At 34.5% G+C, this 57,671-nt stretch carries 50 protein-coding genes (1 of these 50 running past the window's edge); 16 read left to right on the plus strand and 34 right to left on the minus strand.

What is annotated here, in order from left to right:
* Window positions 1–17: 17 nt before the first annotated feature.
* From cobA to nirB (ACTXGU_RS18635), 6 genes are all read right to left on the minus strand, one after another.
* Window positions 18–1,490, minus strand: a complete 1,473-nt coding sequence (gene cobA, locus ACTXGU_RS18610) for a uroporphyrinogen-III C-methyltransferase (protein WP_443483026.1) — start codon at window positions 1,488–1,490, stop codon at window positions 18–20.
* Between the two features lie 288 nt (window positions 1,491–1,778).
* Window positions 1,779–2,597 (minus strand): uroporphyrinogen-III synthase, encoded by an 819-nt coding sequence (locus ACTXGU_RS18615; RefSeq protein WP_443483027.1) that lies wholly within the window; start codon window positions 2,595–2,597, stop codon window positions 1,779–1,781.
* A gap of 119 nt (window positions 2,598–2,716) precedes the next feature.
* Window positions 2,717–3,043: a nitrite reductase small subunit NirD gene (gene nirD / locus ACTXGU_RS18620; RefSeq protein WP_443483028.1), complete on the minus strand. Its 327-nt coding sequence runs from the start codon at window positions 3,041–3,043 to the stop codon at window positions 2,717–2,719.
* A 125-nt stretch (window positions 3,044–3,168) separates the two neighbouring features.
* Window positions 3,169–5,583 carry a nitrite reductase large subunit NirB gene (gene nirB, locus ACTXGU_RS18625; protein ID WP_443483029.1) on the minus strand — a complete coding sequence of 805 codons (2,415 nt, stop codon included), beginning with the start codon at window positions 5,581–5,583 and terminating at the stop codon, window positions 3,169–3,171.
* A gap of 350 nt (window positions 5,584–5,933) precedes the next feature.
* Window positions 5,934–8,072, minus strand: coding sequence for an assimilatory nitrate reductase catalytic subunit NasC (nasC, locus tag ACTXGU_RS18630; protein WP_443483030.1), 2,139 nt, complete (start codon window positions 8,070–8,072; stop codon window positions 5,934–5,936).
* 322 nt (window positions 8,073–8,394) lie between these two features.
* Complete coding sequence (nirB, locus tag ACTXGU_RS18635; RefSeq protein ID WP_443483031.1) at window positions 8,395–10,755, minus strand: nitrite reductase large subunit NirB; 2,361 nt, start codon at window positions 10,753–10,755, stop codon at window positions 8,395–8,397.
* A 369-nt stretch (window positions 10,756–11,124) separates the two neighbouring features.
* Between nirB (ACTXGU_RS18635) and ACTXGU_RS18640 the strand changes: the two genes are divergently transcribed.
* Window positions 11,125–12,330, plus strand: a complete 1,206-nt coding sequence (locus tag ACTXGU_RS18640; RefSeq protein ID WP_443483032.1) for an MFS transporter — start codon at window positions 11,125–11,127, stop codon at window positions 12,328–12,330.
* A 91-nt stretch (window positions 12,331–12,421) separates the two neighbouring features.
* On the opposite strand, the gene ACTXGU_RS18645 is transcribed toward ACTXGU_RS18640, so the two are convergent.
* Together ACTXGU_RS18645 and ACTXGU_RS18650 are read right to left on the minus strand one after the other, a co-directional pair.
* Window positions 12,422–14,116, minus strand: a complete 1,695-nt coding sequence (locus ACTXGU_RS18645; RefSeq protein WP_443483033.1) for a M3 family oligoendopeptidase — start codon at window positions 14,114–14,116, stop codon at window positions 12,422–12,424.
* A 524-nt stretch (window positions 14,117–14,640) separates the two neighbouring features.
* Entirely contained in the window at window positions 14,641–15,081 is a 441-nt protein-coding gene (locus tag ACTXGU_RS18650; RefSeq protein ID WP_443483034.1) for a MarR family winged helix-turn-helix transcriptional regulator, read from the minus strand.
* Window positions 15,082–15,299: 218 nt separating this feature from the next.
* Between ACTXGU_RS18650 and ACTXGU_RS18655 the strand changes: the two genes are divergently transcribed.
* Window positions 15,300–16,781 (plus strand): ATP-binding protein, encoded by a 1,482-nt coding sequence (locus ACTXGU_RS18655; RefSeq protein ID WP_443483035.1) that lies wholly within the window; start codon window positions 15,300–15,302, stop codon window positions 16,779–16,781.
* Window positions 16,782–17,178: 397 nt separating this feature from the next.
* Here ACTXGU_RS18655 and ACTXGU_RS18660 read toward each other — a convergent pair whose 3' ends face one another.
* Together ACTXGU_RS18660 and ACTXGU_RS18665 are read right to left on the minus strand one after the other, a co-directional pair.
* On the minus strand, window positions 17,179–17,415 hold the full coding sequence (locus tag ACTXGU_RS18660; RefSeq protein WP_443483036.1) for an aspartyl-phosphate phosphatase Spo0E family protein: 237 nt from the start codon (window positions 17,413–17,415) through the stop codon (window positions 17,179–17,181).
* Between the two features lie 352 nt (window positions 17,416–17,767).
* Window positions 17,768–18,964, minus strand: a complete 1,197-nt coding sequence (locus ACTXGU_RS18665; RefSeq protein ID WP_443483037.1) for a pyridoxal phosphate-dependent aminotransferase — start codon at window positions 18,962–18,964, stop codon at window positions 17,768–17,770.
* Window positions 18,965–19,901: 937 nt separating this feature from the next.
* Between ACTXGU_RS18665 and ACTXGU_RS18670 the strand changes: the two genes are divergently transcribed.
* Window positions 19,902–20,687, plus strand: a complete 786-nt coding sequence (locus ACTXGU_RS18670; protein ID WP_443483038.1) for a carbon-nitrogen family hydrolase — start codon at window positions 19,902–19,904, stop codon at window positions 20,685–20,687.
* A gap of 198 nt (window positions 20,688–20,885) precedes the next feature.
* On the opposite strand, the gene ACTXGU_RS18675 is transcribed toward ACTXGU_RS18670, so the two are convergent.
* Entirely contained in the window at window positions 20,886–22,772 is a 1,887-nt protein-coding gene (locus ACTXGU_RS18675) for a PAS domain-containing protein (RefSeq protein WP_443483039.1), read from the minus strand.
* Between the two features lie 319 nt (window positions 22,773–23,091).
* Here ACTXGU_RS18675 and ACTXGU_RS18680 point away from each other — a divergent pair, with 319 nt between their 5' ends.
* Window positions 23,092–24,111, plus strand: coding sequence for an acyltransferase family protein (locus ACTXGU_RS18680; RefSeq protein ID WP_443483040.1), 1,020 nt, complete (start codon window positions 23,092–23,094; stop codon window positions 24,109–24,111).
* Window positions 24,112–24,188: 77 nt separating this feature from the next.
* On the opposite strand, the gene ACTXGU_RS18685 is transcribed toward ACTXGU_RS18680, so the two are convergent.
* From ACTXGU_RS18685 to ACTXGU_RS18695, 3 genes are all read right to left on the minus strand, one after another.
* Window positions 24,189–24,329, minus strand: a complete 141-nt coding sequence (locus ACTXGU_RS18685) for a hypothetical protein (RefSeq protein ID WP_443483041.1) — start codon at window positions 24,327–24,329, stop codon at window positions 24,189–24,191.
* Between the two features lies 1 nt (window position 24,330).
* On the minus strand, window positions 24,331–24,489 hold the full coding sequence (locus ACTXGU_RS18690; protein WP_443483042.1) for a hypothetical protein: 159 nt from the start codon (window positions 24,487–24,489) through the stop codon (window positions 24,331–24,333).
* A gap of 353 nt (window positions 24,490–24,842) precedes the next feature.
* Window positions 24,843–26,198, minus strand: coding sequence for a TrkH family potassium uptake protein (locus ACTXGU_RS18695; RefSeq protein ID WP_443483043.1), 1,356 nt, complete (start codon window positions 26,196–26,198; stop codon window positions 24,843–24,845).
* A gap of 199 nt (window positions 26,199–26,397) precedes the next feature.
* Between ACTXGU_RS18695 and ACTXGU_RS18700 the strand changes: the two genes are divergently transcribed.
* Complete coding sequence (locus ACTXGU_RS18700; protein ID WP_443483044.1) at window positions 26,398–26,589, plus strand: small, acid-soluble spore protein, alpha/beta type; 192 nt, start codon at window positions 26,398–26,400, stop codon at window positions 26,587–26,589.
* Window positions 26,590–26,770: 181 nt separating this feature from the next.
* On the opposite strand, the gene ACTXGU_RS18705 is transcribed toward ACTXGU_RS18700, so the two are convergent.
* From ACTXGU_RS18705 to ACTXGU_RS18735, 7 genes are all read right to left on the minus strand, one after another.
* Window positions 26,771–27,535: a TerC family protein gene (locus ACTXGU_RS18705; protein ID WP_443483045.1), complete on the minus strand. Its 765-nt coding sequence runs from the start codon at window positions 27,533–27,535 to the stop codon at window positions 26,771–26,773.
* A 371-nt stretch (window positions 27,536–27,906) separates the two neighbouring features.
* Window positions 27,907–28,686 carry an amino acid ABC transporter ATP-binding protein gene (locus tag ACTXGU_RS18710; protein ID WP_443483046.1) on the minus strand — a complete coding sequence of 260 codons (780 nt, stop codon included), beginning with the start codon at window positions 28,684–28,686 and terminating at the stop codon, window positions 27,907–27,909.
* A gap of 16 nt (window positions 28,687–28,702) precedes the next feature.
* On the minus strand, window positions 28,703–29,899 hold the full coding sequence (locus ACTXGU_RS18715) for an amino acid ABC transporter permease (protein WP_443483047.1): 1,197 nt from the start codon (window positions 29,897–29,899) through the stop codon (window positions 28,703–28,705).
* Window positions 29,900–29,908: 9 nt separating this feature from the next.
* A complete protein-coding gene (locus ACTXGU_RS18720; RefSeq protein WP_443483048.1) occupies window positions 29,909–31,078 on the minus strand; it encodes an amino acid ABC transporter permease in 1,170 nt (389 codons plus the stop codon).
* 242 nt (window positions 31,079–31,320) lie between these two features.
* Window positions 31,321–32,391 carry an amino acid ABC transporter substrate-binding protein gene (locus ACTXGU_RS18725; protein ID WP_443483049.1) on the minus strand — a complete coding sequence of 357 codons (1,071 nt, stop codon included), beginning with the start codon at window positions 32,389–32,391 and terminating at the stop codon, window positions 31,321–31,323.
* Window positions 32,392–33,044: 653 nt separating this feature from the next.
* On the minus strand, window positions 33,045–34,628 hold the full coding sequence (locus ACTXGU_RS18730) for a peptide chain release factor 3 (RefSeq protein WP_443483050.1): 1,584 nt from the start codon (window positions 34,626–34,628) through the stop codon (window positions 33,045–33,047).
* Between the two features lie 496 nt (window positions 34,629–35,124).
* On the minus strand, window positions 35,125–35,835 hold the full coding sequence (locus tag ACTXGU_RS18735) for an NAD-dependent protein deacylase (RefSeq protein WP_443483051.1): 711 nt from the start codon (window positions 35,833–35,835) through the stop codon (window positions 35,125–35,127).
* 259 nt (window positions 35,836–36,094) lie between these two features.
* Here ACTXGU_RS18735 and ACTXGU_RS18740 point away from each other — a divergent pair, with 259 nt between their 5' ends.
* Window positions 36,095–36,385, plus strand: a complete 291-nt coding sequence (locus ACTXGU_RS18740) for a thiamine-binding protein (protein ID WP_443483052.1) — start codon at window positions 36,095–36,097, stop codon at window positions 36,383–36,385.
* Window positions 36,386–36,394: 9 nt separating this feature from the next.
* Window positions 36,395–37,162 (plus strand): TatD family hydrolase, encoded by a 768-nt coding sequence (locus tag ACTXGU_RS18745; RefSeq protein WP_443483053.1) that lies wholly within the window; start codon window positions 36,395–36,397, stop codon window positions 37,160–37,162.
* A 252-nt stretch (window positions 37,163–37,414) separates the two neighbouring features.
* Here the strand turns inward: ACTXGU_RS18745 and ACTXGU_RS18750 are convergent, their stop codons facing one another.
* From ACTXGU_RS18750 to ACTXGU_RS18760, 3 genes are all read right to left on the minus strand, one after another.
* Window positions 37,415–37,549: a YjcZ family sporulation protein gene (locus ACTXGU_RS18750; RefSeq protein WP_443483054.1), complete on the minus strand. Its 135-nt coding sequence runs from the start codon at window positions 37,547–37,549 to the stop codon at window positions 37,415–37,417.
* A gap of 40 nt (window positions 37,550–37,589) precedes the next feature.
* A complete protein-coding gene (locus tag ACTXGU_RS18755; protein WP_101177663.1) occupies window positions 37,590–37,688 on the minus strand; it encodes a YjcZ family sporulation protein in 99 nt (32 codons plus the stop codon).
* 301 nt (window positions 37,689–37,989) lie between these two features.
* On the minus strand, window positions 37,990–38,532 hold the full coding sequence (locus ACTXGU_RS18760) for a GbsR/MarR family transcriptional regulator (RefSeq protein WP_443483055.1): 543 nt from the start codon (window positions 38,530–38,532) through the stop codon (window positions 37,990–37,992).
* A 280-nt stretch (window positions 38,533–38,812) separates the two neighbouring features.
* On the opposite strand from ACTXGU_RS18760, the gene proV reads away from it, so the two are divergent.
* Genes proV through ACTXGU_RS18775 form a run of 3 tightly spaced genes read left to right on the plus strand, consistent with a single transcriptional unit; the run spans window position 38,813 to window position 41,779 of the window.
* Entirely contained in the window at window positions 38,813–40,054 is a 1,242-nt protein-coding gene (proV, locus tag ACTXGU_RS18765; RefSeq protein WP_443483056.1) for a glycine betaine/L-proline ABC transporter ATP-binding protein ProV, read from the plus strand.
* Window positions 40,054–40,902 (plus strand): ABC transporter permease, encoded by an 849-nt coding sequence (locus ACTXGU_RS18770; protein WP_443483057.1) that lies wholly within the window; start codon window positions 40,054–40,056, stop codon window positions 40,900–40,902. Before proV ends, ACTXGU_RS18770 begins: the two co-directional genes overlap by 1 nt.
* 1 nt (window position 40,903) lies before the next feature.
* Entirely contained in the window at window positions 40,904–41,779 is an 876-nt protein-coding gene (locus ACTXGU_RS18775) for a glycine betaine ABC transporter substrate-binding protein (RefSeq protein ID WP_443483058.1), read from the plus strand.
* A gap of 266 nt (window positions 41,780–42,045) precedes the next feature.
* Here ACTXGU_RS18775 and ACTXGU_RS18780 read toward each other — a convergent pair whose 3' ends face one another.
* Together ACTXGU_RS18780 and ACTXGU_RS18785 are read right to left on the minus strand one after the other, a co-directional pair.
* Window positions 42,046–43,563: an SPFH domain-containing protein gene (locus tag ACTXGU_RS18780; protein ID WP_443483059.1), complete on the minus strand. Its 1,518-nt coding sequence runs from the start codon at window positions 43,561–43,563 to the stop codon at window positions 42,046–42,048.
* A 20-nt stretch (window positions 43,564–43,583) separates the two neighbouring features.
* On the minus strand, window positions 43,584–44,099 hold the full coding sequence (locus ACTXGU_RS18785; RefSeq protein ID WP_443483060.1) for an NfeD family protein: 516 nt from the start codon (window positions 44,097–44,099) through the stop codon (window positions 43,584–43,586).
* Between the two features lie 275 nt (window positions 44,100–44,374).
* On the opposite strand from ACTXGU_RS18785, the gene ACTXGU_RS18790 reads away from it, so the two are divergent.
* Complete coding sequence (locus ACTXGU_RS18790) at window positions 44,375–44,680, plus strand: hypothetical protein (protein ID WP_443483061.1); 306 nt, start codon at window positions 44,375–44,377, stop codon at window positions 44,678–44,680.
* Window positions 44,681–45,015: 335 nt separating this feature from the next.
* On the opposite strand, the gene ACTXGU_RS18795 is transcribed toward ACTXGU_RS18790, so the two are convergent.
* The 4 genes from ACTXGU_RS18795 to ACTXGU_RS18810 form a co-directional block, all read right to left on the minus strand.
* A complete protein-coding gene (locus ACTXGU_RS18795) occupies window positions 45,016–45,792 on the minus strand; it encodes an ABC transporter ATP-binding protein (RefSeq protein WP_443483062.1) in 777 nt (258 codons plus the stop codon).
* Between the two features lie 133 nt (window positions 45,793–45,925).
* Entirely contained in the window at window positions 45,926–46,192 is a 267-nt protein-coding gene (locus ACTXGU_RS18800; RefSeq protein WP_443483063.1) for a phosphocarrier protein HPr, read from the minus strand.
* Between the two features lie 135 nt (window positions 46,193–46,327).
* Entirely contained in the window at window positions 46,328–47,062 is a 735-nt protein-coding gene (locus ACTXGU_RS18805) for a gamma-glutamyl-gamma-aminobutyrate hydrolase family protein (RefSeq protein ID WP_443483064.1), read from the minus strand.
* 795 nt (window positions 47,063–47,857) lie between these two features.
* Window positions 47,858–49,417, minus strand: coding sequence for a bifunctional metallophosphatase/5'-nucleotidase (locus tag ACTXGU_RS18810; protein ID WP_443483065.1), 1,560 nt, complete (start codon window positions 49,415–49,417; stop codon window positions 47,858–47,860).
* Between the two features lie 330 nt (window positions 49,418–49,747).
* Between ACTXGU_RS18810 and ACTXGU_RS18815 the strand changes: the two genes are divergently transcribed.
* The 5 genes from ACTXGU_RS18815 (at window position 49,748) to ACTXGU_RS18835 (ending at window position 54,456) form a co-directional block, all read left to right on the plus strand.
* On the plus strand, window positions 49,748–50,674 hold the full coding sequence (locus ACTXGU_RS18815) for a phosphate/phosphite/phosphonate ABC transporter substrate-binding protein (protein ID WP_443483066.1): 927 nt from the start codon (window positions 49,748–49,750) through the stop codon (window positions 50,672–50,674).
* Window positions 50,675–50,903: 229 nt separating this feature from the next.
* Window positions 50,904–51,674, plus strand: a complete 771-nt coding sequence (gene phnC, locus ACTXGU_RS18820) for a phosphonate ABC transporter ATP-binding protein (protein WP_443483067.1) — start codon at window positions 50,904–50,906, stop codon at window positions 51,672–51,674.
* Window positions 51,671–52,477 (plus strand): phosphonate ABC transporter, permease protein PhnE, encoded by an 807-nt coding sequence (phnE, locus tag ACTXGU_RS18825; RefSeq protein WP_443483068.1) that lies wholly within the window; start codon window positions 51,671–51,673, stop codon window positions 52,475–52,477. Before phnC ends, phnE (ACTXGU_RS18825) begins: the two co-directional genes overlap by 4 nt.
* Window positions 52,474–53,277 carry a phosphonate ABC transporter, permease protein PhnE gene (phnE, locus tag ACTXGU_RS18830; RefSeq protein ID WP_443483069.1) on the plus strand — a complete coding sequence of 268 codons (804 nt, stop codon included), beginning with the start codon at window positions 52,474–52,476 and terminating at the stop codon, window positions 53,275–53,277. The genes phnE (ACTXGU_RS18825) and phnE (ACTXGU_RS18830) overlap by 4 nt, the downstream gene beginning before the upstream one ends.
* Before the next feature lie 216 nt (window positions 53,278–53,493).
* Window positions 53,494–54,456 carry a D-2-hydroxyacid dehydrogenase gene (locus tag ACTXGU_RS18835; RefSeq protein ID WP_443483070.1) on the plus strand — a complete coding sequence of 321 codons (963 nt, stop codon included), beginning with the start codon at window positions 53,494–53,496 and terminating at the stop codon, window positions 54,454–54,456.
* Window positions 54,457–54,506: 50 nt separating this feature from the next.
* Here the strand turns inward: ACTXGU_RS18835 and ACTXGU_RS18840 are convergent, their stop codons facing one another.
* The 4 genes from ACTXGU_RS18840 to ACTXGU_RS18855 all read right to left on the minus strand — a co-directional run.
* Entirely contained in the window at window positions 54,507–55,358 is an 852-nt protein-coding gene (locus ACTXGU_RS18840) for a metal ABC transporter permease (protein ID WP_443483071.1), read from the minus strand.
* Window positions 55,304–56,011, minus strand: a complete 708-nt coding sequence (locus tag ACTXGU_RS18845; RefSeq protein ID WP_443483072.1) for a metal ABC transporter ATP-binding protein — start codon at window positions 56,009–56,011, stop codon at window positions 55,304–55,306. Before ACTXGU_RS18845 ends, ACTXGU_RS18840 begins: the two co-directional genes overlap by 55 nt.
* Window positions 56,012–56,348: 337 nt before the next feature.
* The gene (locus tag ACTXGU_RS18850; RefSeq protein WP_443483073.1) at window positions 56,349–57,335 is read right to left on the minus strand and encodes a metal ABC transporter substrate-binding protein; all 987 of its coding nucleotides are present in this window, start codon (window positions 57,333–57,335) and stop codon (window positions 56,349–56,351) included.
* Window positions 57,336–57,670: 335 nt separating this feature from the next.
* A protein-coding gene (locus ACTXGU_RS18855) for a coiled-coil domain-containing protein (protein WP_443483074.1) crosses the window boundary here: on the minus strand, window position 57,671 shows a 1-nt sliver of it. It continues 1,265 nt past the right edge of the window; a 1-nt sliver of its 1,266-nt coding sequence is all that appears in the window; its start codon lies off the right edge, out of view; its stop codon straddles the right edge of the window (only 1 of its three bases is visible, at window position 57,671).

Genomic DNA, 57,671 nt, shown 5'->3' on the forward strand with positions numbered 1-57,671 from the left:
TGGATACCCTCTTCTTTTCATATCTTAACTAATTGATTATCTTCTATTAAACATTGAATAAATGATTCTAATGTCGGCTTAACTGGTATTTGATCCGGGATTATGCCATAACTTTCTGCTGTTTCCTTCGTTTTTGTTCCCATACATACAACCTTTAATGTTTCTGCTAAATTATCTAATCCTAAATTGCTAGATTCATTCATAAAAACATGTACCGATTTACTGCTTGGAAACACAATGGTGTCAAGTGTAGCTTCCTCTAACTGACGCTGGATAATGGGAGTAAACTTCGTATCAATCAATTTATAGCTTGTGATTAGCAAATCACTTTTTCCATAATTTGATGTATACGTTGCTTCGTCTTCTTTTATATGTTGATCACCTACAATCAACATCTTTCCACCTTTGTATATTTCAGAATCTAATAACGCAGTTAAACCTTTTGATTCTAGTGCTCTTATTGTTTTAACAGACAATCCATATAATGTTGCGGTAATGAATCGAATATCTTTTTTATGCTCTGATAAAATCGCAAAAAAATCATTTACTGCTTCTGATGACGTAAATAATATTTTATCATAGGAACAAAGTTTATCTAATTGTGTTAGTTCAATAGATGCTTTTTTCTTTTTCCATTTTGGAAACTCAATAACATCTGCTCCATTTTCTTTTAATGAGCTAGCTAACCTGCTTTCTTCTGTACCTGTTCGAATAAGAATCATTTGTCGACCAAATAGAGCTTTTTTCTCAAACCAGCTTATTTTCTCTCTTGCAGCAATAACATCACCTACAAGTGTTATCGCAGGGTTCGTAATATTCTCTTTTTGAACAAGATCAGCAATCGTGGACAATGTTCCTTCCACGCTTTTTTGTCTTCCCCAAGTTCCCCATTGAATAATGATGGCAGGAGTATTTGGTGATTTCCCATGCTTTATAAGGTTATCACAAATATATTGTAAATTTTTTACTCCCATATAAAAGGCAATTGTTTTCACACTGCTGCTAAGTCCGGCCCAATCAATATCCGGCTTTCCATTCGGTGTTTTATCATGTGCTGTTACAATTGCAAAAGAACCTGCATAGTCTCGATGTGTGACAGGAATTCCTGCATAAAGTGGAGCTGCAATACCAGACGTTATCCCTGGAACCATTTCAAACTCAATGTTGTGTTCAGCAACAGCTAATGCTTCTTCGCCCACTCTTCCAAACACACTGGGATCGCCACCCTTTAAACGGACAACCGTTTTCCCTTCCAATGCTTTCTCCACTAAAAGACTATTTATAACATCTTGCTTAAGAAAATGCCGATGTGGCAGCTTTCCACAATAGATGAATTCACAATCTGCATGTGCATATTCCAATAAAGTTGGATTAATAAGGCGATCATAAAGAATGACATCAGCCCGCTTTATTGCTTCTAGTCCTTTTAACGTAATTAATTCGCTGTCTCCTGGACCTGCACCTACTAAATAAACTTTTCCTTTCTGCATATGCAGTCATCCTCTCTATCCCTTTTCTACTTCTAGCGTTAGCAAGGGTTCGGCATTAACTTCCAATTATTAACGTACTTCATACATTTTGCGTTTAGAAAAGCGCAGGCGCCTTGCTCAGCCCCGAAGAAAAATGTTCTCTTGACTCAAAAAGTGTTTTTTACTTTTAGAGGCAAGAGGTTATCTTTCACAGGGGCTAGGCGCTGGAGCTAGACACTCATCTAAGTTGAAAATTTTATGCTTCTTATCCTTTTAAGAAAAATACTAGTTCCTTCTATAATATAGAAATCAGTTTATTTGATATTCTCCTTTATAGTACTGTTCTAATGCAATAATGGCACTCCCCATTCTTTCCTCTTGTGGGATGACCATTCTTTGAACTCCTTCTTCTCTTAATGCAGCTGCAGTAACTTTTCCTACAGCAACCGCTACTACTTTATTTGAAAAAGCATTGAGCACTTCATTATATACACCTTTTTCTTTCGCATAAGAAAATAAAAAACGAGCTTGAGGCGTACTAGTAAAATTAACTGCATCAATTTCGCCTGATATAATTTCTGTAACAAGCTGTTCCAATACTTCCGCTTTTGGAGGAATATGTTTATATGGAAGAATTTCTTTATATTCTGCTTGTTGTTTTTCAAGATGCTCGATCAATTTAGGTGCAGGATCTCCATGCAACTGAAGCGCCACCTTGGATCCCTTCAAATCATGGGGAGCTAAAGATCTAACTAATCCGACTGTACTGCCATCATCATCACGGACTACAGGGGTAACATTTAATCGTTTTAACATATTAACTGTTTTATATCCCCTAGCTGCCACTTTTGCTTGTTGAATGGTTGTAATAAATACGTCCCCAAGCTCCATTCTTTCTGCTGTTTTGTACAGTGTTTCAGTTCCTACACCGGTTGTAAAAATAAACCAGTCATAGTTTCCCGCTACTAATTGTTTAATATCTTCTTCCAGATTAGAATCATCTAAATAAACAGTTCCTTGTGCAGGACGCGGAAGTGGTATCCCCCCTAAATTTATAATTAATTTACTAAGCTCCTCCACTTTTCGTTGTCCTGCTAATGCAATTCGCTTTCCTTCTAAACGTTTCAAAGTAGTACCCCCATATCAATAAGTTTTGAATTAACTATACCATTTTATTGATACAAAGAGAAAATGAATTTTAATATTTTATATGCTTTTTTATGCATGCATTGATCGTTTTTATATACTTAATCTTCCAAAAGAAGATATACATTATTTTCTTCAATTGTCGTTTTATATGTTTTTACACAGCCTGTATCAGGTTCTTGTACCTTTCCATCTTCTAAGCATATTTTCCAGTCGTGCATTGGACAAAATACAAACTCTCCACTGACGATACCTTCTGTTAATACGCCACCTTTATGTGGACATCGGTTTTCAACTGCTCTTATCGATCCTCCTGATAATCTAAAAACAGCAATTTCTTTATCCTTAAACTGAACTGTTTTACCTAAACTTTTTGGAAGTTCCTCTACACTGCATACAAGCATTTTTGTCGTCTCTTTGTTCACCATCGGTTTCATCCTCCGTCTGTTTTTACATATTTTTAGCCCACTTCTTGTGTCAACGTCTGTATGACCTACTTCCTGTTGGCCTAACCATCAGTGGGAGATGAAGCCCCACTGATGGAAGTTTCCCCTTAAGACAATACTACATTTTCAAATAATTCTTTTGTCGTTTTTTTGCTTTCAATAATTTCTTTCCAAGGATCTTTATAAACGGATAGCGTTTCTTCCATGCGTGCATTTAACTCTTTTCGTTTCTCTTTATCGTCAAGAACTGATTGAACATGCGCTAAGCCAACACGATCGATCCATGCAGAAGTTCGTTCTAAGTAGTTTGCTGTTTCACGATAATATTGCAAGTATGCTCCAGTTACTTCCATAACTTCTTCTTCTGTTTTCACTTTATACAATAAGTCTCCACCACGAACATGCGTACCACCGTTTCCGCCAACATATAACTCCCATCCACCGTCGATGCCAATGAAGCCAATGTCTTTAAATCCTGACTCTGCACAGCTTCTTGGACAAGCGGATACTGCCATTTTTACTTTATGAGGTGTTTGCAACCCTTCAAATTTTTTCTCTAATCGAATTCCAAGTCCCATTGAATCTTGTGTACCGAAACGGCAGAATTGTTCACCAACACATGTTTTAACGGTACGTAAAGATTTTCCGTACGCAAATCCTGAAGGCATATCTAAATCTTCCCATACTTTCGGCAAATCTTCTTTTTTCACTCCAATTAAGTCGATGCGCTGTCCACCAGTTAATTTCACTAGTGGTATTTCATATTTATCTGCAACATCTGCAATTCTTCTTAAATCATTTGGATTTGTAACTCCGCCGTACATGCGTGGCACTACAGAATATGTGCCATCTTTTTGAATATTTGCGTGCATGCGTTCATTAACAAAACGGGAATCTCTTTCATCTTCATGTTTAATTGGATTTACCATTGTTAAATAATAGTTGAGAGCCGGGCGACATTTCGAACATCCTTCTAGGCTAGTCCATCCAAGAACACTCATTACTTCTCTTGTATGTGTTAAGCCTTTCGCTCTAATTTCTTCTACAACCTCATCTCTTGATAAAGTTGTACAGCTACAGATTGCTTCTTTTTGCGCAGCTGCGTCAAACTCTGAACCAAGTGTATGCTGCAATAACTCTGCAACAAGTGGTTTACATCCGCCACAAGAACGAGAAGCACTTGTGCATGCTTTTATTTCATCAACAGAAGAACAACCTTGTGCTTGTATTGCTTCCACAATCGTACCTTTTGATACACCGTTACAGCCACAAATAATTTCATCAGCAGTCATACTTGCAACCATACTTGTTCCAGAATCCTGGCCAATTGGCTGCAGAATAGAAATTTTTTCTGTATCTGAAATATCTGCCTCTTTTTGAATCATGGAAAATAAACGATTTCCTTCACTGCTATCTCCAAAAAGCACTGCGCCGACAATTTGATTGCCTCTCAAGACAATTTTCTTATAAACTCCATCTTGTTCATCGAAAACTTTAATTGCTTTTTTCTCTGAATCTTCAGTAAAATCACCAGCTGAGAAAACTTCAACCCCTGATACTTTTAACTGCGTGGACAATACAGAACCTTCATATGGTTTAGCAGTTTGGCCGCATATATGGCTTGCTAATACTTTTGCTTGCTCATAAAGTGGTGCAACTAATCCATAAGGTATTCCTCTATGCTCTGCGCATTCCCCAACTGAATAAATATGCGGGATATCTGTTTGTAAGTAGTCATTGACTACAATGCCACGATTAATTGCTATTCCGCTGTTTTTTGCTAATTCAATATTTGGTTTGATTCCTACTGCCATCACAACTAAATCAGCATCTAATGTCGATCCGTCTTTAAACTTTAAGCCTTCTACTCTATCATTTCCTAAAAATTGTTCTGTTTGTGTTTCTAACAAGAACTTCATCCCTTGCTTTTCCAACTCTTTTTGCAGAAGACCACCTGCTGTTGGATCAAGCTGACGTTCCATTAAAAAAGGTCCAAGGTGGATGACAGTTACATCCATTCCTAAATTCAATAATCCTCTGGCTGCTTCTAACCCGAGCAAGCCTCCGCCAATTACTGCAGCTTTTTTATATTTTTTTGAAGCTTCCAGCATAATATCCGTATCTTTAATATCACGGAATGCTGTAACTCCCTGCTTTTCTACACCAGGCATCGGAAGCATAAATGGCACTGATCCAGTTGCCAAAATAAGTTCATCATAAGCTTCTACTCTGCCAGAATCTGTGATAACTACTTTTTTCTCTGCATCAACTTTTGTAACTGTTTCTCCCGTATATAAAGTAATATTATTTTCTTTATACCAATCCCAGTCATTTAATGTTATATCTTTTACTTCGGTATCACCTTGCAGCACCTTTGACAATAAAATTCTATTATAATTTGGATGTGGTTCACTTCCAAAAATAGTAATCTCAAATTGATCTTTTGATAATTTTAATATTTCTTCAACTGCTCTTACCCCAGCCATTCCATTTCCTACAAGAACTAATTTCTTTTTATTCATCTTAATTCCTCCCCTTGAAATTACAATTAAGTCTTTTACAGTTAAAAGATGTTTTTCATATACTTGTTTTTTATTACTTTATCATAATTAAAAGATGTTTTTCATATACTTGTTATATTTTCTGACACACTTTTTTTTTTGAAGAATCATTTTTTGTCGAATAATAAAATAATAAAAACGTTGGATTAACAGCGTTGTATCCCCTTTCAATATAAAAATTTTTTCATTCAGAATTTTCATCATTTTCATATAAAAAATAAGAAACATGATAATCTTTTTAAAACAAAAAGCACACTGATGTCCATCTTTTACTGCTACATCAGAGTGCTTCTTATTCTTTATCGATATATTTAATTTATTATAGGACTAATTTTTACTGCACTTACTTTAAAACCAGGCATCTTACAAGTAGGATCTAAATCTCCAGAGACCAGCTTATTTACATTTTGAGATTCTGCCCAATGAATCGGAACAAACACGGTATCGGGTCTAATTTTATCTGACCATTTACTTCTTACAACGATATTTCCTCGTTTTGACTCTACTTTTACTAATTCATTATTTGGAATATTGTATTTTGCTGCAGTTTTTGGGTGAATTTCCAGATACGATTCAAAGTTTCTTGCTGATAAAGCAGCACTTTTTCTCGTTTGAACTCCTGTCAAGTACTGCGACATAACCCTTCCTGTCGTTAAATACAACGGAAAATCCGTACTTACACTCTCTTTTGAAACAACAGGCTTATTTTTGACTACTATCATTTTTGCTTTTCCATCATCATGTGCAAAACTATTCTCAAACAGACGTCTCGTTCCACTATGATTCGTGTCAGGACAAGGCCATAAAATACCTTCTCCCTTTTTTAAACGATCATACGTAATGCCATAATAATCAGCGATTCCGCCTCGGCTTGCTATTCTTAATTCATTAAAAATATCTTCTGCCTTTGTATAAGAGAAATATTCTCCTTTTCCAAGAACATTTGCTATTTCACAAATAATTTGCCAATCATGTTTCACCTCACCTGGGCATGGGCGACTTGCTTCTCTAAGCATGACACGACCCTCTAAGTTAGTCATCGTTCCTTCATCTTCCAAGTAAGAAGAAGTTGGCAAGATTAAATCTGCTAATTTTGCAGTTTCTGAAACAAACATATCCACTGCAACTAAAAACTTTAATTTCTTTATCGCCCTTTTGACCAAATTAGCGTTTGGATTTGAAACAACAGGATTAGAGCACATAAGAAACATGCCTGTTATTTCACCTTGATCTGCTTTTTCAAACATTTCAAATGCTGATACACCTTTACGCGGTATATCTTCTTCCTTAACACCCCAAACGCTTGCAATATATTTACGGTGTTCCTCATTTTCAATACTACGATATCCTGGCAATTGATCTGCCTTTTGTCCATGTTCTCTTGCTCCTTGACCATTCCCTTGTCCAGTAATGGCACCGTAGCCAGAGTAAGTCTTCCCTATTTTACCTGTGGCAATAATAATATTTAAGAAATTGCGTACAGCTGCCACCCCATCTGTTTGTTGTTCTACTCCTCTGGCTGTAAAAATCATGCCAGATTCTTCTTTTCCAAATTTAATTCCTGCCTTTTTAATATCTTGAATAGGTACACCTGTCCATTCTGCAATTTCCTCGAGATTGACAGTAGAAATATAGTCTTTTACTTCGTCAAAGCCAGTTGCCCGTTCTTTAATAAATGTTTCATCTATTAAATTTTCTTCAAAGATTACTTTCAAAAGTCCATTTGCTAATGCAGCATCTGTACCAGGTCTAACCTTAAGATGTAAGTCGGCTAGATTAGTAGTAGCTGTTTCACGAGGATCTATTGCAATAATATAGCAGCCATTTTCTTTTGCTTTTTCAAAATATGGAATAATCGTAGGTTGGCATTCTGCAATATTTGTTCCTGCTAGTATAATGACCCGTGAAAAAGGAATTTCTGATAATGTATTCGTTAATCCTCTATCCATTCCAAAGCATTGAGCTGCTGCAGTAGCAGCAGCTGACATACATAGTCGGCCATTATAATCAATATATCTCGTTTGTAAGGCTACTCTTGCAAACTTTCCTAATAGGTAAGCTTCTTCATTTGTAATGGATGCACTTCCATATACTGCTAACGCATTCTTCCCATCTTCTTTTTGAATTTTCGAGAAATTTTCTTTAATCGTATTTAATGCTTCCCTCCAAGAAATACGAATAAACTCGCCATTCACCTTTAATAGCGGATATTTTATCCGATCATGCTGAAGTGCATGTTGGTGGGCATTCATTCCCTTAATGCATAAACGCCCTTCTGATGTTGGGTTATTTTTTCCAATCGCAGTATATTTTTTTCTTGAAACAATTGATTCTTCCAATAATTGCATTTTACATTGCATACTGCAAAATGGACATTGTGTATCGTATCTTTTTTCTGATTGAAATTCCTTTTGCTGTGTACGAAAATACTTTAATAATAAATCAGTCATTATCGCACTCCCCTTCTTTCATAATTAGATCTTCATAAATTTATCATTCAAATTGATTTGTCATCTGCTTACTTTCCCTCGTAAATTACTTAAGGGTATCTTTAAATAAGGCTGTTTTCGTATAGATTGTTGCTTTTAACTCGCAGCCTGAATACACTTCGTCCGTTTAGCGAGCGTCGAGCCTCCTCGTCGCATACGCTCCTGTGGGGTCTCGTCTTTCTCGCATTCCCACAGGAGCCTACGTGTATTCAGTCTGCTGGGTACTTCTTCTCCCATTTTTCACGTAAAAAACAACAAACTTTGAGAAAACAGCCTTAAATAATTAAGAAAAGCTTTTTTCAACTTGTTTTTTTCTTTGTTGTATATCCATATTTAGTCGACTTATTAATTGTTTTCTAAGGTCTTTTTCGAATAAAACCTCTCTAATATGCACTAGGTTTACTCTTTCAATCCATTGCCAAGTGCGCTCTAAATAATTTGCTGTTTCTCGATAGTATTGAATGAATCCTGTAATCATCTCAACCACTTCTTCTTCTGTTGCTGCAACACATAATAATTCTCCAGAACGAACATTTCGGCCACTGCTGCCGCCAACATAAATTTCCCATCCTCTATCAACCCCAATAACGCCGATATCTTTTGTTGTGGAACCTGCACCATTATGCAAACAAGCAGATATTCCCATTTTCACACGGTAAGGAGTAATGATTAATTCAGTTTGTTTTTCAAGTTGAACCCCTAATTGCAACGATTTTTGTTTATCACATTTACAAATATGTTCACCGATACATGTTTTAATATGATGGACGGTATTTCCGAAGGTAGAACTTAATGGCATATCTAAATCTTTACAAACATCAAATACTTGCTCTTTTGGCACACCCATTAAGTGGATTCTTTGTTCACTCGTAACAGCAACATCATTAATTTTATATTTTGTTATGACTTCCCCAATTTTTGTTAATTGAGCTCCACTTGTTATACCACCGTACATTTGAGGAATAATGGTGTAAGTACCATCACTTTGAGCAATTGCATTCATTTTTTCATTTACATAGAATATTTCTTGCAAGCTTTCATATTCAGGATAGATCATTCCTAAATAATAATGGAGAGCAGGATTACAAACAGAGCATCCATTATGATTTTTCCAATTAAGTGCACTCATTACATCTGGAACAGATATCAGATTTTGTGCTTGCATTTCATGTACCACTTCTTCTTCTGTTAAAGATGTACATGTACACATAGATTTTTTTTCTATTTTCTCATCAAAGTCATCACTTTGTATATATAGTAGCAAATCCTCAACAAGCGGTTTACAACCACCGCAAGATCCTGAAGCCTTCGTACATTGTTTGACTTCCTCAACCGTTGTTAAATTCTTTTGTTGAACTGCTTCTATAATTGCTCCTTTTGTAACACCATTGCAATTACAGATCATTTCACTTTGAGGCATAGCTGCAAAAGAATCTAGTCCATCTGCATTCATTTGGAACAAAGCATTCTTTTCCTGTTGATGCATATCTTTTTTCTTTATAACCATATCCAGTATTTTTGTACCCTGCCTTGTATCACCAAATAAAATAGCTCCAACTAATTTATCATCTTCAAATAGTATTTTTTTATAAATGCCGTCTACTTCATCATACATTTTAATTACTTGTGTCGTATCATCTTCATATACTTTTCCAACAGAGAATACATCTAGACCAGAAATTTTTAATTTAGTGGAAAGAGTAGAGCTTTTGTAGCCTTCCCCGTTGATGCCACAAATTCTTTTCGCTAAAACCTGACCTTGCTCATATAGAGGCTTTACTAATCCGTATACTATTCCCCTATGTTCCACACATTCTCCAACAGCATAAATATTAGAAATATTTGTTTCCAAGTAGTCATTTACTACAATTGCCCTGTTTGTTTCTATTCCACTATCTTTTGCCAATTGGATATTAGGGATAACTCCTACCGCCATTACAATAAGATCCGCTTTTGCCTCTGTTCCATCTTTAAATCGAATCCCTTCAACGCGCGCACTTCCTAAGATTTCTTCTGAATCTTTCCCTAGTAGAAAGTTCATGCCTTGAAGCTCCAACTCTTTTTGCAAAAGTTTTGATGCTGTATGATCTAATTGCCGCTGCATTAAAAAATTTGCATTATGCACAATATCTACCTGCATACCAAGATTAAGCAAACCTCTTGCAGCTTCTAAACCTAATATTCCACCACCAATTACTATTGCTTTTTTATATTTATTAGAAGATTCAATTATTTTTTCACAATCCTCGATCGTTCGAAAAGTAATGACCCCTTCCTTTTGAATTCCTGGTAGAGGAAGTACAAATGGCAAAGATCCAGTAGCAAAAATAAGTTTATCGTATGCTATTTTCCTTTGTTTATCAGTTAATACATATCTTTTATCTGTGTCAACTTTTATTGCAGCCTCTCCTGAAAAAAGTTTAATATTATTTTCTTCATACCATTTATCATTATTTAAAATAATATCTTGAATGGAGGTATCTCCTTGAAGAACAGAGGACAATAAAATTCGATTGTAATTCGTATGAGGCTCACTTCCAATAATAGTAATCTGAAATGTTTCAGGATCATTTTTAATAATCTCTTCTATACATCTAACTCCAGCCATACCATTCCCTATTACTACAAGTTTCTGTTTATTCATGGTTAAAAACCCCCTTAATTTTCAATCATACAATGTTAACAAATAAATACATACCTTTCATTATTTCATAGTATAAACTTTAGGAGAATAAAATTGTCATATAATCTAACAAGAAATATTTTTTGAAACCGTTTAACCACTTGATTTAATGCACTATTTTTAATTTTTCATTTTTTAAGAATTTATCTACTGTAAAGAAGAAATAAAAAAACCACGTCAGATATTCTTACATAAACCTTTTCTACTTTAAATCTCTCTACTATAATCAAAACATGTAAATTGTTTACTAGTTTATCACTTTAAAGCAACAGTGAGCAACTTGTATTTTCAAATTTGCATACTATTTTAAATACCAAGGAGGAAATAAAAATGAGATTATCTGAATTAAGAAAAAGTGGTCACCCCAAAACCTTATTGTCTTCTTTTTTATATTTTGACATTAGTTTTATGATTTGGGTTTTGCTAGGTGCACTTGGTGTATTTATTTCTAAAGACTTTGGTTTATCACCTGCACAAAAAGGATTTGTTGTTGCGATTCCTACATTAGCAGGGTCTCTTTTCCGAATTATCCTAGGCATTTTAACTGATCGAATCGGTCCAAAGAAAACCGCGACTATTGGAATGTTAGTTACGATGATACCTTTGATTTGGGGATTTTTAGCAGGAACATCTCTTCCTGAATTATATGCAATTGGAATTTTATTAGGAGTAGCTGGAGCTAGCTTTTCTGTTGCTTTACCAATGACAAGCCGCTGGTACCCTCCTCATTTGCAAGGATTAGCAATGGGAATCGCTGGTGCTGGAAATAGTGGTACATTAATCGCAACATTATTTGGACCTCGTTTAGCCGTAAATTTCGGTTGGCATAGTGTAATGGGATTTGCACTTATTCCATTAGTAATTGTTTTTATTATTTTTACTCTTCTAGCAAAAAATGCTCCTTCTCAACCGAAACCTGAACCGATTGCTAATTATTTCAAAGTATTTAAATTTAAAGATACTTGGTACTTTTGTTTGCTGTATGGCGTAACATTTGGTGGTTTTGTTGGGTTAGCTAGCTTTTTAGGTATTTTCTTTGTTGATCAATATCAATTAACTTCTGTACAAGCTGGTGATTTTGTTACATTATGTGTTGCTGCTGGAAGCTTTTTCCGACCTGTTGGAGGCTTTATTGCGGACCGCATTGGTGGAGTAAAATTATTATCCACTTTGTTTATTGTTGCAGCATTATGTATGTTTGGTGTTAGCCTGCTACCTGCTCTTGGCCTTGTTATTACTTTACTTTTTGTTGGGATGATGTGTTTAGGAATGGGAAATGGTGCAGTATTCCAATTAGTTCCACAACGCTTTCAAAAGGAAATTGGAATGGTAACTGGGATTGTTGGTGCAGCTGGTGGAGTCGGAGGCTTCTTCCTGCCTAATATTTTAGGTACATTAAAGCAGCTTACAGATACATATTCATCAGGATTCCTTACTTTTTCCTTTATCGGTTTAGCAGCTTTTGGGATTTTAATGGTAGCTAATTTATCTTGGAAGAAACATTGGGATACTAAAGGTGATGCAGTAAAAATATAATGATATTTTCTTATCTAAAAAAACGGACTAACTTAACTAGTTAGTCCGTTTTTCATTTTTTTAAGTACAAAGCATTATTAATGAAGACTTTTTACAGCTTTGTATCATCAACAGAATTCAGCCACTTATCTATTTCCTCAATAACTGATTCTACACACCCCTCTTCAAAAGGTGATAATAAATTTGCCTCTTTCACCAACTCAGTAAATGGAAGACTACCACCTAACTGACAAAGTTTCACATAATCATCCCATGCTTCCTCTTTATTTTCTCTTGAACGTTTCCAAAATTGGAAGGCACATATTTGTGCAAGTGTATAATCAATATAATAGAAGGGAGACGTGTAAATATGAAGCTGTCTTTGCCAATACCCTCCACTCTCTAAAAATTCGTTATCATCATAATCTTTATGAGGCATATATTTTTTTTCGATATTTCTCCATGCTTGTTTTCTTTCTGTCGGTGATGCAGTCGAATTTTCATAAACCCAATGCTGAAATTCATCTACTGATACTCCATATGGTAAAAATAGCAGAGCGGAACTCAAATGAGCAAACTTATACTTATCAGTATCTTCCTTAAAAAATAATTCCATCCATGGCCAAGTGAAAAATTCCATGCTCATCGAATGAATTTCTGCTGCCTCATAGGTAGGCCAATAATACTCCGGGATATCAAACTTACCGCTGCTATACACTTGAAAAGCATGACCTGCTTCATGGGTTAACACATCGATATCACCAGATGTACCATTAAAATTAGAAAAGATAAAGGGTGCTTTATAATTTTCAATAAATGTACAATAGCCTCCACCAGCTTTTCCTTTTTTTGCAACTAAATCCATTAATTCATTTTCCTTTAAATAAGAAAAGAATATTCCAGTTTCTTTTGATAGTTCATCGTACATTTTTTGACCATTATTAATAATCCAAGCAGGATCACCTTTTGGAGCAGCGTTTCCTGATAAAAAGTTTAATGATTCATCATAGTATTTTAATGCTTCTACACCAATTCTTTTTTGTTGTCTCTTTTTTAATGTCGTAGCAAGTGGCACAATAAATTGATGCACTTGATCCCTAAACTTTGCGACCATTTCTGGATTATAATCTGTACGGTACATACGGTAGTAAGCTAACTCAACAAAATTTTTGTATCCTAATCTTTGTGCAATTTCTGTCCTTACTTTCACCATATCATCGTAAATTCGATCTAATGTTTCTTCATTTTCAGTAAAAAAAGCAAATCTTGCCTTATTCGCTTCTTTTCTAACATCACGATCTTTTGATTGGGTATATGGCTCTATTTGAGCTAATGTTCTTTCTTCCCCATCAAACATAATTTTTGCGGAAGCAAGAAGCTTCGTATATTCAGTTGAAAGTTTGTTTTCCTGCTGCAGCAGTGGTACTACTTCCTCAGAAAAAACTTTTAATTGTGCTTCTGCTAAAGCGAATAGCTGTTTTCCCCACTTTTGTTCTAATCCTTCTCTAAATGGCGATTGAACCAGTTCCTTATAATATTTAGTAATTAAACCTTCTATTTGTGGAGAAAATTCATCTAAATAATCTTGTTCCTGCTGATAAAACTCATCATTTGTATCAACAGAGTGTCGGATGTAACAAATATTGCACATTGTCGAGACATCATTGCGAATCTTGTTAATCTGTTCTATTATGTCTATCTGTTCCTGTTTGTTCGATGCTTGTTGAAACATGACTAATAGTTTTTCAAACTTTGTTGAAATTTCCTCTATATTTGGCCTTTCGTATGTAAATTCTGAGAATTTCATTCTAGTTCAACCTCCAGATCTGCTTTTTTACAGTTACTAAAAAAAAATTAAGCTGGTTTTAATCTTTTCAATAAGATTAACTACGTTAATAATTTAGGCTCTTTTCGTATAATTGGTTGTTATTTAACCCGCAGCCTGAATACACTTCGCTTTCCGCGGACGAGTGCCGAGCCTCCTCGTCGCTATGCTCCTGTGGGGTCTCGCCTTTCTCGTATTTTCCGCAGGAGTCTACGTGTATTCAGGCTGCTTAGTGCTTCAACCATGTTTATTATTTTATTCAAAAACAATAAACTTTTTAGAAAACAGCCATAATTTATAACCGGCTAAAAGCTTTATTTCCACTAATGCATCAACATTTTCATTCCCTTTATTAATTACACACTCTAACACTAATCTCCTGCAAAATTAATATTATATATATCATTTTTTCCAATGGATTCGTGTCAAACTAATGATAAAGTAATAATGCAAAAAAATAAGAAGTGGAAATGGTTTTCCGCCATTTCCACTTCTTATTTTTTTGTTTATTTATTTGCCACAGATAATCCTAATTTTTTTACAAGCTCAATTACTGTTGTTTTTTCTTCATTGGAAAGCTCTGACATTAGATCATGTATTTTTTCCTCATGATTCGGAAAAACAGATTCTATCATTTCTTTCCCCGTTTCCGTAATTTGCGCAAATGTTACCCTACGATCTGATGGGCAAGCGACTCTTTTTAAATAGCCTTTTTCTTCAAGTTTATCTACAACATAAGTAATGCTGCCGCTTGCCAATAAAATTTTCCCGCCAATTTGCTGTAATGGTTGATCTCCTTTATGATACAGCAATTCCATTACGGCAAATTCTGTTGGATTTAACCCATATGTCTGGATTAATTTATTTACATTTTCATTAATCGCTCGGTAAGCTCTAGATAAAACAATAAATAGTTTTAACGATTGGTTGATATCTTCTTTACTCATCTATTATTCATTCCTTTTGTATAAAATATCTCGAATTCAGATTATTATACTTTTTTCTTCTTTTGTTGTCAATTCAAGCATTCTTCATTCTTCTATTATTAAAACCAATTCATCTCTCAAAAGCAACTTCATTTCCCTTGCTTTCTAAGCCAATAATTGCGCTTTCATCTATACATGCTATAATAAAAAAAATAGAATTATTTGGAGAATAATTATTAATGAAAATGAAGAAAAAACAAATTTTACAGTACATTTTAATAGCAGTTGTACCTGTATTTATTGCGGCTTTCTTTTACATAGATAAAATTATACAAGAAGAATGGGAGCAACGAAAAAACCATGCAAGCTGGATAGGAACTACTCATCAAAAACATTGGGATGCTTTCATTAGTAAAACTGTTACATCATTAAATATTTTAAGCATTTCGATCGAAACATATGAAAATTCCATAGAAAATACGGAATCCTTGCTTCAAAATGTTCTTAAACAGGAACCAACTTATGGTGGCCTCATTTTATTAGACCAAGCTGGCAATAAAATAACTGGGACTGTTAATCATGTTCATTCTTTTGCTAAAACAGATTATATTAATGAAGTCATCCAAACAAAAGACAGCGTTATCTCCAATAAACAACAAATGTTAAGCAATGGTCAAAAAGTAGTTGGATTGGCAAAACCAATCTTAAATAAACAGAAAGAGTTAAAATATATACTAGTTGTTTATTTACGTATAGACTATTTATTAAATATTATGGAGATTTTAACTCCAGATGAAAATATTGCTATTTTAAATGCAAATCAAGATATTATTATAAGTTTAAATTCGTATATTGCTTCTAACAAAAAAACAGTTACTTTGCCTATTGATGCCCTTCCTTGGAAAATACAAGTGGAAGTCAAAGAAATTAATAAAGCGACTATTATAAAAAAAAGCATTGCATTTATTTTGTTTTGTTTCGTTTGCAGCCATTTAGTTTATTTATTGCTCCAATTTTATTTGCTTCGCCAAAAAACAGAATTAGAAAAAAAGCAAAATGAACTTCAAAAACTAGAATTAGTTGGAAACTTAGCAGCAAGTTCTGCACATGAGATTCGAAACCCATTAACGGGAATTAAAGGGCTAATACAATTGTTAAGTGAAAAACATACCACAAAAGAAGAACAGTTTTATTTTTCCATTATACAAACTGAAATTACAAGAATTAATGAGATAGTCAGTCAGTTTCTTATTCTTGGGAAACCGACCGCTTTTAAAAAACAATTAATTGATTTACAAACCATATTAGCAGAACTAAAGCCTTTAATTATTTCAGAATCCAATTTCCATAACGTACAATATAGTTTTCAAATTCCAGAAAGAAACATCCCTATCATATGTGCAGCCGATCAAATGAAACAAGTTATTTTAAATATAACCAAAAATGCTTTTGAGGCAATGGTAGATGGAGGAATTTTAAGATTAAATGTAATCATTTCTTATGATAAAGTAATAATCACAATCTTAGATAACGGTGTTGGAATTTCTAATGCACAGCTGAAAAAAGTTTTTCAACCATTTTATACTTCCAAAGATACTGGAACAGGATTAGGTCTTATCGTTTGCAAAAGAATTATCCAATCATTTAATGGAGAAATATTTATTACTAGTAAAAAAAACGAAGGAACCAAAGTTGATATTATTTTACCATTAGCTGAATAGCGTACTTTTTCTAAAAAGAATAGGGCTTTGTTATGAACGAGAGTTGATTTTTCCCAACTCTATTCTTTTTCTAATGTTGATTTTCCTATTCTTTCCATATACAGGACAACTATCTTCAAAGTTGAAATTTTCATTTATGTGGAATTTATCTTGAAGTATAAAATGAAAGAAGGGATTACTTGCTTATGTTACACTTCTTTTTCTAAAAAGCGAATAATCTATTGTATAAATGCATAATTTGTTAGTAATCAGTTTCCTCTTCATTCAAAAACAGTGGGGCTTCAGTAGTTTATTATTATTATTATTGAAAACCAATAAAAAATATAAAGGATTTAAACAACATACCTACCTTAATATGATTAAATCCTATCAAATATAAAAACATACATTTGCTATATTAATACACAAGATTATTAGGCCAGATGATCATCGACTGTTTATGAGAATTTGTAACGATCATTTGTTTTTGCTTGCTTTGCCGAGTTGCAAGCTGATATTGATTGATTAACTCATCAAGCTCCTGACTATGTTTTATCGTTTCACTACTAGTGAAACCGGTCTCTTTTGCCGATATAATCATTACCTCCCTTTTTTTTTGAATAGCTTTCAAAATATCCTTTTTCTTACCTTGCACTCCTTTTCCTCCTAATCATTTTAAAATACTAAATTATTTACCTAAATTTAGTTTACTTGATGAATTATCACAAGAAATGATATAAAAGTAAATAGAATCGCAATATTAGACATTTTTTTTTTGAAAATAGGTATTTACACCTATAAAACTCATAATAATCCTATTTTTTCGACAAGCTCTATGACAAAACTAGTCAAAATTTTATGAACAACATTAAAAATGGTTTTCAACTACTAAAAACACGATTGTTCCACTTACTCTATTAAAGTTATGCTAACTGAAATTTCTATACTAAAAGAAGCTGTTACAAGTAAAAACAGCTTCCTGATAGATGTAATTATTTTGTTAACCACTACTTACTTGTAGGTATAACTTTATTAAAAATAGGCAGCATCTTTAGCCGATTAACAGCTTCTAATAATCGCTCTTCTGAAGTTAATAACCCTGCACGTACATATCCTTCTCCAAATTCTCCAAATCCGATTCCTGGAGCTACAGCTATATGAGCCTTGTCCAATAAGTAGTCGGTAAATTGTTCGGAAGTAAAACCTGCTGGGACTTTTAACCATGCAAAAAAAGAACCTGCAGGAGCAGCTACATCCCAGCCTATCTCTTTTAATCCATTCACAAATACATTTCTTCTGCTTTCATAAAGGCTATTTAATTGTTCTACACATGCTAGGGAACTGGTTAATGCTGTAGCAGCTGCTTCTTGAACAGCACCAAATAAACTAACATAAAGATGGTCTTGATATAAATTAAGGGCCGATATCACACTTGCATTTCCAACCGCAAATCCAACACGCCATCCTGCCATATTAAACGTTTTGGACAACGTGTATATTTCAATTCCAATATCTTTCGCACCCTCAGTCTGTAAAAAACTAATCGGTTTTTTTCCATCGAAGCCAATAGCACCATAAGCAAAGTCATGAACAATACAAATATCATACTCGTTGCTTAACTGAACTGTTTTTTCAAAAAATTCCTCTGTAGCAATAGCACCAGTTGGATTATTAGGATAATTTAAAAACATTAACTTTGCTTTATGTAATATATCCTTTTGAATCTCCTCATATTTTGGTAAAAAAGCATTTTCTTCTTTCAATGGCATCATATGCATTTGTGCATTTGCAAGAGCAACACCTGATAAATAATCTGGATACCCTGGATCAGGTACTAATACTGTGTCTCCTGGATTTAATAAGCATTGTGGAATTTCCACTAACCCTGCTTTCCCGCCAAATAAAATCGCAACTTCTGATGCTGGATCCAATTCTACGCCATATTCTTTTCTATAAAAGCTTGCAACTGCTTCTTTTAAATAGGTATATCCTCGAAATGGAGAATATTTATGATTTTCGGGCTTTGCCGCTGCTTGCTGCAGTCTCTGCACAATATGATCTGGAGTAGGTTGATCTGGATTTCCTTGACCTAAATTAATCACATCAAAGCCTTGCTCCACATATTTAGATACTTTCGATACAAGTGAAGCAAAAAATTGTTCAGGTAAATTATTTAATAAATTTGATTGATCATAAACTTTCATCTTTCCACCTTCTTTTATTCATTAGGCTCTGTTTAACTAGCCTGTTAATTGCAGCGAGAGGCATTCGCTTTCCGCCGCGGGCAGTCCGGGAGCCTCCTCGTCGCTGTGCGGAGGTCACTGAAAAAGTGGATACTATGAAATATAGATAGTGAAAATCCAAGCACTCAGAGGTTTTCGTTCGGTTTTCCGAGGCTTACCTCACGCTTTCCGCGGGGCGAGCGCCGAGCCTCCTCGTCGCTTTGCTCCTGTGGGGTCTCGCCTGTCTCGCTAATCCCGCAGGAGTCGTGCGGACGCCTCTCCTAACCAACACGATGGTCGTTTTCAAACTATCTATACCATTTTTATCCTACTAACTATAAGGGTTTTACCTATGATTTATATAAGAAAAGCGGAGGCGCCTTGCTCAGCCCCGAAGAAAAATGTTCACATGACTCAAAAAGTGCTTTTTACTTTTAGAGGCATGGGGTTATTTTTCACAGGGGCTAGGCGCCGGAGCTAGACACTCGTCTAAGTTCAAAAATTTTATGCTTTCTTATTTTTTAATAAAACACTTATTCAGTGGCCTCAGCACGGCGCCTGTGGGCTCTCCCTTTGACTCGCTTTTCCCGCAGGAGTCTCACGCCTTCCGCTTCAATCAACAAAGTATCAAAATCAACAATTAGCTTTAACACAGTCTATTCATTAAATAAACAATAAACTGCATATCCTTTTTTATAATAGTTCTTTTTCAAAAAACATTTAATTATCTTGCATTTTATGATATAACGAATGCATGTACGTGTAAATAAAAGACGAGGAATTTATTAATTCTGCCTTGAATATTTTATACTAAGATGCATTCCACTTTTTAGAGGATGTTTTTTGAACACACACTTTTAATAGAGAGTCGACTATTATTATAGTTTATTGAACTAAATATGAATAGAGGGTGAAAAAATTGACTTTAAAGATCAGTATTATCCAAATGGATATTTCGTTTGGAGATCCACAAACAAACTTTACAGTTGTAGAAGAAAAAATTAAAGAAGCAGGCAAACAAAAAACTGATATTATTGTTCTTCCAGAATTGTGGACAACAGGTTATGATTTAACACGACTTAACGAACTATCTGATGCTCATGCACAAAAAACGATTGCTTTTTTACAAAAAATTGCCGTAGATCATGATGTACACCTTGTTGGTGGTTCTGTTGCTAACGAAAAAGAGAATGGAATATATAATACAATGATCATCATTAATAATCACGGAGAAGTTGTTCATACATATGATAAATTGCACTTATTTCAGCTGATGGACGAACATGTATATATGCAAAGCGGTACTTCTAATGGATTATTTGAGTTAGACAATCATCTATTTGCAGGCATGATTTGTTATGATATCCGTTTTCCGGAATGGATTCGCACCCATACAACAAAAGGAGCCAAAGCACTATTTATTGTAGCAGAATGGCCTTTGCCTCGATTAGCACATTGGCGATCATTATTGATTGCACGAGCAATTGAAAATCAGTGCTACGTTGTTGCGTGTAATCGCAGCGGATCTGACCCAAATAATACCTTTGCAGGACATAGTATGATTATAGACCCATGGGGAGAAGTCATCATCGAAGCAGGAGAAAAAAGCGACATTATTCATGGGACGATTGATTTAGATAAAGTAAAAGAAGTCCGAAAAATGATTCCTATTTTTGCAGATAGAAAACCTTCATTTTATAGTTAATAATTACAAACACCTCCTTTTATTGAAAGGGAGGTTTTTTTTTTCCATAATAAAAATAGACCTTTTGCCGATACAATAAGGTCTATTTATCACCAATAGTACTGCCATTTAAAAATTTCATACAAGTGAAAGAAATTTTTTCTATTTTTCAAACCGGGCTGTTTAACTAGTATAAATCGTTTATTTAAACTTTTTTTCTTAATAATTATTCCCTTCTTCCTTATTTATCGGAATATAAAGATGAAATGTAGTACCGACTCCTTCTTCAGATTCTATTTCCATTTTCCCTTTATGTTCTTCCATAATTTGATAGGTCACCATTAGTCCTAAACCTGTTCCTGTTTCCTTTGTTGTATAAAACGGCTCCCCTAATCTGGCCAGTTTTTCCTTACTCATTCCTTTCCCATTATCTTGTATCATAATATGAATAAAGAAAGGTGTTCTTTCCATTTTCACTTGAATTTCTCCACCATTATCTAATACTTCAATTCCATTTTTAATGATATTAATAAAAACTTTTTTCATTTGATTTGGTTCACAATATACTTCGTGTACCGACTCATTATATAATTTTTTAAACTGAACATTGTATAACACTGCTTGTGCTTGTAATAAGTCCAATGTTTCATTCATTATTTTGGTTAAATCACTGTTGACAAACTTTAAGACTTGAGGTTTTGCTAATTGCAGAAATTCATTTATGATGAGTTCGATGCGGTCTAATTCTGACTTGATTACTGAAAAGTACATTTGATTATTGTCTGTTTTTAAATTAATTTCTAACAATTGAATAAAACCTTTTAAAGCAGTCATTGGATTTCTTATTTCATGTGCGATACCTGCTGCAAGTTCCCCAATTACATTTAATGTAGATGATTTTCTTAACTGTTCTTCCATTACAACATTTTCGGTAATATCTCTTAATGTTGTAATGCTCAAGCCAGAATATACGTTATATTTATTTCGAAATTCAATTTGACTCCATTCGTTTTCTTTAAAAGAAGCTGTATAAATCCCCCTATTTTGCTCCATATCTTTAAAATTTAAAGATAATAGCATTGGTTTTATATCCTCACTGATTGTTTTCCCATTTGGCAATACTTTTAATAAATTCAAACCGATGAGTTCTTCTTTTTTTTGATGAAGTATTCTTTCAGCCGCCCTGTTCATATCAATGATTTCATATTTTTCATTCCAAATAATAATGCCGTCAAACGCTTCCTCAAAGATATTTTCAAACATACTCTTGCTTTCTAATAATGCCACTTCCATTTTATATCTTTCTGAAATATTACGAATTATACTCATATGCAGGCCTTCAACAGAATGAAGCTTTGTCGTAAATTCTAATAATTTTTTTTGGCCATTTGGCATTAAAAACATCAGTTCTTCTCGATTAGCTTTGTCTCTGTAAAGATTCTTTATCATAGAAACATATTTTTCATCTTTTTTATAAATAAAATCGCTGAATTTTTTATGGGTTAATTCCTCGTAAGAACTCTCAAATATACGAAGTGCAGAATCATTTGCTGATACGATTTCCCCTGTTTCTTTCCATAAGATTATTCCATCTAAAGTCTCAGAAAAAAATTCATCATATATCGCCTCTTTTTTTTGATGCATCTTGTTTTTTATCCATATTTTCGTAATATTTCTTATCACTGTCAAAAATCCAAGATTATTAGGTAATTTAGAAATAATAATTTCTATATAAAACTCTCGATCTTTTATATATATCGGTATTATATGGGTTGTAAAGCTTGTTTTCATATGTTTAAATTCGCTGATTTCTTGTCTTATTTTATCCCGATGCTCTTGAGGCACAAAATGTGTAATATTTCTGCCAATTATTTTATTTTGATTTGTATTCAGCATCTCACAAATAGACTGATTCGCTTCTAATATAACTCCTTTTATATCAAGTATTAGTAGTCCGAAAGCATTTGCGTGGAAAGCAGCATTCATTACTTTTTCGATTTTTTCTTCTTCATTCAAAGCTTTTCTTAAATACAAATTTTCTTGTTCAAGATCACTTAGTTTCTTTTGCAACTGTTGTAGTTCCTTCAAATAAGATACACCTGTCACTGCTAAGCCTCCTTGAGTACCATTGTGATTACATAATTCTACAATTTTTTAAAAATACCTTTTGTTTTTATAAGAAAACGAAGATATTTTTACATTGCTCTCTCATATAAGAAATGGCAAGGGTATTTTATAGTAGGGGAAATTTCAGTTTTTATATAACAAATACGCTAATTCCCTTACATTTATATATCAGTTATGAACATAGGAAGAAAAATACTTAACAGATTCATTAATCAAAATTAGCTTTGATGTTTTTGTGCTATAACTATTTACTATAAACTAATTTACTTTTGTTAATGTCAAAAGGAAGGAGTCGTTTATGAAAAAAAGAGACTATTTCTTTGATAATGCCAAATTTTTGTTGATTTTTTTTGTTGTATTTGGTCATTTTATCCAAACTTTTAATGAAGAAAGCAATAGCATCTATGCATTATATAAAGTGATTTATACTTTTCATATGCCAGCATTTATTTTAATTTCCGGATTTTTCGCTAAAGGAATGTATAAGCAAGGATATATTCAAAAATATGTAAAAAAATTAATTATCCCTTATATTATTTTCCAATTAACTTACAGTATCTTTTATTACTTTCTATACAGTAAATCTACTTTTACTATACAACCATTCAACCCTCACTGGTCGTTATGGTTTTTAATCAGCTTATTTTTTTGGAATATCATGCTGCTTTTATTTGCAAAGATAAAATTTATTTATGGTCTATTTATATCTGTTGTATTAGGTGTAGCTATCGGTTTTGTTGATTGGACTACAAGCTATTTAAGTTTAACGCGCACCTTTGTTTTTTTCCCATTATTTTTAATTGGATTTTATTTGAAGAAAGAGCATTTTGAGTGGATTAGAAGAAAAGGGTCAAAACTAACTGCGATTACAACTTTTCTTTTTGTTTTTATTGGATTTTATTATTTTCCATCTATTAATGATCAATGGCTGCTAGGTTCTAAATCTTATTCAAATTTAGGGGAAGATTCTCTGCAAGCTATTTTTATCCGTCTTTTCTTTTATATTTTAAGTTGTATGATGATTTATTGCTTTCTTGCCATTGTTCCAAATAAACATTATTTCTTTACTAAATTAGGGAAGAACACATTGTATGTTTATTTATTGCACGGATTTATCGTTCGTATTTTCAGAATAAGTGATATGATCGATCTAATGAATCCGCTCCAATCCTTTTTACTACTAGTGGGCATATCGTTTGTATTAACATTATTATTGTCTAGTAAAATGATCATTTCAGTGGCACAGCCTATTATTGAATTAAAAACAACAAGGTTAAAACAATATGTATTAAGAATGTATACCGATATCCGTGTTTAGCCCCCTTCCATTTAATAAAGATAATAGACTGAAGAATTAGGTTTGTTATCTTCAGTCTACTATGAATTTATCGTTTATTATCGCTTTGTTTGTTTTTTTGCTACATGTTTATTTGCTTCTGCTGTTTCATAAAACTTACTTGCATTCACATCGCCAAACTCCATTCCAAATTCAACAGTTGAAGCTTCGTCTTTCTGTTTCTGTTTCTTTTCCCTCATATCATTTCCCCTCTCTTCCATGTTTAGCATTTCGATTGGCACCTTTTATTGGATTTTCACCTTGACTAAACTCTGTTGAAAATTCGCTTTCCTCCACATTTTTTTTAGGTGTTTTACTATATTTTTCAGCAGCATCAAATGCAGCTTTTCGTTTCACCATTATCACTCACTCCTTCTTTTTTGTTCGATATTATTTTTTACTGTTTCCTAAAAGCTAATCCATCCTAATTTTTACAAGAAAAGCGCAAGCGCTGTAGCTCGATATCCGTCGGACTTCAGAAACTTTTACTTAGGCTATGTTAAAGCTCTTTGTTGATTTTGGCACTATGTTGATTGGAGTGGAAGGCGTGAGACTCCTGCGGGAAAAGCGAGTTAGAGGGAGACCCCACAGGCGCAAAGCGCCGAGGAGGCTCCCGGACCGCCCGCGGAAAGCGAACGCCTGGAGCTACAATCAACAGGCAAGTTTATCAGAGCCTATAAAAAAGCACAAAACAATAAACAGTTTTGTACTTTTTAACCAATAATTATTCTTTCTTTTGGATAATGGTAATTATCTTTTTTCTCTTTGCCGCCAATAATATACATAAAGGAGGTTAAGCCGATTCTGCCGATAAACATTAATACCATAATGACGCATTTCCCCATTGTCGATAATTCAGGAGTAAGTCCTAATGATAAACCAGTTGTTCCAAATGCTGAACATACTTCAAATATTATTTTCAGTAAAGGAGCATTTTCTGTAATAGAAAGCAGTACAACAGCTATAAGACATATTCCACTTGCAAGAATAGTAACAACAAGCGATTTTATAATATCATTTTCATGAATTTCTCTTTTAAAAATTTTAATATTCTTATTACCATTAGCAAAATAATAAATAAACATTATATTTAATGCCAATGTTGTTGTTCTTATCCCTCCGCCTACAGAACTTGGCGATGCCCCAACAAACATTAAAAAACAAAAAATTAATAACGTTGGCAAAGAATACTCATTTAAATCCATTGTCGATAAACCACCACTTCTCGTCGAAGCAGAATGAAAAAAAGCGTTAAAAAATATTTGATGCCAGCTCATCCCAATATAATAGTGATTCCATTCTAAAACAATTACTGCAAGTGTTCCAAAAAGCAACAGGATGCCAAAAGTTAAAGAGGTTAATTTTGAAAATAAAGAAAACCGAAATGTTTGTATATTATTTTTAGGAAAAAGATATTTTTTTACTTCAATTAATACTGGAAAACCTATTGCTCCTAACGTAATTAACATAATATGTACCAATTGAATAAAATAATCATTTTCATACGGCAACAAAGAAGAGCCGGTTAAATCTAATCCTCCATTTGTTGTTGCACTGACAGAAGCAAATAATCCATGTAAAAAGGCTTCTTTCCACGTTGGAAAATAATTATGAAATTGTAAACCTAATATTAACGCTCCTAATAACTCTATAAGGAGAATTACTTTAATAATTTCCCTTATCAAATAAACTAAACCGGATAAATTAGACTGATTATGGTCAATCATAATCAATTGTCTTTCTTTTAAACCGATTTTTTTTCTAAGCAGCATCCAGAAAAAAGTCCCAAGTGTCATTACACCGATACCGCCAAATTGTAAAATAAACATTAAAATAAAAATACCTTGTGTACTATATGTTTCAGAGATATTAATAACTGTTAAACCTGTTACACTAACTGCACTAACCGCAGTAAAAACAGTATCCATAAAAGACACAGATACACCTTCTTTATGAACACCAGGCAAACATAATAATAAAACTGAAATGCTAACTGCTAATAAATAATATCCTGTTATAATTTGTGCAGGAGTAAATTTATTTAACAACTCTTTAAGCGTTTTCCACATTGAAACAAATCCTTTCTATTTTCACTATTCTATCATAAATGCAACTCTCCTATTTTTAAAGTGTTTTTCATAAAAGTTTGTGCAGCTCGTCCCCTTTTCCATTCTTCGAAAACTTTACCACTTATGAACAAATAGAAAATCACCATACTATAAATACAGATAATTATTTCTGTAAAATTAATTTATAGGAGGATTAAATATGGCTACAACAAATAAACTATTAGTGCCAGGCATTGAACAATATTTAGATAGCATTAAATATGAAATTGCGCAAGAATTCGGTGTTCAGTTAGGATCAGATACTGTAGCAAGATCAAACGGTTCCGTAGGTGGAGAAATCACCAAAAGATTAGTGCAACAAGCACAAGCAGAATTATCTGGTAAACAATAATAAGGAAATCTTTAGCTCTAATGAATAGCTAGTATATTATGCAACACTTATTTAAATAAAAAGGAAATTTGCCAAAAGATAAAAAACTATCCTTTGGCAAATTCTCTTGTTTTATTTGGCTGTTTTCTCAAAGTTTGAAAGCAACAATCTATACGAAAACAGCCTTTTATTTAGTTTATCTTTATCCTTTTTCGGTATTTTTAACCGTTTTAGTAGAGAAAAGGTAGCCACCTACTGCTATAGCAACTAATACAATCCAAAAGGTTAACTTCCATGCTGTTGATTCTGGAAAATGCTCATTCAACAAGGCAACTTCTGGATGAGCTAGCGTAAACACAGCAAGCTTTACTCCTACCCAGCCAACTATCATAAAAGCAGCTGTTTCTAATGAAGGTCTAGTATGCAATAGCGTTACGAACCAATTAGCGGCAAATCGCATAATGATTAACCCAATAATTCCACCTAATAACATAACTGCAAATTGTCCACCATCGATACCGCCAACGGTAAACCAGCCTGTTGGCGTTAATGTTATCGCTAAAGCAACAGCTGCCAACATCGAATCAATTGCAAATGCAATATCTGCTAATTCTACTTTTAAAACAGTCACCCAAAAAGAAGATTGCTTTCTTTTCTTTTCTTTTCCTTCTTTTTCTTTGTTTGTAAATCTTCTATAAAGATTATGGATGGCAATAAAAAGTAAATAAATGGCTCCAAGCGCTTGTACTTGCCAAACATCTGCTAATATTGAAATCATAAAAAGAGTCGCAAATCGGAAAATAAATGCACCAAATAATCCATAAAATAATGCCTTTTTTTGCTTCTCTGGCGGTAAATGTTTTACCATTACTGCCATAACAACCGCATTATCAGCTGCCAATATTCCTTCTAAACCTACCAGTACTAACAGTACCCATCCATACTCTAATAACATGCCTGCATCCATTTTAATTATCTCCTCCTAATTATTTTCATGTATACTCTGTTAACAACGGTTTCTATTCGCCTCTCGATTATTATGTACAAAAAAGCGCAAAAAAGACCTTTGCCAACAGGCAAAGGTCTTGCTAAGCATGTTTATGCCAACAAAGCCGATGATTATTAGAACCATGAAATGACGACTTTGTTTTAGGTTTCCCTAAAAGCTACTCCCCTTTGAGTAAGTATACGATTAATATATATTTATTATATACATTATTTAATGAAATGCCAACCCTTTTTTCTGAATTTCAAGTTTTTTCGTCATTAAGTATAGTTATATGATAATCGCTCTTATATATACCCCGCAGCCTGAATACACTTCGCTTTCCGCGTTTTTTAAATAATCTGGGATAAAAATGCTTTTGTTCGGTCATGTTGAGGGTTATCAAAAATATCTTCTGGTTTGCCCATTTCAACAATTTCACCTTTGTCAAATAAAATAATGCGATCAGCAACTTGACGGGCAAATCCCATTTCATGAGTAACACAAAGCATCGTCATCCCAGATTCAGCAAGTGTTTTCATAACATCTAATACTTCTTTTACCATTTCTGGATCTAGTGCAGATGTTGGTTCGTCAAAAAGCATGATTTTTGGCTGCATTGCCAAAGCTCTCGCTATCGCTACACGCTGCTGCTGACCACCAGATAATTGACCTGGAAATTTATTAGCTTGTTCAGGAATCCCTACTCTTTCAAGTAATTCTTTAGCTATTTGCTCTGCTTTTGACTTTTTCCATTTTCTAACCCAAATTGGTGCTAACATAATATTTTTTAATATGGTCATATGTGGAAATAAGTTAAAGGACTGAAAAACCATTCCCGTTTCTTTTCTAATCTCTTCAATATTTTTCAAATCATTTGTTAAAGCAATATTGTCAACAACGATTTCCCCTTTTTGAAACTCTTCTAAAGCGTTAATCGTGCGGATAAATGTCGATTTACCTGATCCAGATGGACCTAAAATAACAATTACTTCCCCTTGCTTTACCGTTAAATCCACATCTTTTAATACATGGTGGTCTCCATACCACTTATTTAATTTTGTTACTTTAATAATATCTTCTCGATCCTCAAGAGGCTTTGCTAACTTTTCAACTGAAAATACACTTTCCATTTTCTCATTCCTCCCTTTATCGTTTTCCTACACCTAATGATGATTCTAAGTGTTTACTTACATGAGACATTAAAAAGCAGAAAATAAAGAAGAAAAATGCTACAAATAAATACAGTTCTAAATGCTTCCCTAAATACGCAGGGTTTGCAGCTATTTTCTTTGCAATTCCTAAAAAGTCCGTTAATCCTATTACCGCAACTAAAGACGTATCTTTAAATATGGAAATAAACTGCCCTACCATTGCTGGAATTACTGCTTTTAATGCTTGCGGCAAAATTACAAATACCATTAATTTAAAGTTGTTTAGACCTAATGCATGTCCTGCTTCAAATTGTCCTCTAGGAATGGATTGCAGTCCGCCGCGAATATTCTCAGCTAAGTAGGCTGCACTAAATAAAGTGAACGCAACCATTGCTCTTAGCACATTGTCCATTTCAACTCCACCGAGGAACATTGGCAATAATAATTGTCCAATCGATAACACCATAATAAGCGGCATCCCGCGAATAACCTCAATATAAACAATACAGCTATACTTTATAATCGGCAGCTTGCTTCTTCTGCCAACAGCAAGTAATAGACCAAGTGGAAACGAGCAGACGATGGCTACAGCTGCTAAAAGAAATGTTAATAAAAATCCGCCCCATACATTCGTTTTTACCGGCTCCACGATGCCGAATCCATTTAAAATGCCGATTGAGATAGGAATAAATAATATCCATAACACCAATGTCGGAGCTTTTAATATAGACACTTTTCTTCCGATAATGTAAAATACGGCAATTAAAGCTACACTAGAAAACAAATAAACTTTTGAGTTGCTTTCTGTATATGGCAAAACCCCAAAAATAAGTAATAATGCCCCGACTGTAATGGCAACATGACCAATAATCCCTCTCCATAATCCCCATGAAACTCCTAGCAGGACAGAAACAAATACTATGGACGTCCATACACGCCACATTTCTTCTACTGGAAATTGTCCAACCATTAATAAGCGAAAATTATTTGCTACCACTGTCCAATCGTTAGTAAAAACAAACGTTGACACCCTAGCTATCATATAAACAGAAAAAGCAGCAGCGATAATAGTAAGCAGGATATTTTTCCAATCTTTGAATAAGTTCTTTTTTACCCACTGTGACATATTCGACCCTTTGTTTGGTGATATTGTCGTCATACTTTCACTGTTGTTAAGTTGAATGTTATCCAATTTGCCTCACTACCTTTCAACCAACTGGAATTTTTTATTAAAGAAATTCATAAACAGTGATGTCATTAAACTAAAGAATAAATACACTGCAATGATAATAAAGAGTGTTTCAATTGTATGGCCTGTCTGATTTATTACAGTGTTTCCAATTCCGACAATATCCTGATAAGCAACCGCCATTGCCAAGCTGGAGTTTTTAATGACATTTAAATACTGGCTTGTTAATGGTGGAATAATAATCCGAATTGCTTGTGGAAAAATAATTAAACGCAAGGAAGTAGATCCTTTAAAACCAAGTGCTTTAGCTGCTTCCGCCTGTCCTTTTGGAACCCCCATTATGCCTGCTCGAACAATCTCTGCAATATAGGTTGATGTATAAACAGATAATGCGATTAACACAGATAAGAATCCGATGGATAAAGAAGTTCCTCCAACAAATGCACCATTCTCTACTTTAGGAACAGTTAAATGAAGAGGTCCATTTCCTGTGATAAAATAAACTACAATACAACCGATAATAAAAGCACCGATACTAAATAAGAAAGGATGCATTTTTTTCCCTGTATTTATTTCTATATTTACTAGTTTTTTATACATTACAATAGCAAGAACAATGAAAACAAAAAGGATAATAAACCATAGGAGTGTATTAGAGTATATAGTAAACCAAGGGACTGCTGCTCCTCGATTCGAAAAATAAAACGGGCCAATTGCAAGCGCTTCTTGTATTTTTGGCATCGGCAAAAATACAGCAAAATTCCAGATAAAAATTTGCACTAACAGCGGCGTATTTCTGAAAATCTCCACATATACTGTTGCCAATTTGCTAACTAGCCAGTTATTGGAAAGACGACCGATTCCTATACATACTCCTAAAAGGCTTGCGAAAATAATTCCAAAAATAGATACTTTAAATGTATTTAATAGTCCAACTAGCAAAGCCCGTATATATGGATCATCCGGTGTATAATGAATTAAACTTTCAGCTATCGGAAAAGATGCTTTTAATTGTAAAAAATCCAACCCTAAAGTTAAGCCGATTTGCTCTAAGCCATATAAAACATTATTTATCATTAAATATAATGCGATTCCTACGATTACAACAAAGATTAATTGCAATAAGATTGGTACCGCTTTTTTATTTCTCCATAAAGGAGTGGATGTTGTTTGTTTATTCACTTTATCATCACCCTTCTTCTGAAATGCGTAAGCGCCTTGCTCAGCCCCGAAGAAAAATGTTCATTTGACTCTAAAAGTGCTTTTTACTTTTAGAGGCAAAGGGTTATTTTTCAGAGGGGCTGGCTGCTTGCGCTAGACACCTTTTACACTTCAAAATTTTAAGCTTACTTATTTTTAAAAGAATAGACCTGCTAAAAAGCAATTGTTAGCAGGTCTTACATGCCTATCCTATCATTTTCTTCTTAACGGAATGGGATGGAGTATAATAATCCGCCATCTTTATATAGTGCGTTTTGTCCACGTTCTAATTTAAATGCAGTATCTGGACCAAGGTTGCGGTCATAAATTTCCCCATAGTTACCAACTTGTTTAATTACTTGGTAAGCGAAATCTTTTGACAAGCCAAGCTGCTCTCCAAGATTACCTTCTTCTCCCAACAAGCGTTTAATTTCAGGGTTGTCGCTTGATTTAAAGTCATCTACGTTTTTAGAAGTAATGCCAAACTCTTCCGCTTGAATCGTAGCATATACAATCCAACTTACTGCGTCTTTCCATTTTTCATCATTATCTAATACTGCAGGCGCCAACGGCTCTTTAGAAAGTGTTGCATCTAAGATCATATGTGAATCAGGATCTTTTAACACCGATTGACGGGATACTAAACCAGATTTATCTGTTGTCCATGCATCAATGCTTCCAGATTCATATGCAGCAATAACTGCATCCGCATTGTCAAATGTTTGTGCTTTGTAATTAACGCCAGCTGCTTTCATTTGGTCAGCAAGGTTTAATTCTGTTGTTGTTCCAGTCTCTACACCAATTGTTTTGCCTTCTAAATCTTTTAATGTTTTAATGCCGCTGTCTTTTGGCACCATGATGCCTTGTCCATCGTAAAATGTTACTGTCGCAAAGCTTAAGCCAACTTCTGCATCACGGTTTGTAGTCCATGTTGTATTGCGGATTAATACATCTACTTCTTTTGATTGAACAGCTGTGAAGCGTTCATTTGCAGATAAAGGACGAAATTCTACTTTATTTGCATCGCCAAGTACACCTGCTGCTACTGCTCTTGCAAAATCTACATCAAATCCTGTGTTTTTTCCATCCGATCCTATGTATCCAAATCCAGGAAGCGCGTCATTTACGCCCGCTTTTAATGTTCCTCTTTCTTTAACCGTATCTAACATGCTTTTTTTAGACGATGATTTAGAATCAGCATTTTTACCATCACCATCTGTTTTACTTGAGCATCCAGTCAGTGCAAGTACTAGTACGAGCATTACGCTGAATAATAACGATAAAGTCTTTTTCATTTACTAATTCCCCCTAAATGTTTTTTATAAATATACATTTCCATTACAAGAAAATTCTTTATTTTCAATCTATTAATCTTTCATATATTGGAAATGACATTTAATCCAAATAGAATGTTACAAGTTCTAACAATCTTTGTCATCTTTTGTAACATCTTGTTTTTAATTATACCGATTTTTCAGATAAATACAAATGTTTTTTTCGAATACTTATTATGGGTTATCAATAAAAACGAATAAAACTTCTTCTTTTATTATTCAACAAGAATTTCCGACAGTCGAAACCTTAATAAATCAACTACAACACTACAAAAACCTATAAAATCCTATAAATTATCTCGTTCTCCACACCCTATATTCGCTTAATTTTAGGATAAATATGTTAAAATAAAAAAAGAACAGAACAATTATAAATATTTTAATATAATTAAAAAAATTTAGTTTTGCAGAAAAATAGAAGCTTATCCTGCTAATTCTCAAAAGTGGACAAACTGGAGAACGGTTGGTTTTTTCTAATTGTTAGTATTTTCCCACTATACTTTACTTTCCTTTCGCAAATTTCTCCTAAAAAAGAAGCTTTCCTATAAGTCGATGACACTGACTTACAGAAAAGCTTCTTATCTTATTCACTGTTCCAGCTTGCTGAAACAAGTTTACTCATTTTCTGAATTCATTGGGTTATATAACTTCACATCTGGATTTTTATCTTGGAACCATCTTAAAGCAAAATCATTTTCGAATAAAAACGCTTTTTTCCCAAAGCGATCTTCTACTAATAAACTTCTTCCACTTGATAGGTTATCATTTACTTCTTCATCCACAGTCCAACGTGCAATTTTTGAACCTACATTCTCCATTAAAACATCTACATTGTATTCATTTTTCATGCGATGCTCAAACACTTCAAACTGTAGTTGCCCAACAGCTCCTAAAAGATAGTCTTCAGTTTTAACCGTTTTATAAAACTGAATCGCACCTTCTTGTACAAGCTGTTGAATTCCTTTATGGAAATGTTTTTGTTTTAAAACGTTTTTGGCTGTAACTCTTACAAAAAGCTCTGGCGTAAACTGCGGTAGTTTATCGTACTGATACGGAGTCTTGCTTGAGGTTAACGTATCGCCAATTTGATAGAAGCCAGGATCATATAGACCAATTATATCGCCACTTACCGCTTCATTTACGGTGCTTCGATCATCTGCCATAAATTGGGTAGATTGTGCTAATTTAATTTGCTTTCCGGTTCTTGATAATTGAACAGACATCCCTCGTTCGAATTTTCCTGAACATATTCGCAAAAAGGCGATTCTATCTCGATGTGCTGGGTTCATATTCGCTTGAATTTTAAAGATAAAACCAGAAAATTCTTCCGAAAGCGGATCAATTTTTCCAGAAGTAGAGTTTCTTGCTTGTGGTGTAGGCGCAAAATTTAAATACGTTTCTAAAAATGTTTGCACACCAAAATTACCTAACGCACTTCCAAAGAAAACGGGAGTTAAGTCGCCACTGTTGATTTTCTCTTCAGAGAACTCATTGCCGGCTTCATTTAAAAGCATAATTTCTTCTAATGTTTGATCATATAAAGAATCTTTTTTAATCGGATGTTCGCCGTCTATTTCTCCATCTTCATTTAAAGAAATATACTTATCGCCATCTTCTACACGGAATTGTTCAATTCGATTATAATAACGATCATAAATACCTAAAAATTCTTTCCCCATTCCGATTGGCCAGTTCATTGGATAAGACTCTATGCCCATTACTTCTTCCAATTCTGCCAACAATTCTAATGGCGGTTTCCCCTGACGATCTAGTTTATTAATAAAAGTAAAAATAGGAATTCCTCTCATGCGGCACACTTTAAATAACTTTAATGTTTGTGCTTCAATTCCTTTTGCAGAATCGATAATCATTACAGCACTGTCGACAGCGGTTAATGTCCGATACGTATCTTCACTAAAATCCTGATGTCCAGGTGTATCCAATATATTTACTTTTGCATTTTTATAATCAAATTGCATTACACTTGATGTAACAGAAATACCCCTTTGTTTTTCTATTTCCATCCAATCACTTGTTGCGTATTTACCTGTTTTTTTCCCTTTTACTGTTCCTGCATCACGAATGGCGCCACCAAATAATAATAATTTTTCTGTTAACGTGGTTTTTCCTGCATCCGGATGGGAAATAATCGCAAAGGTGCGACGAGATAAAACACTCTCATTAAAATTATTAGCCATACTACTTTCCTCTCTTTTGCACTTTCATTTTAAGAGGATGTTCAAAAAGTCACCAAATAATAAGCGGCGAATCTCTTCGTTGGCTTGCTTCTAATTTGTTACCTTTTTGAACACACACTTTTAGTCCATTCCCTTATATTAGCTTGATACGAAAAAGTTTGCAACGCTTTAAATAAAACCATTTACTCAAAAATCTTTTTTTCCATTCAAATACATGTTATTTATGAATACTAAACCTAGTTTCTTCTATAATAATAGACTCTTATTGATTTTTAAGGCTGTTTTCTCGAAGTTTGTTGTTTTTTACGTAAAAAAATGGGAAAAGAAGTACCCAGCAGACTGAATACACGTAGACTCCTGTGGGAATGCGAGAAAGACGAGACCCCACAGGAGCGTATGCGACGAGGAGGCTCGATGCTCGCCCATGGAAAGCGAAGTGTATTCAGGCTGCGTGTTTAAAAGCAACTATCTATACGAAAACAGCCATTTTTAAATATTATCCAATTGCTTTATTTATTTCTTCTAGTACATTTCCTATTTGCTTATGAATGACGATATCCGCCATCGCATCAAAATCCGTCTTTTCTCCATTAATAATAATTAATTTTGCACCTGTTTGTTTCGCAATCAAAGGAAATTGATTAGCTGGAGATACGGTTAATGAAGAACCTAACACAACAAAAACATCCGATTGAATAGCCGCTTCCTCTGCATTTAAAAACGGTTTTTCAGGAAGCATTTCGCCAAATAACACAATCGAAGGCCGTAATATTCCGCCACATTTGCATTTATACTCTTGATTTAAGTATTTTTTGCTAGAGAATTCTTCCCCGCATGTTTCGCAATGCAGCTTTTGTAATGTACCATGCAATTCATCCACCTTTTTATTGCCTGCTTCTTGATGAAAACCATCTACATTTTGGGTAATAATTCGTTTTAATAAACCTTTTTTCTCCCACTCAGCTAAAATATTATGCCCTTTATGAGGTTTATACTCCTGAATTCCTAATACTCTTTCTCGATAAAAAGCAATAAAGTCCTGTACATGGTTATTTAATGCATCTGTACTAGAAAGATACGCTTTCCGTTCTTTCGTCCATAATCCACTTTTAGTTGATCGAAAATCCGGCAATCCACTTTCCGTTGACATTCCTGCCCCTGTAAACACAACTAAATGGTTTGCCTGTTTTATCAAGTCAATTATCATGACGAATCACTCCACCCTTCCTATAAAAGAATGTTCAAAAAATCACCCAAGGATAAACAACTTGCATCTTAATGGTTCGCTTTTTGAACAGACACTAATACTTACTTTTATTTTAACAGTAGACAACGTTTTGAGAAATAGCGATTGACTGACTTTTTACAATTATAACCAAAAAGAATTGATTTGTTATATTCTGCGCAAAAAGATACAATAAACTTGAATTCAATATCGGTTTATTTCAAAATAAGGAGGAGAAAATATGGCTAATTCATTAATAAGTATTCAAATTATCCCAAAAACAAAAAATGGGGAAAATGTTATTCCATATGTCGATGAAGCGATTAAAGTGATTCAAGATTCTGGTATTAAATACGAAGTACATCCATTAGAAACAACGATTGAAGGGGAATTAGATGAGTTATTTTCCATTATCAGTAAAATGAATAAAAGAATGATTGAAATCGGCAGCAGCTCTTGTTTAACACAAATTAAAGTACTTTATCAGCCATCAGGCATAACAATGGAAGACTTAACAGAGAAGTATCGATAACTATCGACGATGAAAAAAATAATCGATGCTCATATCCATCTTGACCAGTATGAACAAAACGAAATTGGAAAGATGGAGCAAGATGAATCGCTTGAAGCAGTTATTACTGTTTCCATGAATAAAAATTCTTGTATAAAAAATAAGCTGTTAACGGAAAAATACCCTTTTGTTCATGCAGCTTACGGTTTTCATCCTGAACAGCTGCTGCCTAGTGAAAAAGAAACCACGGAATTGTTTCAATGGATAAATGAGCATCATCACCGTATGATCGCCATTGGAGAAGTCGGACTTCCCCACTATGCTCGAAAAGAAAACCCAGCACTTTATCCATTAGATCCATACATTGAATTAGTAGAACAATTTATTCTAATGGCAAAAAAATATACGAAACCGATTGTATTGCATAGCATCTATGAAGAAGCGCCTATTGTGCTTCGGCTATTAGAAAAGCATAATTACATGAATGCTCAGTTTCATTGGTTTAAAGGCGATGCTGTCACGATTGAACAGTTAATCAATAACAAATGCTATGTCTCTATTACCCCAGATGTACTGTATGAAGACGAAATTCGAAAACTTGTAAAAAAATATCCACTTGATCAATTAATGGTAGAAACAGATGGTCCTTGGCCATTTGAAGGTCCATTTCACCTAAAAAAAACAACGTCAAGTATGATCCATCATACGATTAACGAAATTGCCCTGCTAAAAAAAGAACAGGTGGACATTGTCTATACACAACTTTTTACGAACACCAAAAGGTTTTTTTCCATCTAATTCATCTATTAATAAGCAAAATTTCTAAGAACAAAAGCGCAAGCGCCTTGAACAGCTCTGAAGAAAAATGTTCACATAACTCAAAAAATGCTTTTTACTTTTAGAGGCATGGGGTTATTTTTCACAAGAGCTAGGCGCTGGAGCTAGATGCGGACACAACCGACGAGTTATCCACAATCCCATTTCGTTTATAATTTCCTAAACGATAAAAAAACTTGATTCTGAAAAAACAGAATCAAGCTTTTTTATTTATTACCATTTAAAACAAGCTGCACCAACAATAATTAAAAGTATAAATAGTACAACGATTAATGCAAAACCTCCGCCGTAACCGCAGTGACCGTAGCCATAGCTAGGATAACTGCAACCATAACCGTATCCGTACATACGTTATTCCTCCCTTTTTTCTAATGGAATTTTTTAATTTTTAAAAGCCACCGTAACCCCAAGAAGCACCGATGATCACCAAAAGAATAAATAATACTACCAATAAAGCGAAACCGCCGCCGTATCCAACTTCACCCATGAATCATTACCTCCTTTTTTTAATTCTGTATATCCTATTCAAATACCCCAATATGTGCGATAGTCAAATGCACATTTTTTAGGTTTTATCACTAGATCTAATGTTTATTTGCCTAATTGATTTATTCACCACGTAAAAAAAGCGCAGGCGCCTTGCTCAGCCCCGGAGCTAGACATCCATCTAACTTCAAAATTTTATACTTTCTTATCTTTTAAAAAAAGACCCCTTACTAAGGAGTCTTTCGGAGTTAGACAAAGTTTTTTTTTGAGGCGTATTCAACAGCCTAAAAAGATGTACATAACTAATTATTTTCTTCAGTTTTTGGAATAAAGTTAAAAATTTCGTGAGATTCTAAACTGTCAACAAAACGGTTTAACCAATTATAATATTCAAGTGCATGCTGTAATTTTTCGATGTCACTTTTGGCAGCAGCTTTTATTTCCTCTGCAGTCTCTTCTTGCTGTACTAATTTTTTTAAATCAGTTAAAGATCTTTCCATTGCATATACATTCATGGACACTCCTGCCCGCCATTTGATGGTAAAAAAATCAATAAACGTTTGGTACCAATCATCTTCTGCTTTATATAAATCTTTTCGAACACCCTTTTTCCAAACTTTATCGACCATTTTTAAATCTAATAATGTTCGAACAGACGTACTCATACTTGTTTTGCTCATTCCCAATTCTTCTTTCATTTCATCTAGAGTCATTGGGTTTTCTTGAAAAAGCAACATACCGTATAGTCTTCCAATTGAATCCGTTACTCCATATAAATTAATATTTTGAGCTATTGCATCAATAACTCTTTCACGAGCAACATCTAACTGCTCTTTCCCCTCCATGATTTACTTCACATCCATCATATTATGATATTTATAATTTTGTATGATTCATTTTCTGTTAATAGATTATCATGAATGAAAAATTTGTAAAGAATGATTTTGCAAAGCAATCGAGAGCATATAAGAGGAATATTAAGCATACTTATCGTTCTGTACGTTCAGTTTTTTCTGTACGTACTTTACAAAAGAATATGGCGAAATACCGGCTTTGCCTCTTGACAGCCTATCACCTTATACTTAGTTGGTGGCAATTCGGGCTGGAACTAAAAGAGGTGAAAAAATGAAAGAAACCGTAAAAGTAAAGATTGAAGATGTTACAAAAATCTTCGGGAAAAACAGTAAAAAAGCAATAACCTTATTAAATAACGGTCATTCAAAAGGAGAAATATTACAGAAAACAGGTTCAACTGTTGGCGTAAACAAAGCTAGCTTTGAAGTAAATGCCGGCGAAATTTTTGTCATAATGGGCCTATCTGGAAGTGGAAAATCAACGCTAGTCAGAATGTTAAACCGCCTGATTGATCCTACAATAGGCAAAATTTATATTGATGGAAAAAATATTGTTGATATGTCCAAAGAAGAGCTGCGTAAAGTGAGAAGAGAAAAAATCAGCATGGTGTTTCAAAAATTCGCCCTTCTGCCACATCGAACGATATTAGAAAATACCGAATATGGATTAGAAATCCAAGGTGTGGATAAAGCCACAAGAAAACAACGTGCAGAAGAATCGCTTAAACTAGTTGGTTTAGAAGGATATGAGAGCCAATATCCTGATCAATTAAGCGGCGGAATGCAGCAAAGGGTTGGTCTTGCAAGAGCATTGGCAAATAATCCGGACATTCTTCTAATGGATGAAGCATTTAGTGCATTAGATCCGCTTATCCGCAAAGATATGCAGGATGAATTGTTAGACTTGCAAGCGAATATGGAAAAAACGATTATTTTTATTACCCATGATTTAGATGAGGCATTACGAATCGGAGACCGCATTGCCCTTATGAAAGATGGATCCATCGTTCAAGTAGGAACACCGGAAGAAATATTAATGAACCCTTCTAATGATTATGTAGAACGGTTTGTCGAAGACGTTGATCTATCGAAAGTATTAACTGCTAATCACGTTATGAAACGAGCAGAATCTGTTCAAATGGAGAAAGGACCGCGTGTTGCCCTGCAAATAATGAGAGATTTAGGAATTTCAAGCATTTATATCGTAAATAAACGAAAAGTACTGCTTGGAGCTATTACTGCAGATGATGCCAAACATGCAATCGAGCACCATCAATCAATTGAGGATATTTTGATTGAAGACATTACAACCGTGCCTGGTGATACTTTATTAACCGATTTATTTGATAAGGTTTCGTCCGCAGCTATTCCAGTATCAGTTGTAGATGCAGAAAAGCGTCTAAAAGGAATTGTTGTTAGAGGTGCAGTCATCGGCGCTCTCGCAGGAAACAATGAAAACATTAATAACCATACGGAACTTTTGGAACAGTCAAAAATGGAGGTGAGTAAATAATGGGGAATTTATTGCCTAAACTTCCGATTGCTGATTGGATTGATTCATTTGTAGATTGGTTAACGACTACTTTCGCTGTCGCTTTTGATGGTGTTTCAGAATCACTTGAATTCGTTGTTGAAGGATTAGTTACACTGTTAGCATTTATACCTTCTTATCTCTTTATGATTATATTAGCGCTCTTAGCATGGAGATTTGCCAATAAAAAAATTGCGTTGTTTACCTTAATCGGGTTATTTTTAGTCGATAATTTAGGATATTGGGAACCGATGTTAAATACATTAGCCCTTGTGCTATCCTCTGTTGTTATTTCGATTATTATCGGGGTGCCGATGGGAATCTGGGCGTCTCAGAAAAATACGGTGAAACAAATCGTTGTACCTGTACTTGATTTTATGCAGACAATGCCAGCATTTGTTTATTTAATACCTGCCATCTTTTTCTTTAACATAGGAGTCGTTCCTGGTGTAGTAGCATCTGTTATTTTTGCCATGCCCCCTACTATTCGATTAACGATTCTTGGTATTCAACAGGTTCCTAGTGATATTACGGAAGCTGCTGAAGCATTTGGAAGTACAACTGGTCAAAGATTATTAAAAGTTCAATTGCCGCTTGCGATGCCAACCATTATGGCTGGCATCAACCAAAGTATTATGCTTGCACTATCTATGGTAGTTATTGCAGCAATGGTCGGTGCACCAGGACTTGGCGCTGATGTTTATCGTGCCGTTACTCAAATCCAAATTGGTCGTGGGTTTGAAGCCGGTTTAGCTATTGTTGTAGTCGCTATTGTTCTTGATAGAATCACACAAAATATAGGAAATAAAAAAAGTGGGGGAGTTAATTAAAATGAAGAAGTTTATTAGTTTGTTTTTAGCACTAACATTAACACTTGCATTAGCAGCATGTGGATCAAAAAAAGATGAAAATGCAACAGTTGGAGATTCCGTCGATTACAAAATCGTAGGTATTGACCCAGGCGCTGGTTTAATGACAGCTGCCAATCAAGCAGTAAAAGATTATAATTTATCTGATTGGAAAGTAGTGGAAGGTTCAAGTGCTGCAATGACTGCTTCATTAAAAAAAGCGTATGATAAAAAAGAACCGATCATTGTAACTGGCTGGACGCCACATTGGATGTTCGCTGCCTATGATTTAAAATATTTAGAAGATCCTAAAGGAACATTTGGTGCTGATGAAAATATCCATACTGTTACGCGTAAAGGCTTAAAAGAAGATTTGCCAGAAGCATATAAAGTATTAGATAATTTCCACTGGGATACAGATGCTATGGGTAAAGTAATGATGGATATTACAAATGGAACCAACCCTGATAAAGCAGCTGACAAATGGGTAAAAGACAATGCTGATAAAGTAGCTGAATGGACAAAAGGCGTTAATAAAGTAAAAGGCGATAAAATTAAAATTGGTTATGTAGCTTGGGACAGTGAAATTGCCAGCACAAATGTGGTTGCAAAAGTTCTTACAGATTTAGGTTATAATGTTACATTAAGTCAGGTAGAAGCAGGTCCACTTTGGACTGGTGTGGCTGATGGAAGCTTAGATGCACATGTAGCAGCATGGCTGCCAACAACACATGCAGAATATGCTAAAAAATATGAAGGTAAATTTGAAGACTTAGGCACAAACTTAGAAGGTACTAAACTAGGATTAGTTGTCCCTAAATACATGGATATTAATTCTATTGAAGATTTAAAAAAATAACGATTTAAAAAAGATCTCCAAAAAGTGTACACTTTTTGGAGATCTTTTATTTTCCCCGACCTAACGGACGCTTTCGCTTTTCTTTGTCTAGCTACGAAGTACAGGATGTACAAGTGCCGATGTTGCCACAGGACGTGGCGTTCTTAATCGGCCAGCGTCCAGCGACTATTGTACTTCGCTCTCCTCCTTACGATAAGTCAACATCGAATCGCTTCGCTCTTCGTGTTTCCTTTATCTCATACGGAACACTCCAGTCCATTCGTCGCTTAACGGACGCTTTCGCTTTTCTTAATTTCATTTGTTAATTCATCGATGCTGTGGCGGATATTCCCTTTACCTGAAAAATTTTCAAGCAATTCTTTTACATCAATTCCTGCAGAAGCTTTTAACGATTCCTGCATCGTGGACATTAAGCTTGTAGCATAACCAGATACTTTGTTGGCTCCACCATTACTGCTGTCACTGCCTGTATCGACAACGGTAATTTTATCAATATTCGACAATGGACTTGCCACTTGTTTTGCATATTCTGGAAGCATTTCTAATACCATATCTAAAATAGCTGCTTGTCCATACTGTTCATATGCTTCAGCAATTTTCCGTTTTGCTTCTGCTTCTGCTAAACCTTTTAAGCGGATAATTTCTGCTTCTGTTTCCCCTTTTGCTTTTTCCGCTTCCGCTTTTGCCACCCCGTCGACGCGAACCTTTTCTGCTTCCGCTTTTGCTTGTGATTCAATACGATATTGATTCGCGTCAGCTTCGGCAATTTCTCTTCTTTTATTTGCTTCAGCTGTCTGTTCCATTGCATAACGATCCGCATCTGCTTTCTTTTTCACTTCAGAATCATACTGCTTTTCTCTTCTTAAAATCTCTTTTTCTTCTAATTCTATTTGTTTTTGTCTTTCAATAATTTTAATTTGCATTTCCTGTTCTGTTACTTCTTGTTTCGAACGTGCCGTTTCTAAATCGTATGCTTGGTCAGCACGGGCTTTGGCAATATCTTGTTCTCTTCTATAGTCAGCAATTTTCATTTGATTTTCTTTTTCTGCTTCGGCAATTTCCGTTGCTCTTTCCAATTCTGCTTTTTTCGCATCTTTATCCGCTTCTGCTTTTTTAATACGTGTTTCTTTATCCGCTTCCGCCGTTGCAATATCAGCATCTCTTTTTACTTGTGCAATTCTAGGCTTACCAAGTGAATCTAAATAGCCATTTTTATCACGTACATCTTTGATCGTGAAAGAAACAATCATCAATCCCATTTTCGCTAAATCTTGTGATGCAACCCTTTGCACTTCCTGAGAGAATTTATCCCTATTTTTATAAATTTCTTCCACTGTCATACTTCCAAGGATAGATCGTAAATGACCTTCTAATACTTCCCTCGCTTCATTTTCACGATCTTGTTTGGTTTTACCTAAAAATTGTTCTGCAGCTGTTGCAATTTCTCCAATAGAACCGCCAACTTTAATAATAGCCGTACCATCTGCCATTACGGGCACACCTTGTTCTGTGTAAACTTCAGGTGTCGAGACATCTAATTTACTAGATAATAAGCTTAATGGTTCTGATTGCTGAAATACAGGAAGAATAAACGAACCTCCACCTCTAATAATTTTAATGCGATTGCCACCTTCATCAACATGGACATTTTTTGAACCTAAATAGCTTCCAGTTACAATCAATGCCTCATCAGGTCCGGCTGTTTTATATTTCGCAATAAAAATACTAATTAAGGCAACTAATAATATAACAACAACTCCAACAATAATCCAAATATCAAGCATATTCTGTTTCCTCCCTCATTTTATAAGTCCTCTTGTGGAATAACATAAGCAATATTGTTTTTTACTTCGATTACGACAATTTTAGTAGAAGCATTTATTTCTTCATTATAAAAACTAGCAGCGGTTTTTACGATATGGCCACTATAGCTCTCAATCATTATTTCCCCATACCCATCTATAGGGATTGGGGTAAGTACTTTTCCTTCTCTTCCTTTTAAGGAATCATCCGTATATACTAAAGACTCTTCCGCATTTGACAAAGGAATAAATACAAAAATATGTAAACATGCTGCTACAATAAATGCCGCCGCTGCTGAAATAACAAGGATCAACAAAGTATTCATACTAGCATACTTTTCCAGTAAGTATCCGCTTGCAGATAAAATCGTTAAAAATGCCAAAATTAACGTTGGATTAAAAAAGCCAAGATCCGCACTAAAAACATCCGCAATTAATAACGTTAATAAGATGCATATTCCCGAAACTATCAGGACAATTAAATAAATGGATGTGACAGAAAATCCAAACAACTCCATAAACATCATCCTCTTTCTGTTCAATTTAATTTTGGAAAGTTACCGATCCCCTTTCTTGTAAATCTTTTCGTTCAACCCCCCTCATTTCAAATTGTTACCATATATACGAAGTAAAGGAAAAAAAGTTTCATTTTTTTAACATTTAATACTTTTCAAAAAATAAAATAGAAGTAATTTCCGGTTTTTTATTCATCTTTTAATTAGCACTTTCATATTTTACTATTACTGAAATTTATTCCTAATAATCATGTCAACTATGTTTTTTGGAGGAGACTATGAACAGTTCAGATAAATATAACGATAAAAATACTCCTTTTTTTAAAAAAATGTATTTTTTAGTAAGTTTAATAATATTGGCTCTTTTTATCACTGTATATGCAATAATTGAACACTTTTTCACCGACCCATTCACTGCAAAAAAAGATTTAGGAGAAAAAGTGATTGTTACACTTCCCAACGGAAAAAAAGTGTATACGTATGAAAATTTAATCGTAGAAGAAAACGGAAAATTACTATATAAAGGAGAAAGAAATACAATTGATTTAACGGGTGGAGTAGTTGTGCAGGAAGACTGGAAATAAGAAAAGCGCAAGCCCCCTTGCTCATCAACGGAAAAAGCTGAGGTCCACAGGATGTGGATTACACAATCGTTGCCACAGGACGTGGCGGTTTTAGATTGTGTACCTTTCAGAGATAAAGGAAACACGAAGAGCGTAGCGATTCGATGTTGACTTATCGTAGACGAGGTGAGGGAAGCGTTGAAGTCGATAGGGCGCTGGAGCTAGACACTCGTCTAAGTTGAAAATTTTATACTTTCTTATCTTTGAACAAAAGCGCAAGCGCCTTGAACAGCTCTGAAGAAAAATGTTCTCTTGGCTCAAAAGGTGTTTTTTACTTTTAGAGCCAAGATTCTAGGTTATGCACGAGCTAACAACGGCCGTCCATTATTCCATATTACTTTTACTGGTAATTCGAAAAATTGCGATAAATTTTCACTAGTCATCATGTCCTCCGTTTTACCTTTAGCAAATACGGTTCCTTTTTTCAGCAATAAGGAATGTGAAAAAATTGGCAATATTTCTTCTACATGGTGCGTAACATAAATAATAGATGGTGCATTTTCTCTTTTCGACATATTCTCAATCGTTTCTAATAATTGTTCTCTTGCAATAAAATCAAGACCTGTAGCAGGCTCATCCAATATAATAAGTTCTGGATCAAGCATCAGCGCTCTTCCGATTAATACTCTTTGCTTTTCTCCTTGTGATAAACTGCTGTATTCACGGTCCGCATAATGAAAGCAGCCTAACTGTTTGAGTAAATCGATTGCTTTGTGTCGAATTTCATCTGTTGGTGTTTCATAAAGTCCAATTGATGCATAGGCTCCACTTAAAATAATTTCATAGGCACTATCTGAAACATATAAATTTTGCTGCAATCTATTAGATACTAATCCTATTTTTCTTCGCAAAGAGCCGCCTAATTCCGCCTTGCCAAACACCTTTCCTAATACTTCTACATTTCCTACTGTTGGATGGTAATAAGCACAAAGCATATTTAACAAAGCTGTTTTACCAGCACCATTTAAACCATATAAAACCCAATGCTCTCCTTTTTTAATTTCCCAATTAACGTTTTGCAAAATCCAGTGACCGCTTCTTTTTAACCCTACCCCTTCAGCTCGTACGATCATCTCTATCCCTCCATTTCTTTCCTTAGTTATTTTGTATAAAAATATCAGTTTATAAAGTTACATCCAGATTAATCAAAAGCGTTACTAACAGACTAAGGCCCTCTTTTTTAAGAGGGCCTCAGTTATTATTAACTTAACCAATTAAACCTTGAGTTTTTAGTGCACTTTCTAATCCTGCAACTGCTTCTGCTGCATCATCACCAGTAGCAGAAATAGTAATTTCTCCACCTTTAGGTACTCCTAATGACATAACACCCATAATCGATTTTAAGTTAACGGATTTTCCGTTGTATGCAATTTGTACCTCTGAAGTATACTTACTAGCAGTGCTAACCAATAAAGTAGCTGGTCTAGCATGAATTCCAGTTTCATCAATAATAGTAAAAGTTTTTTCGCTCATTACAAAGTCCCTCCGTGAAAAAAAATGTCTTACTTTTCTATTTTAGCTGATTTTCCTATGTATTACTAACTTTTTTCTTCTCTTATGCTATTTTCATTATTCCTCTTTCTAAAAAATCAATCTGATTGTTTTCATTTATTTAACTAGTTCTCTTTTTTTGGCACTTTGCACAAATTCAGCAAATAATTGATTCATTTGTTCATTCGTTGCTGCCATCGATTCGGGATGCCACTGAATACCTAATAAGAAATTGGAATAGTTAGTATGTTCGACTGCTTCAATAATGCCATCCGCACTTTGTGCAACAACCTGTAAATCATGTCCAACTTGGTCAATTGCCTGATGATGCAAACTATTAACCCTAACAGTCGTATCCCCCAAAATTGCAGCAAGTCTGCTGTTTTCATCTACTTTAATCCAATGTGTATCCCAGCTTCGATCCACTGTTTGACTATGTTTGATACTATCTTTTACAACACTTGGAATATCTTGAATAAGCGTGCCTCCAAGAGCAACATTTAATATTTGAACGCCACGACAAATAGCTAAAATGGGAAGGTTTCGCCTCATCGCAGCTTTTATTATATTCCATTCTACTTTATCTCGTAGAGGTGTGGTTGCTCCTAACATTTGGTGAGGGTCTTGTTTATACATAGATGGGTCTACATCTTCTCCGCCGCTTAATAAAATAGCATCACATTGTTCCACCATCTCTTCTGCTAATTCCTCCTGAACAAATGGCAAAATAATCGGCAGCCCTCCGTTTTTAGCAATTGTTTTTTGATAATCATGGTGCGTATAAGTACCTTCCATAAACTTATTATGAAACACATATGCGCCAGTTATTCCAATTACAGGTTTTTTCCCCATTGTGACCGTCCCCTTCTATTGTAAGATTCATCTTAATATTTTTAATATTAAGACTAAAACACATAGGAATAAATGTCAATCTTTTGAATATTAATTAGAAAAGCGGAGGCGCCTTGCTCAGCCCCGAAGAAAAATGTTCTCTGGCTCAAAAAGTGCTCTTTACTTTTAGAGACAAGAGGTTATCTTTCACAGGGGCTAGACACTAGTCTAAGTTCAAAAAGTTATGCTTTCTTATCTTAAGAACAAAAGCGAAAGCGCCTTGAACAGCTCTGAAGAAAAATGTTCACATGACTTAAAAAGTACTTTTTACTTTTGGCTGTTTTCTCAAAGCTTGTTGTTTCCCACATGGAAAATTAGAGAAGTAGTACTCAGCAGACTGAATACACGTATACTCCTGTGGGAATGCGAGAAAGTCGAGACCCCACAGGAGCGTATGCGACGAGGAGGCTTGACGCTCGCCCACGGAAAGCGAAGTGTATTCAGTCTGCGAATTTAAAAGCAACAATCTATACGAAAACAGCTAAACTGCCTTACTTTTAGAGACATAGGGTTATTTTTCACAAGAGCTAGGTGCTGGCCGATTAAAGGCGCCACGTCCTGTAGCAACATCGGCACTAGTACGTCCTGTACGTCGAAGCTAGATGCGGACCCAACCACTAAATTATCCAGAACTCCGTTTCGTTTATAATTTCCTATAACAAAAGTATGATGAATGCTGTATCGTTAATAACGAAGTATTTTAATCGGCCTGAAAAAAATTTCTATTATTATCATTAAATTATTTTCTGAATCTCACTACCAAATAACCTTCCAATTATGATTACATGTTGCCGTTACTATTTTTCTCTCCCTTATATAATTCGCAATAAGCTCGGACATATCCATTTGAACTTCACGAACAACCGATTTGTTCTGGAACATCATATAATTTCCTCCGCCACCTGCACGATAATTATTCATAACTACTTCGTACGTTTTATTTTCTTCCAACGGTTTTCCTTCATAAGAAAGCTTGACTACCCTGCTGCCTACTGGTTTTGAAATATCTAATATATATTCAATTCCTTCCCACATATCGTAATTGTAGTGCTGTGGTTTCGGATAAACAAAAGAAGGATTCACGTCAGGTTCTCCCTTTTCGTTAACTGTAAAGTATTTTGCACTATGCTCTAAGGCTGATTTTATATCTTTTCCTTGTAACGCGAGGACCTTTAATGTATTCGGATATATATAATTGGAAACGATATCTCGCATCGTTACATTCGGTCTAAAACCTGGTGACTTATTGTTAAACAAAGCAGTATTAGCTATCTTTACATTCGCCGCTTCCATTTGCACTTTATTGATAAATTCAATCAAGCTGCTGTCTCCTAAACGTATAGCTAATGGATCTTCTACCATCATATCCCCATCAATAAACCCGATTGGTGTGTCTAACCAATGTTGTGTACTTTTTTCGTATTCCTTTGCAAATGCGATTATTTCTTCATCAGAATCAACCGCTTCAACCGATAATAATTCAGAAGATTTATCGATAATTTCTCCCTTTTCATTTAAGGTAATTGTAATCTTTCCAACCGTTTGGCCATTGTTGCTGGCTTGCATAATTTCTGTACCGTATAAAGAACCTGTTAAAGAGCGATGTTGATGACCTGTTAATAATACATCTAGGCCTTCTATTTCTTTACACATACTGTAACCCTGATTTTCCCCCGTTAAAACTTCTGTTGGTTCACCCGTTGCTATATCTCGTTCAAAACCGCCGTGATACGACATGATGATGACATCTGGCTGTTCTGTTTCTTTAATTTTTGTTATCCATTCCTTCGCACTGGCTAATGCATCTTTAAATGCTAATCCATTAATATGACTTGGGTCTTCCCAATTAGGAATATAATGAGTGGTTATTCCTAAAATAGCAATTTTAAATGCTCCGACATTTTTTATTATGTATGGTTTGCCAAGAAAGGGTTCCTTAGTATTGCTATCTACAATATTCGCACAAAGCCATGGAAAATCAGATTCATAAATAGCCTTTTTAAGAACTTTTAAGCCATAATTAAATTCATGGTTGCCAACAACAGCTGCATCGTATTGCACCATGTTTAAACATTCAATCATCGGGTTCTTTTTTTCAAATAAAAAATGTACATAATGATAGGTTAAGGGTGTTCCTTGAATTAAGTCTCCATTATCTATTACAATCGTATGTTTATTTTTTTTCCGCTCCTGTTCGATTAATGTTGCTACTTTTGCTAAACCTACATTTGCTTGCTCATTATTCCCATAATTTAATGGATATATATTTCCGTGTACATCACTTGTTACTAAAATAGTTACGGTTGTATTTGTCAAGATTTCATCTCCTTACAAAATGGTGATTTTCACTTTTCAACCTTTTTTTATTATAGTAGAAGAATTTATTTCTCTCACCAATTCTTCCAACCCTTAAATATAGTAAATAAACACTAATAAATATTTTACAATATATGTTTACTCCATACAATTATCTATTGATATTTCAATGTTTTAATAAATTTTTCGATATTAAAGTAATTTAAAAATGATATAAATTTTAAATTTACAAAAATAAAATAGTTTTTTTACCCGAATTTTTACCACTTTCCACCAATTACATGGTATATTTTACATGTAATAAAATATACATAAAATGGGGGTAGAAAAATGTTCAAAAAACTAGCAGCATTCGGTATTTCTTTATCATTAGCAGCTGGGTTACTAAGCGCTTGTGGCTCATCAAGTAATGTGAATGGCTCAAAAGCAGACGTATATGTTCCAAAAGAATTAACGGTTCAATTTGTCCCTTCTTCCAATGCTAGTACTTTAGAAGCAAAAGCTAAACCGTTAGAAGGCTTATTATCTAAAGAATTAGGAATTCCCGTAAAAGTTAGTGTTTCTACAAACTACAACACTATTATTGAAGCGATGGCTTCTAAAAAAGTGGATGTTGGTTTCTTGCCTCCAACTGCATATGTTCTAGCAAAAGAGAAAAAAGCAGCAGAGGTCATTCTGCAATCACAACGTAAAGGAATTAACGATGATGGATCACAAAATGATCAATTAGTAGATTTCTACAATAGTATTTTCGTTGTGAAAAAAGATTCTAATATAAACAGCGTTGCAGACCTTAAAGGGAAAAAGATTGCTTTCCAAGATGTAACATCTTCTGCTGGGTATGTTTGGCCAGCTGCTACTTTAATGGAAAATAATATTGATCCACAAAAAGATGTAGAAGGAGTCAATGTTAAAGGGCATGACCAAGCGGTTATTTCCTTATTAAACGGCGATGTAGATGCAGCAGTTGTATTCCAGGATGCACGAAATATAGTAAAAGCCGACTATCCTAAAGTATTTGAAGACACAAAAGTAATTGCTAAAACAGAAGCAATTCCGAATGATACTATTTCCGTTCGCTCCGATATGGACAAAGACTGGCAAAAGAAACTTCAAGATGCCTTTATTAAAATCGGTCAAAGTGATGATGGACACAAAATTATCAGTGAAATCTATACACATGAAGGATATGTTGTATCAGACGACAGCAAATTTGATATAGTTCGTGAATATTCTAAAAAGGTAAAGACTGAGTAGTTTGTTATTTTATTAGAGAGTAGATATAAACTTTGATGTCCTTTTTATATATGGTCATTACATATTAATAATGATTTTACTTCTAGATAAATCATTATTAACAATGTCTCTATCTCTCCTTATTTATCTGCTTAACCATTTTGTTTAGTTGAATGGTTGAGCTTTTTTTCTATTTAATCGTTTCCATACTTAAATGTTTTAAATAATACAATAGAAAGGTGGTTAACAATTGATTCAGTTTAAAAATGTAACGAAAATTTATCCAAATGGCACAAAAGGTTTAAATAACATTAACATAACTATTAATAAAGGAGAATTTATTGTTATTGTCGGGCTTTCTGGGGCAGGCAAATCAACTTTTCTTCGTTCCATAAACCGCCTTCATGAAATATCAGAAGGAGAAATACTCATTGATGGACAGTCAATTACTGCTGCCAAGGGCGCTGGTTTAAGAAAGATCCGCCGTGATATCGGCATGATTTTCCAAAGTTTTAATCTAGTAAAACGATCTTCTGTATTAAGAAATGTATTGTCTGGACGTGTCGGCTACCATAATACATTACGGACTATATTAGGTTTGTTTCCAAAAGAAGATGTTGAATTATCTCTTAGTGCATTAAAACGTGTAAATATATTAGAAAAAGCATATTCACGTGCTGATGAATTATCTGGTGGTCAACAACAGCGTGTTTCTATTGCAAGGGCTTTAGCACAAGAAGCACAGATTATTTTAGCAGATGAACCTGTTGCATCCCTTGACCCGCTTACAACAAAACAAGTAATGGATGACTTAAAACGCATCAATGAAGAAGATGGTATTACTACCGTTGTAAACCTGCACTTTATCGATTTAGCTCGAGAGTATGCCACAAGAATTATTGGTCTCCGTGCTGGAGAAGTTGTGTTTGACGGACCTGTAGAAGCAGCTACAGATGATGTGTTTGCTGAGATCTACGGAAGACCTATCCATAAAGATGAACTATTAGGTGAGCCAGTATGAGTACAAACGATAAGAAAAAATCAACAACATTTTCTGTACCTACACCTCCAGCAAAAACAAAGAATATTTGGACAGTGCTTTTAATAGTACTTTTATTGTGGTGGAGCGCCTATAAAACAGACTCTTCCCTTAGCGATTTAACAGTAGGCTTTCCGAATATGTTTGATTTGCTTATACAAATGTGGCCACCAAACTGGGAGTATTTCGAAAAAATATTAGAACCTATGATAGAGACGATAAGAATGGCAATTATCGGCACTACTTTTGGGGCAATTATCGCTGTTCCTCTCGCCTTTTTTTGTGCAAATAACATCTTTCGTGTGTCTTTCATTTATTTTCCATTTCGTTTTATTCTTAACTTAATTCGGACTATACCAGATTTATTATTAGCCTCTATTTTTGTTGCTATTTTTGGATTGGGAGCTTTACCCGGCATACTTGCCTTATCTGTATTTTCTATCGGCCTTATTGCAAAGTTATTATATGAAGCAATAGAAGCCATTGATCCAAGTCCTTTAGAAGCAATGACAGCTGTTGGGGCAAATAAAGTACAATGGGTATTTTTTGGTGTGATTCCTCAAATTACTGCTCATTTCTCTAGTTATGTATTATATACATTTGAAGTAAATGTCCGTGCAGCTGCCATTCTTGGATTGGTTGGTGCAGGAGGGATTGGTGAATATTATGATAAGACGCTTGGTTTTCTTGAATATGATAAAACAGCATCAATTATTATATTGACACTAATCATCGTGCTGGAAATAGATTACTTAAGTACGAAATTACGGGAGAAATTATTATGAGCCAATCAACAACTAATTTAACTAAACCGAAAAAGAAATATATATTAAGAACTGTCATTTTCGTGTTGTTGGCACTAATCTATATTTGGGCGTTTTCAGGTTTCACTTTAGATGGTATAAAAGACTCCGCTAGTCAAATATCAAAAGCTATTTTTTCTGGGATTTTTCATCCTGATTGGGATTATGTTTATTTGCCGGATGGAGAAGATTTACTTCGCGGCTTATTAGATACGCTGGCAATCGCAATACTGGGTACATTTACTTCTGCTATACTATGTGTCCCATATGCGTTTTGGGCAGCAAATAATATGAGTAAAGGAAAAACTATTTCAGGAACAGGCAAATTTATTTTGAGCTTTATTCGTACATTTCCTGAAATTGTAATGGCTATTCTTTTTATTAAAGCCGTCGGTCCAGGTTCATTTGCTGGTGTCCTTGCACTTGGTCTTCACTCAATCGGCATGCTTGGAAAACTATTTTCGGAAGAAATTGAAAACCTTGATACGGGACCGACGGAAGCATTAATTGCTACTGGTGCAAATCGCTTTCAAATTTTATGGTTTGCCGTCTTGCCGCAAGTAATGCCAGGATTTTTATCTTATACGCTGTACCGCTTTGAAATTAATATTCGTTCTGCAGCTATACTTGGAGTAATCGGCGCAGGGGGAATAGGTACTCCACTAATCTTCGCATTAGCTTCTAGAGACTGGGATAGAGTTGGGATTATTTTATTAGGCATTATCGTGATGGTAACCATTATTGATGCCCTTTCAGGAATTTTAAGACGGAAAATCGTATAGTGTTGCTTTGATTTAATGAAGAAAGGCTTAAGAATTTTTGTCAAAGATAAAGCTTGACATTCATCTAACTTCAAAAATTTTAAGTTTCTTCACATACAAAAAAGGGGACTTTTCCTTACGTCGTTAAAATCTCGACTTGGACCAGTCCCTTTTATTCGCTTCCCTAAACTCTAATTGATACAATAATAAATAAACAATTAACACGAGGTGAAAACAATGACAAACCGCAAGCTACTCGTTACACATGATTTGCAGCCTGCTCTTCTAGATCAAATTAAGTCTGTTATACCAAATTGGGATATTTATGCTTCTGCAGAGGCAAATAGATGGGAATCACATCTATCGGATGCAGAAATTATTCTTGGATGGCGTGGAAATTGGGATAACAAGCTAGTATTTAATAATAAAGAATTAAAGTGGATTCAAACATGGAGTGCCGGTGTTAACTCTCTTCCCTTACATGAATTGGCCGAAAAAAATGTATTGGTTACAAGTGCAAATGGAGTGCATAGTTTTCCCATTTCAGAAACCGTATTTGCTCTTATGTTAGCACTTACAAGAAAAATTGATACATATGTTAAAAATCAGCAAAATAAAGTATGGGATGACAGTAAAATCGAACTCGAAATCCATAAAAAAACGGTTGGAATTATTGGGGTCGGTGCGATTGGCAAGGAAACAGCAAAAATAGCAAAAGCATTTGGCATGAAGGTATTAGGTGTTCGCCATTCCGGGAAACAAGCTGAGTTTGTTGATGAAATGTATAAACAATCAGACTTAAACAAAATCCTTCCTCACTGTGATTATATCGTAGTTACATTGCCCCTTACCGACGAAACACATTATTTATTTCAAAAAGAACAGTTTAGCAAAATGAAAGATACTGCATTTTTTATTAATATTGGTCGTGGAGAAATTGTAAAAGAAGAAGATTTAGTTTCAGCATTAAAAGATGGAGAAATAGCAGGTGCTGGATTAGATGTATTTGAAACAGAACCACTACAAAAAGAAAGCCCACTCTGGGAAATGGAAAATGTCATTATAACTCCCCACACTTCCGGTTCAACAGCACAATACGATAAACGAGTAATAGAAGATATTTTTCTTCCTAATTTAAAAACCTATTTAAAAGACGGTTCTCTTCCATATAATCTAGTGAATTATCAAAAAGGCTATTAATAAACGATCACATCGTAAATAAACAGGATGAGGAAGTTTAAAAAAACTCCTCACCCCTCTAATTTACGATGCTGTCTCTGTTTTGCTGCTCTTCTAAAATAAAAAAATAACTTCTGAAATAAGAACCCTGCAACCAAAATCATGACCATTAACAACGTAATCGTTGCACCAGGGGGTGTTCCTAACTGATAAGATGAAAATAACCCAGTAAAAATACTAAAAACAGCGACACTTATTGCCGTAATAAAGACCCATTTAAAGCCTTTAACAAGCTTGATGGCAAACGCTGCTGGTAATACTAATAAAGCAGAAACTAGTAACACTCCAATAGTTGGAATAATTACAGATATTGCAATACCAGTTAACACACTAAAAGCAACAGATAATAGATTTGTATTAACACCACTAGTTGCAGCAGTATCTTCGTCAAATGTCATTAAGTACATTTGCCTTCTTAAAATGAGGAAAAAAAGCAGAATAATAACGGACACAGTCGCCAATACAGCAACTTGCTGGTCTGTAATAGTAATAATGCTGCCAAATAAATATTGATCGATACTCGCAGTTACCCCGCCCTTTGAAATACTCATAAGAAACAATGCTAATGACAATCCAGCAGCCATCAAAATAGCAATCGATACTTCTGAATAAGTATGATAGGCTCTTCTCATCACTTCGATCCCTAACGCCCCTACAATAACAATTAACATGCTAGAAAAAGTAAGATTTTGGTGGAAAAAGAAACCGATTGCTACTCCAGCTAATGATATATGAGACAGCGTATCTGCCATTAAAGCTTGTCTTCTTAACACTAAAAATACCCCTATAATAGGTGCAATAATAGCTATCATTCCGCCTGCCCAAAACGCTCTTTGCATGAATTCAAGGTCAAACATTTCCATCCACCTTTTTCTCCTTTCTCTATATGAATTATTTTATCTAAATAATCCTCTACTTCATCCTGGTCATGTGTCACCATCACTACGGTACGATTATGCTCCGTTACTTGATGCTTCATAAATTTATAAAAGCCTTTTCTGCTTTCAGTATCCATGCCTGTAGTCGGTTCATCTAGAACTAATAAATCTGGTTCAGAAGACAATATTCGTGCAATAATAATCTTTTGTTTTTGTCCTCCAGATAAATCCCCTACTTTTTTATGACGATACTGCCACATATCAACCATATCTAACGCTCTTTTTACCGCTTCATGATCCTTTTCTTTTAAGCTTTGAAACCATTTCTTTTTTTGATATCTTCCTGAACGAACAAGTTCTAATACGGTGCTTGGAAAACCGACATTAAAAGAAGAAATTTGTTGTGGAACATATCCAATTGTCAGCTTTTTCCCACTGCTGTTTATTTTACTAATATGTATTTGACCAGACCACGGTTTTAATAAACCTAATAAAAGCTTTAATAAAGTAGACTTTGATGCACCATTAGGTCCGGTGACTCCAACAAACTCGCCGCTTTCTAATTCAAATGAAACACCGTCTAATGCTGGTATATGATCATACCCAAACTTAATATTTTTTATTGTTGCAAGTTTCATTTTTAACGCTCCCTTCTTTTCATTTGGCTATTTTCCTATAGAATGTTGCTTTTAAACTCGCAGCCTGAATACACTTCGCTTTCCGTGGGCGAGCGTCGAGCCTCCTCGTCGCATACGCTCCTGTGGGGTCTCGTCTTTCTCGCATTCCCACAGGAGTCTACGTATATTCAGTCTGCTGAGTACTACTTCTCCCATTTTTTTACATAAAAAAAACAACTAACTTTGAGAAAACTGCCTTTCATTTTTACCATGAAATTTTTATATAAACAGCCTAATACATATAGAAAAAGCGTGTGAGTACAACTGTCACACACGCCAACTTATTATACCACATGAATTATTTAAAAAGAGACTTTTTAAGCTGCGCTAGATTTTCTTCCATTACAGAGATATAATCTTTACCTGCCTTTTGATCTTCTTCACTTAATCCTTCTAACGGATTTAATACTTCTGTTTTTGCTCCTACTTCATTTGCTAACGTATCAGCAACTTTTGTTGATGCTAACTCTTCAAAATATATCACTTTAATTTGGTGTTCTTTCGCAAAATCCTTCAATTCCGCAAGTTTTGCAGCGCTAGGCTCTTCTTCTGGTGAAAGACCAGCAATCGGTACTTGAGTCAGCCCATATTCTTTTGCTAAATAAGAAAATGCCGTATGCTGTGTAATAAATTCATTGCTGCTTTTGTCTGCAAGCTCTGTTTTATATTTATTATCTAGATCTTTTAGCTTTTGCAAAAATGTTTCACTATTCTCTTTATAATACACTTCATTGTTTGGATCCGCTTTTATGATGGCGTTTGTAATAGTTTTCACTTCTTGTTGCGCAAGCACTGGGCTTAACCACACATGAGGATCTAATTCATGAGAATGTTCATGATGTTCTTCCTCTTCGTGATGTTCTTCTTCATGAGCTTCTTCTTCATGAGCTTCTTCTTCTGGCTCTAATCCTTTCATTAACGTAATATCTTTACTTGCTTCAACAAATGAAACATTATCACCCTGGATTGTTCCCTTTATATCCGGTACCCATGTTTCCATTTCGGCACTATTATAAATAAATAAATCAGCACTTTGAATATTGCCTATATCTTTTGGAGTAGGCTCCCAATCATGTGGTTCGATCGTAGAAGGAATCAACAATGTAACATCTGCTTTATCCCCTGCTATATTTTTCGTAAATTCATACATAGGATAAAACGTTGTGACAATTTGAAGTTTATCCTTTTGGCTGGAATCTTTTGTATCAGCATTCTTTTTACTGCTGCAGCCTACTATTAAAATAAGTACTGAAAAAGTAACTAGTATAGTTTTTAATAGTTTCATCTTGATTTTCCCCATTTCTTTTTTATGTAGTAGTTCGTACTCATTCCGATTTAATACGTAAAGAAATATATGATGATTGAATAGAACGGTTCACTTTAATCAAAACGATTACGATTATTGATTCTATACTATTTTTTTTAATAAAGCAATAGATTTTCTTAAATTAGCTTATTTTCCTCTAAGCAGGTTACATACAGTATTTCCACTAAAAAAATTCATAAACATATGCATATTTATTTTTATTGTGGATATACTATTAATAATCATAATAAAAAGCATTACCTAATTTATACATTATTTTAGGTAATGCTTCTATAAAAATAAGATGTAAAGAAT

The sequence above is a fragment of the Niallia sp. 01092 genome (assembly GCF_052318935.1).
GTDB lineage: Bacteria > Bacillota > Bacilli > Bacillales > Cytobacillaceae > Niallia.

What these genes read in the sequence shown, in the direction of transcription:
- cobA (WP_443483026.1), bottom strand. Translation starts at nt 1,490, where the DNA reads ATGCAGAAAGGAAAAGTTTATTTAGTAGGTGCAGGTCCAGGAGACAGC.
- nirD (WP_443483028.1), bottom strand. Translation starts at nt 3,043, where the DNA reads ATGGTGAACAAAGAGACGACAAAAATGCTTGTATGCAGTGTAGAGGAA.
- nirB (WP_443483029.1), bottom strand. Translation starts at nt 5,583, where the DNA reads ATGAATAAAAAGAAATTAGTTCTTGTAGGAAATGGAATGGCTGGGGTA.
- nasC (WP_443483030.1), bottom strand. Translation starts at nt 8,072, where the DNA reads ATGACTGATTTATTATTAAAGTATTTTCGTACACAGCAAAAGGAATTT.
- nirB (WP_443483031.1), bottom strand. Translation starts at nt 10,755, where the DNA reads ATGAATAAACAGAAACTTGTAGTAATAGGGAATGGTATGGCTGGAGTT.
- ACTXGU_RS18640 (WP_443483032.1), top strand. Translation starts at nt 11,125, where the DNA reads ATGAGATTATCTGAATTAAGAAAAAGTGGTCACCCCAAAACCTTATTG.
- ACTXGU_RS18645 (WP_443483033.1), bottom strand. Translation starts at nt 14,116, where the DNA reads ATGAAATTCTCAGAATTTACATACGAAAGGCCAAATATAGAGGAAATT.
- ACTXGU_RS18650 (WP_443483034.1), bottom strand. Translation starts at nt 15,081, where the DNA reads ATGAGTAAAGAAGATATCAACCAATCGTTAAAACTATTTATTGTTTTA.
- ACTXGU_RS18655 (WP_443483035.1), top strand. Translation starts at nt 15,300, where the DNA reads ATGAAAATGAAGAAAAAACAAATTTTACAGTACATTTTAATAGCAGTT.
- ACTXGU_RS18665 (WP_443483037.1), bottom strand. Translation starts at nt 18,964, where the DNA reads ATGAAAGTTTATGATCAATCAAATTTATTAAATAATTTACCTGAACAA.
- ACTXGU_RS18680 (WP_443483040.1), top strand. Translation starts at nt 23,092, where the DNA reads ATGAAAAAAAGAGACTATTTCTTTGATAATGCCAAATTTTTGTTGATT.
- ACTXGU_RS18685 (WP_443483041.1), bottom strand. Translation starts at nt 24,329, where the DNA reads ATGAGGGAAAAGAAACAGAAACAGAAAGACGAAGCTTCAACTGTTGAA.
- ACTXGU_RS18690 (WP_443483042.1), bottom strand. Translation starts at nt 24,489, where the DNA reads ATGGTGAAACGAAAAGCTGCATTTGATGCTGCTGAAAAATATAGTAAA.
- ACTXGU_RS18695 (WP_443483043.1), bottom strand. Translation starts at nt 26,198, where the DNA reads ATGTGGAAAACGCTTAAAGAGTTGTTAAATAAATTTACTCCTGCACAA.
- ACTXGU_RS18700 (WP_443483044.1), top strand. Translation starts at nt 26,398, where the DNA reads ATGGCTACAACAAATAAACTATTAGTGCCAGGCATTGAACAATATTTA.
- ACTXGU_RS18705 (WP_443483045.1), bottom strand. Translation starts at nt 27,535, where the DNA reads ATGGATGCAGGCATGTTATTAGAGTATGGATGGGTACTGTTAGTACTG.
- ACTXGU_RS18710 (WP_443483046.1), bottom strand. Translation starts at nt 28,686, where the DNA reads ATGGAAAGTGTATTTTCAGTTGAAAAGTTAGCAAAGCCTCTTGAGGAT.
- ACTXGU_RS18725 (WP_443483049.1), bottom strand. Translation starts at nt 32,391, where the DNA reads ATGAAAAAGACTTTATCGTTATTATTCAGCGTAATGCTCGTACTAGTA.
- ACTXGU_RS18730 (WP_443483050.1), bottom strand. Translation starts at nt 34,628, where the DNA reads ATGGCTAATAATTTTAATGAGAGTGTTTTATCTCGTCGCACCTTTGCG.
- ACTXGU_RS18735 (WP_443483051.1), bottom strand. Translation starts at nt 35,835, where the DNA reads ATGATAATTGACTTGATAAAACAGGCAAACCATTTAGTTGTGTTTACA.
- ACTXGU_RS18740 (WP_443483052.1), top strand. Translation starts at nt 36,095, where the DNA reads ATGGCTAATTCATTAATAAGTATTCAAATTATCCCAAAAACAAAAAAT.
- ACTXGU_RS18745 (WP_443483053.1), top strand. Translation starts at nt 36,395, where the DNA reads ATGAAAAAAATAATCGATGCTCATATCCATCTTGACCAGTATGAACAA.
- ACTXGU_RS18750 (WP_443483054.1), bottom strand. Translation starts at nt 37,549, where the DNA reads ATGTACGGATACGGTTATGGTTGCAGTTATCCTAGCTATGGCTACGGT.
- ACTXGU_RS18755 (WP_101177663.1), bottom strand. Translation starts at nt 37,688, where the DNA reads ATGGGTGAAGTTGGATACGGCGGCGGTTTCGCTTTATTGGTAGTATTA.
- ACTXGU_RS18760 (WP_443483055.1), bottom strand. Translation starts at nt 38,532, where the DNA reads ATGGAGGGGAAAGAGCAGTTAGATGTTGCTCGTGAAAGAGTTATTGAT.
- proV (WP_443483056.1), top strand. Translation starts at nt 38,813, where the DNA reads ATGAAAGAAACCGTAAAAGTAAAGATTGAAGATGTTACAAAAATCTTC.
- ACTXGU_RS18770 (WP_443483057.1), top strand. Translation starts at nt 40,054, where the DNA reads ATGGGGAATTTATTGCCTAAACTTCCGATTGCTGATTGGATTGATTCA.
- ACTXGU_RS18775 (WP_443483058.1), top strand. Translation starts at nt 40,904, where the DNA reads ATGAAGAAGTTTATTAGTTTGTTTTTAGCACTAACATTAACACTTGCA.
- ACTXGU_RS18780 (WP_443483059.1), bottom strand. Translation starts at nt 43,563, where the DNA reads ATGCTTGATATTTGGATTATTGTTGGAGTTGTTGTTATATTATTAGTT.
- ACTXGU_RS18785 (WP_443483060.1), bottom strand. Translation starts at nt 44,099, where the DNA reads ATGGAGTTGTTTGGATTTTCTGTCACATCCATTTATTTAATTGTCCTG.
- ACTXGU_RS18790 (WP_443483061.1), top strand. Translation starts at nt 44,375, where the DNA reads ATGAACAGTTCAGATAAATATAACGATAAAAATACTCCTTTTTTTAAA.
- ACTXGU_RS18795 (WP_443483062.1), bottom strand. Translation starts at nt 45,792, where the DNA reads ATGATCGTACGAGCTGAAGGGGTAGGGTTAAAAAGAAGCGGTCACTGG.
- ACTXGU_RS18800 (WP_443483063.1), bottom strand. Translation starts at nt 46,192, where the DNA reads ATGAGCGAAAAAACTTTTACTATTATTGATGAAACTGGAATTCATGCT.
- ACTXGU_RS18805 (WP_443483064.1), bottom strand. Translation starts at nt 47,062, where the DNA reads ATGGGGAAAAAACCTGTAATTGGAATAACTGGCGCATATGTGTTTCAT.
- ACTXGU_RS18815 (WP_443483066.1), top strand. Translation starts at nt 49,748, where the DNA reads ATGTTCAAAAAACTAGCAGCATTCGGTATTTCTTTATCATTAGCAGCT.
- phnE (WP_443483068.1), top strand. Translation starts at nt 51,671, where the DNA reads ATGAGTACAAACGATAAGAAAAAATCAACAACATTTTCTGTACCTACA.
- phnE (WP_443483069.1), top strand. Translation starts at nt 52,474, where the DNA reads ATGAGCCAATCAACAACTAATTTAACTAAACCGAAAAAGAAATATATA.
- ACTXGU_RS18835 (WP_443483070.1), top strand. Translation starts at nt 53,494, where the DNA reads ATGACAAACCGCAAGCTACTCGTTACACATGATTTGCAGCCTGCTCTT.
- ACTXGU_RS18840 (WP_443483071.1), bottom strand. Translation starts at nt 55,358, where the DNA reads ATGGAAATGTTTGACCTTGAATTCATGCAAAGAGCGTTTTGGGCAGGC.
- ACTXGU_RS18845 (WP_443483072.1), bottom strand. Translation starts at nt 56,011, where the DNA reads ATGAAACTTGCAACAATAAAAAATATTAAGTTTGGGTATGATCATATA.
- ACTXGU_RS18850 (WP_443483073.1), bottom strand. Translation starts at nt 57,335, where the DNA reads ATGAAACTATTAAAAACTATACTAGTTACTTTTTCAGTACTTATTTTA.